Below are 56,123 nucleotides of genomic sequence, written 5' to 3'. Positions count from 1 at the left end.
GGGTGTGGACAAGGATGTGGCTTCTGCCCGCGCCCATGTGCCCGGAGCGCAGCTGGTGGGGGCGGATATCGAGAACGGGCCCTGGCCTTTGAACACCCCCAATGGCCCGCGGCAGTTTGGCGCCGTGGTAGTTACCAACTACCTGTGGCGGCCCCTGCTGCCCATCTTGCTGCAAAGCCTGGCGCCGGGCGGGCTGCTGCTGTATGAAACCTTTGCTGCGGGCAATGAGACCGTGGGGCGCCCGGCACGGCCGGACTTCCTGCTGCAACCGGGCGAATTGCTGCAGGTCTGCGCAGGCTTGCAGGTGGTTGCGTATGAAAACGGCTACCTGCCAAACCCCGAGCGCTTTGTACAACGCGTGGCTGCGTTTGCCCCAGCTTTACCGCTTGGCAGCGGGGCTGCAATTCCCAGGCACACTCTCTAGTTAAAATGCTTGTTTACCGAACTACTGGCACGCCATGAAATCTTCACACGGTCCCTTGCGGGGCAGCATAGTCGCCCTGGTCACCCCCATGCTCGCCGATGGCGCTGTGGACTACCCGGCCTTGCGAAAGCTGATCGACTGGCACATCGCCGAGGGCACCGACTGCATTGGCGTGGTCGGCACTACTGGCGAGTCCCCCACGGTGAGCGTGGAAGAGCACTGCGAGATCATCCGCGTGTCGGTGGAGCAGGCTGCAGGCCGCGTGCCCATCATGGCCGGATGCGGTGCCAACTCCACCCGCGAGGCCATCAACCTGGCGCAGTTTGCCAAGAAGGTCGGTGCCGACAGCCAGCTGCAGGTAGTGCCCTACTACAACAAGCCCACGCAGGAAGGCCAGTACCAGCACTTCAAGGCGATTGCCGAAGCGGTGGACCTGCCCGTGATCCTGTACAACGTGCCCGGCCGCTCGGTGGCCGATATGGCCCATGACACGGTGTTGCGTCTGGCCGAGGTGCCCGGCATCGTCGGCATCAAGGAAGCCACCGGTAACATCGAACGCGCCCAGTGGCTGATCAAGGAAGCCCCCAAGGACTTCGCGATTTACTCGGGCGACGACCCCACCGCCGTGGCCCTGATGCTGTGCGGTGGACACGGCAATGTCAGCGTGACAGCCAATGTGGCGCCGCGTTTGATGCACGAGTTGTGCGTGGCCGCCATGGCAGGTGATGTCCAGCGCGCCATGGAAATCCAGTTCAAGCTGCTGCCCCTGCACAAGGCGCTGTTTGTGGAGTCCAATCCCATTCCCGTGAAGTGGGCTGTGGCCCGCATGGGCCATAGCCAGGGCGCTCTGCGCCTGCCGCTTACCACCCTGACAGAACCCAGCCAGCAGATGCTGGAGCGGGTGATGCAAGCCACCGGCCTGGTCTGAGCGCCGCGTTGAAAAGAGGAATGTTGTGAAATCGATTATTCAAGTGACGGCTTTGGGCACTGCCCTGGCTTTGGCAGGATGCTCCGCACTGCAGTCTGACAAGGTGGACTACCGCAGCAGCACCGTCAAGGCTCCGTCCCTGATGGTGCCACCGGACCTGACTCAACTCAGCAAGGACACCCGCTACACGGTGGTGGATGGCGCCGTTTCCGCTTCGGGCTACAAGCCTGGCCAAACAGCCAACGCCAAGGACCCGGTAGCTACGACAGCCTTGGGTGATGTGCGTATCGAACGCTCGGGCAACCAGCGCTGGCTGGTGGTCAAGCGCCCGGCTGACAAGCTGTGGGACCCCATCAAGGACTTCTGGCAGGAAAACGGCTTCTTGCTCGCCATGGACCAGGCCAGCCTCGGCATTATGGAAACCGACTGGGCTGAAAACCGCGCCAAGATTCCACAGGACATGATTCGCAGCTCGCTGGGAAAATTGTTCGACTCGCTGTATTCCACCGCTGAGCGCGACAAATTCCGCACGCGTCTGGAAACCAACGCAGCCGGCGAAACCGAAATTTTCATCAGCCACCGCGGCGTGTCCGAGGTCTACACCAAGGAGCGATCGGACCAAACCGTTTGGCAACCGCGTCCTTCCGATCCTGAACTGGAAGCCGAGTTTTTGCGCCGCTTGATGGTCAGCCTGGGCTCCAGCCCCGAGCAGGCCAAAGCGGTCATGGCGACTGCCGGAGCTGCCAAGTCAGTGGCTGTTGCGGCAACGGTCGATGGCCGACCGGTAGTGCAAATTTCTGAAGGCTTTGACCGCGCCTGGCGCCGTGTTGGTTTGGCCCTGGACCGCACCGGCTTTACGGTGGAAGACCGGGACCGCAAGCGGGGGATTTACTTTGTGCGCTATGTGGCAACAGAAGCCCAGAATACGGAGCCGGGTTTCTTCAGCAAGCTGTTCAGCAGTTCACCCAAGCCAGCTGAAGCCTCCAAATTCCAGATTGCTGTCAAAAGCCAGGGCGAAGCGACTGTGGTCTCGGTGCTGGACAGCAATGGCGCACCAGATACATCTGCCAGTGCCCAACGCATCACCAAAGTGCTTGCGGACGACATCAAGTAGGTCGGTGCCCCCCATTCCGTGCCTGGTACGGAATGGGCAATAAAAAAGCCACCCGAAGGTGGCTTTTTTATTTGCGTAAGTAACGAATTACTTGGCAGCCGATGCGTCAGCAGCGGGAGCAGCGGCAGGAGCCGATGCGTCAGCAGCAGGGGCAGCAGGTGCAGCAGCAGCAGGTGCGGGTGCAGCAGCAGGAGCTTCTTCTTTTTTACCGCAAGCAGCGAGGGCAGCAGCAGCAATGATGGCTGCCAGTACGAGTGATTTGTTCATGGTTTTTTAGACTAAAGTGAGTTAACGAAACAATTTCCGGAAATTGTCTTGCCAGCAAGCTGTCAAGACCCCGACAAGAAGCATTCGATCTCTTTTTGCCAGAGCCCCGAATTATACAATGTTTCAAAATCGTGTCCGGGAAAACCCTTTAGCACCAATTTAGAGCCCTGTTCAAAGGCCCAAAGTGCTGGCAGCAAAGCCCGGCGAACTTTGGCGTTTGCGCTCTTCCAGTTCTTCGCGCAACAAGAGGCGCATGCGTGGCTCCACACTGGCCACACCGGTGCAACGCACCGGATCCAAGCGCCGCATGGCCCATGTGGGCGTCCACAGTGCACTGGGGAATTCGCTCGCATCCACACCCTTGCATACACGGCATTCCAGCAGATGGTCCCAGCGTATGCGCCAGGCCACAAAGCGGTGGTGAATGCGGTGCATGGCATCGAAGTGGTGCGCCAGCAGGGTGAGCTTGCGGCCCTTGCGCGCCCAGTCATTCAAGGCCTCCACCACCGCCTTCTCATACAGGGGCCAGTCCTCAAAGCTGGCATCAGACCAGACCATCTCGGACCAGCCCGCATGGTCCGCCTGCACCAGAGCATTGCGGATGATACCGGTGAAGGCCGTCGGTCCCACAAAGGGGCCTTGGTGCAAGGTGGGCAATGCGCCCCCTCCTTCGCCAGCAGGCAAATCAGACAAGGCCATACAGCCAGCCGTCCTCGCCCCATTGCAGCAAGAGCTCACGCGCGGGCTCGCTCAGTTTGCTCACCTCAGCAGCATTGAGCTCACGCTCGTCCGCAAGTTTGCGCATGCGCTTGGCATCGCTGCCCGCTGCCCGGAAACTTTCGCCGTTGATGAAGACGTGCTTGGCGTCATACATCATGCGGGTGCGACGGTCCAGGCGCACGCCCACGCCCTCTTCCAACTCCTGGTTGCCATGGAACCAAACATGGGCCTTGGGCTCGGTCATGATTTCGCCCAGCGAGCGCTGCAACGCCAGCGGGTCCTTCAGGGCCGCGTCCAGCGCCTCCTTGGCAAACTGCAGCAGCCCGGCCGGGATTTCGCCGCTGCCGCTGACTGCTGGCTGTTCGGGGTCGCGGTAAATGGCCGGGCCCACATCATCGGCCGCCTGCTCGGCCAGGCATTGCAGAAGCTCGCGTGCGATCTCGCCTTTCACGGGGGAGCGGAAACCAATGGAGTAGGTCATGCACTCGCCCTCGGCAATGCCATCATGCGCCCACTGCGGCGGCAGGTAGAGCATGTCGCCGGGCTCCAGCACAAACTCCTGCTCGGGCACAAAGTTGGCCAGTATCTTCACCGGCATATCGGGCACCAGACTCAAGTCCTTTTGGCGGCCAATGCGCCAGCGCCTGCGGCCATGGGCCTGTAGCAGGAACACGTCGTAGCTGTCAAAGTGCGGGCCCACGCCGCCAGTGTCTGACGCATAGCTGATCATCACATCGTCCAGGCGCGCGTCGGGCACAAAGCGGAACTGGTTCATGAGCTGGTGCACGCGCTCGTCATGCAGGTCCACGCCCTGCACCAGCACGGTCCAGCCGGCCTGCTTGAAGGGCGGCAAATCCTTGCGGGCAAAGGGTCCGTGCTTCAGGCGCCACTGGCCTTTTTTGTCGGCCTGTGCCGACACCACAAGGCGCGACTCCACATCGTCCTGCGCGGCCAGGTCAATCAGCTCGGCGCGGTCCAGCAAGGGTTTGAATCCGGGAATGGCCGCGCGGATGAGCAGCGGCTTTTTCTCCCAGTAACGGCGCATAAAGGTTTCGGGTGAGATGCCGCCAAGCAGCTGAAGGGGGGTATTGATGTCCATATGGGACAATTCTTGCATGGAAATTTCTGAACAATGCGTCGTTGCCCTCACATGGACGCTGAAAGACACCTTGGGCGAAGAACTGGACGTACTGGACGATCCGGTGGAATTCTTGATTGGCGGCCAGGACCTGCTGCCCGTCATCGAAGAAGCCCTGATGGGCCACGCGGCGGGCTCCACCCTGCAGCTGCAGATCGAACCCGAGCAGGGCTTTGGCGACTTCAATGACCAGCTGCTGTTTTTGGAACCACGCGAGCTGTTCCCGCCCGAACTGGAAGTGGGCCAGACCATAGAGGGCTTTGCCCTGCCCGAAGGCTGCAACCCCGATGCCCCCAAGGACGCGCTGTATTCGGTAAGCGAAATCTACCCAGAGCACGTGGTGCTGGACGGCAACCACCCGCTGGCCGGCATTGCCATTCGCCTATCCCTGCGCGTGGAAGGTGTGCGCGAAGCCACCGAAGAGGAAATCGGCCGCGGCTCGACCGGCACCGGCTTTTTTCGCGTCCAGCCGTACCACGAGCAGCTGCCCGACGGCGACACGCTGCACTAGGGTCAGGCTTTTCCGGTAGAGCCGTAACCGCCCTCGCCACGCTGCGAGGCAGGGAACTCCTGCACCACCTTGAACTGCGCCTGCACCACCGGCACCACCACCAGCTGCGCGATGCGCTCCATGGGCTCGATGGTGAAGGCGGTGCTGCTGCGGTTCCAGGCACTGACCATCAGTTGGCCCTGGTAGTCGCTGTCAATCAGGCCCACCAAGTTGCCGAGCACGATGCCATGCTTGTGGCCCAAGCCCGAGCGCGGCAGGATGAGTGCGGCAAAGCCCGGGTCTTCCAGGTAAATGGCCATACCGGTGGGCACCAGTTGCCAGGCGTTGGGCTCCAGGGTGAGCGGTGCGTCCAGGCAGGCGCGCAGATCCAGACCGGCGCTGCCCGGTGTGGCGTAGGCGGGCAGGTTGTCGTTCATGCGCGGATCCAGAATTTTGACGTCAATTTGCATGGGGTTGTTTCTATTCAAGCAGACTGAGAAGCCAGTCGGGCAGCAATATCAGCAATGAGCAAACGCGCGAGTGCGAGCTTGCTGTTGCGCGGAATTTCTTTGGCACCCTGGGCATCAACCAGCAGCAGCGCATTGTCGTCCTGGCCAAAGGTGGCCGGGCCGATATTGCCCACCAGCAGCGGCACCTTTTTGCGCGCACGTTTGGCCGTGGCGTGCGCCAGCAGGTCGTGGCTCTCGGCGGCAAAGCCGACGCAAAACAGGTCACCGGATACGCCACGTGGCGACTGCGCCAGCGTGGCCAGGATGTCCGGGTTCTCGACAAAGCCCAGCGTCGGCGTCTGTCCCGAGCCATCCTTCTTGATCTTCTGAGTGGCCGCGCTGTCCGGACGCCAGTCGGCGACGGCGGCTGTGGCAATGAAGACATGGGCCTGATCGGCCTCAGCCACACAGGCCTGCATCATCTCAAGGGCTGAGACCACATCGATACGGCGCACGCCACGCGGTGTGGCCAGCGCCACCGGCCCCGCCACCAGCGTCACCTCGGCTCCCGCCTCCTGGGCAGCGCGGGCAATCGCAAAACCCATCTTGCCGCTGGACAGATTGGTGATGCCTCGCACCGGGTCTATGGCCTCAAAGGTGGGGCCTGCGCTTACCAGTACATGCTGACCGACCAAGCTCTTGGGCTGGAAAAAAGCAATGACATCCTGCAGCAACTCCTGCGGCTCCAGCATGCGGCCGTCCCCACTCTCACCGCAGGCTTGCTCGCCGCGGCCCACGCCCAAAAGATGCGTGCCGTCCGCGCGCAGCTGCGCCATATTGCGCTGGGTGGCCGGGTGCGCCCACATCTCGCGGTTCATGGCCGGAGCAACCAGCAGTGGCACACGTTCTATCGGACGGGCCAGGCACATCAGGCTGAGCAAATCGTCGGCACGGCCGTGCAACAGCTTGGCCATGAAGTCGGCGCTGCAGGGGGCAATCAGGATGGCATCGGCCTCGCGGCTGAGGTTGATGTGCGCCATGTTATTGGGCTCGCGCGCGTCCCACTGCGAGCCATACACCGGCCGGTTGGAGAGAGCCTGCATGGTCACCGGCGTGATGAACTGGGCCGCAGCTTCCGTCATCACCACCTGCACCGTGGCGCCCTCCTTGATCAGCGCGCGGCACAGCTCGGCCGCCTTGTAACAGGCAATGCCGCCAGTGAGTCCCAGAACAATGTGTTTGCCGTTCAAATCCATGGCTTTTGCGCTTGCAGGCGCGGTGTGCAGATGCAACGCAATGTAGCAGAGCGGTCAGGGCTACGGGTCTAGAATCCTCGCATGCTGTATTGAACCAGCCAGGACTAACGAAAGCCCACCAAGAGGCACTTTATGACTCACAGCACCGAGCCGGTATTGGACGCGCCTGCCATACAAGCCATATCCTTGGCTATTGCCCATGTGCGCGGACAGCGAATCATTCTGGATGCGGATTTGGCAGCGTTGTACGGCGTGGAGACCAAGCGATTCAACGAACAAGTCAAGCGCAACAGCGCACGGTTTCCAGCGGACTTTATGTTCCAGCTCAGTGCGGACGAATTCGACTCTTTAAGGTCGCAAATTGCGACCTTAAAGTCCGGGCGCGGTCAGCACCGCAAATACCTGCCCTATGCCTTTACCGAACATGGCGCCATCATGGCCGCCATGGTGCTGGGTAGCCCGCGTGCAGTTGAGGTGTCGGTCTACGTGGTACGAGCCTCTGTGCGCCTGCGTGAGGCAGCGCTCCTGCACAAGGACCTGGCGGAACGGCTTGCCAGTCTGGAGGAAAAAACGGAAGCTCTGGCCATGTCGCACGATGCGTTTAGCCGCAATGCGCGCAATCAGCTCCGCCAGGTTTTTGAGGCCTTGCGTGAGCTGACCCAGCCACCAGAGCCCCCCAAACGCCCCATCGGCTTTGTGCCACCCGAAGACAAGTCCAAGCCGAGCAAGGCGGTGCGCAACAAGAAGACCGTGTGAGCATTGGCGCGCTGTTGTCCCAAAGCGCACAGTGCCCACACGTATAATCTCGCTTTACCACCTCATCGAACCTATTGGTTCGCCCCTGACATGACCAAATTTGTCTTCGTCACCGGCGGTGTGGTGTCTTCCCTTGGCAAGGGAATCGCCTCAGCCTCCTTAGCTGCGATCCTGGAATCGCGAGGCCTCAAAGTCACTTTAATCAAGCTCGACCCCTATCTCAACGTAGACCCCGGAACCATGTCGCCCCTGCAACATGGTGAAGTGTTTGTGACCGACGATGGCGCTGAAACCGATTTGGACTTGGGGCACTACGAGCGTTTCATTGAAACGCGCATGCGCAAATCCAACAACTTCACTACCGGCCAGATTTACCAGAGCGTGCTCGACAAGGAGCGCCGTGGCGACTACCTGGGCAAGACGGTGCAGGTCATCCCGCACGTCACCAACGAGATCCAGGAGTTTGTGAAGCGCGGTGCGCGCTTCGGCGAGCCCGACGCGGTGGATGTGGCGATTGTGGAAATCGGCGGCACCGTGGGTGACATCGAGTCCCTGCCCTTCCTGGAAGCCGTGCGCCAGATGAGCCTCAAGCTCGGCCCCAACAACAGCGCTTTTGTGCACCTGAGCTATGTGCCCTGGATTGCTGCGGCCGGTGAACTCAAGACCAAGCCCACCCAGCACACGGCCAAGCAGCTGCGCGAAATCGGCATCCAGGCCGACGCCCTGATCTGCCGCGCCGACCGGCCCATTCCCGATGAAGAGCGCAGCAAGATTTCGCTGTTCTCCAACGTGCCCGAGTGGGGCGTGATCTCCATGTGGGATGTGGACACCATCTACAAGGTGCCGCGCATGCTGCACGAGCAGGGCCTGGACGGCCTGATCTGCGACCGCCTGCGCCTGAACACGCATCCGGCCAACCTCAAGCGCTGGGACGACCTGGTGTATGAGACCGAGCACCCGCAGGGCGAAGTCACCATTGCCATGGTGGGCAAGTATGTGGACCTGTCGGACAGCTACAAGTCGCTCAACGAAGCGCTGCGCCACGCTGGCATGAAGAACCATGCCAAGGTGAAGATTGAGTACATCGATTCGGAAACCATCACCCCCGAGAGCGTTTCGCAGCTGGCCAAGTTCGACGCCATCCTGGTGCCCGGCGGCTTCGGCAAGCGCGGCATCGAAGGCAAGATCTGCGCAGCCCGTTTCGCCCGCGAACGCAAGGTGCCTTACCTGGGCATCTGCCTGGGGATGCAAGTGGCAACCATTGAATTCGCGCGCCATGTGGCCGGCCTCAAGGATGCCAACAGCACCGAGTTTGATGCGGCCAGCCCCAACCCCGTGATTGCCCTCATCACCGAGTGGAAAGACGAAGACGGCACCATCAAGACGCGCGACCAGAACTCCAACCTGGGCGGCACCATGCGCCTGGGTGCGCAGAGCTCGGACGTGGCCAAAGACACCATCGCCCACCAGATTTACGGCGATGTGGTGACCGAGCGCCACCGCCACCGCTACGAGGCCAATGTGCACTTCCTGGACCGCCTGCGCGCAGCCGGTCTGGTGATCTCGGCACTCACCCAGCGCGAGCAACTCACCGAGATGGTAGAGCTGCCGCAATCGGTGCACCCGTGGTTTGTGGGCGTGCAGTTCCACCCGGAATTCAAGTCTACCCCCTGGAATGGCCACCCCCTGTTCAACGCCTTTGTGAAGGCGGCGCTGGACCACCAGGCGCAGGGTAAAGCGCTCAAGGTTGCAGCATGATGAGCACCGCCGGACCGCTCCAAGGTGCGACGGCCCCCTTGGGGGGCAGCGCACTACGCGCAGCGAGAAGCGTGGGGGTCCTATGAAACTGTGTGGTTTTGACGTCGGCTTGGAGCATCGCTTCTTCTTGATCGCCGGCACCTGCTCCATCGAGGGGCTGCAAATGTCGCTCGATGTGGCCGGCCAGCTCAAGGAAATTTGTGAGGCCTTGGGCATTCCCCTGATCTACAAGGGCTCGTTTGACAAGGCCAACCGTTCCTCGGGCACCACCCAGCGTGGCCTGGGCATGGATGCCGGGCTGAAGATCCTCGACGAAGTGCGCCGCCAGATCCAGGTCCCCATCCTCACCGATGTGCATGACGTGTCGCAGGTCAAGCCCGTGGCCAGCGTGGTCGATGTGCTGCAGACCCCGGCCTTTTTGTGCCGCCAGACCGACTTCATCCGCGCCGTGGCCCAATCGGGCAAGCCGGTGAACATCAAGAAGGGCCAGTTCCTGGCGCCCTGGGACATGAAGAATGTCATCGACAAGGCCCGTGCCGCAGCGGCGGAAGTCGGTCTGCCCGAGGACAGCTTTCTGGCCTGTGAGCGCGGCGTGAGCTTTGGCTACAACAACCTGGTGGCCGACATGACCAGCCTGGCCGAGATGCGCAAGTCGGGTGCCCCGGTGGTGTTCGATGTGACGCACTCGGTGCAAAAGCCGGGCGGCCAAGGCAGCACCAGTGGTGGCGCGCGCGACATGGTGCCGGTGCTGGCCCGCGCTGGCGTGGCCGCCGGTGTGGCCGGCCTGTTCATGGAAGTCCACCCCAACCCGGCGGAGGCCTGGTCGGACGGACCCAATGCCGTGCCCCTGCGCCACATGTTGGCGCTGCTGGAAACCCTGGTGGCGCTGGATTCCGTAACCAAAAAGACACCGCTGCTGGAGAATAATTTCCAGTGATTGGCGGCATGATCCCGCACAGCGCCAATTTTCTTGTTTGAATTTTTTAGAAAGAGACCCCATGAGTGCAATTGTTGACATCGTCGGCCGCGAAATCCTCGACTCCCGCGGTAACCCCACTGTGGAATGTGACGTGCTGCTGGAATCCGGCACCATGGGCCGTGCGGCTGTGCCCAGCGGCGCCTCCACCGGCTCGCGCGAAGCCATCGAGCTGCGCGACGGCGACAAGAAGCGTTACCTGGGCAAGGGCGTGCTCAAGGCCGTGGAGCACATCAACACCGAAATCTCTGAGGCCGTGCTGGGCCTGGACGCTTCCGAGCAGTCCTTCCTGGACAAGACCCTGATTGACCTGGACGGCACCGAGAACAAGAGCCGCCTGGGCGCCAACGCCATGCTGGCTGTCTCCATGGCTGTGGCCCGCGCCGCTGCCGAAGAGTCCGGCCTGCCCCTGTACCGCTACTTTGGCGGCATGGCGGCAGTGCAGATGCCCGTGCCCATGATGAACGTCATCAACGGTGGCGAGCACGCCAACAACAACCTCGATCTGCAAGAGCTGATGATCATCCCCGTGGGTGCCCCGAGCTTTCGCGAAGCCCTGCGCTACGGCGCCGAGGTGTTCCACGCCCTGAAGAAGATCCTGCACGACAAGGGCATCAGCACCGCCGTGGGCGACGAAGGCGGCTTTGCCCCCAACGTGCCTAACCACGAAGCTGCCATCCAGATGATTCTGGAAGCCATCGACAAGGCCGGTTTTGTGGCCGGTGAGCAAATCGCCCTGGGCCTGGACTGCGCCGCCTCCGAGTTCTACAAGGACGGCAAGTACGAACTCGCCGGAGAAGGCCTGAGCCTGACCGCGCAAGAGTGGACCGACATGCTGGCCACCTGGGTCGACAAGTACCCCATCATCAGCATCGAAGACGGCATGGCTGAAGGTGACTGGGATGGCTGGAAGATCCTCACCGACCGCCTGGGTGCCAAGGTGCAGATCGTGGGTGACGACCTGTTCGTCACCAACACCAAGATCCTCAAGGAAGGCATTGACAAGGGCATTGCCAACTCCATCCTCATCAAGATCAACCAGATCGGTACGCTGACCGAAACCTTCGCCGCCATCGAGATGGCCAAGCGCGCCGGCTACACCGCCGTCATCAGCCACCGCTCGGGCGAGACCGAAGATTCCACCATCTCCGACATCGCTGTGGGCACCAATGCCGGCCAGATCAAGACCGGTTCACTCAGCCGTTCCGACCGCATGGCCAAGTACAACCAGCTGCTGCGCATAGAAGAGGACCTCGGCGATGTGGCCGTGTACCCCGGACGTGCTGCTTTTTACAATTTAAAGTAACCGTCTGAGCCCATGGGCAAGCGCTTCGTTCCCATTCTGTTGATTGCCCTGCTGGTCATCCTGCACGGGCAGCTGTGGTTTGGGCGGGGCAGCGTGCCCAAGGTCAGCGAGCTGCAAAGCGCGCTGGACATACAAAAGCAGAAAAACGCACAGGCGGCTCTGGCCAATGACCGCCTGTCTGCGGAAATCCGCGACCTGAAAGAAGGTCTGGAAATCGTGGAAGAAAAAGCCCGCAGCGAGCTGGGCATGGTCAAGAACAACGAAATCTTTGTGCAGGTTGCACACTAGGCTGCTCCCTCGCTGGTACGGGGTTTGCCTGCCATGAAGATTGCCCTGGTGGGTTCGCCCGGCGTCGGCCTGTCCGCACTGGCGGCACAGCTTCAATCCTCACTCTCGCCCTCAGACAACTACCGCCTGGTGGACATCGGTTTTTCCGATGCGGAGCCGACCCCGGACGCTGTGCAGGCGCTTGCCAGCATGGACCTGGTCTTGCTCTGTACCCCGGACCCCGATGCCTCCGCAGAACACCTCGCCGCGTACCAAGCCCTGCGCACCAGGCTGACCCAGCAGGCATGGGCCTTCACCCTGCTGTATGGCTCGGCAGATGCGCGCTGCAATAGCGCGCTACAGGCCATCCGTTTCCATGCGCGTGACACCGCCAGCCTGGCGCAGCCACCCAGCCTTTGGCGCTGGCCCTGTGAGAAGTGCTCGGACCCGGAATGCGAGCACCGCCTGTTCAGTGCGCTGCTAAAGCCTGCCGAATAAGCACGTGGAGGGAAAAGGCGCTACTGCGCCTCGCCGCTGCCACTCACCATCTGCACCGGCTCCACAAACAGCAGGGCCGCATCCACCGGGTCAAAGCGGTATTGCAGGCCGCAGAACTCGCAGCCCACTTCGATTTCGGCACGCTCGGTCAGGATCTCCTCGGCCTCTTCGCGCCCCAGGCCGACAATCATGCGGCCCACGCGCTCGCGGCTGCAGTTGCAGCGAAAGCGCGGGGCAGTGTCGCCCACCAAGGGCTCGAAGCGGGTAATGGCCTCTTCCCAGAACAGGCGTCGCAGGATGGTGTCCACATCCAGCGTCAGCAACTCCTCGCGCTTGAGGCTGGAGGCCAGCACGGCGATGCGGTTGTAGTCTTCGTTGCGGCCGATCTGGTCTTCGGTCTCCTTGGAAACCATGCTGCCCGCCAGATTGCCCACACCGGCCATGGGCAGGCGCTGGATCAACAGGCCCGCAGCCACCGTGTCATCGGCGGCCAGCACCAGGGTGGTGTCGAGCTGCTCGCTTTGCAGCATGTAATGCTCCAGCACCTCACTGAGTTTTTCTATCGGCTGGCCGTGGTCATCAAACAGGGGCACCACGCCCTGGTAGGGCTGCTGGCCGGGGAACTTGGTGTTGGCATCCAGCGTGATGGCGCAGCGGCCCTTGTTATGGGCATTGACCATCTGGCTGAGCGTGGTGTGGGCACCCAGGGCCGCACCACCTTGCAGTTGCACCGTGGCCGTGGCGCGCAGGGCCAAGTCCGACTGCACTTCCACCACCGCCACCTTGACCGGGCCGTCGCCAAAAATCTGCAGCACCAGCGAGCCATCGAACTTGATGTTGGCCTGCATCAGCGCGGCTGCGGCCGTCATCTCGCCCAGCATGTCCCGCACGGGCTCTGCATAGGCGCCGGTGTCGGTGTTGGTGGCGCGGCGGCGCAGGATTTCGGTCCAGGCATCCGTCAGGCGCACGATCACGCCGCGCACCGGCAGACCGTCAAATAAAAACTTGTGCAGTTCAGACATGCACTACTCCTTGATTTTTTTCAGGCCGCTGCGAAAGCGTGCGGCGTTGGCTATGTAGTGCTGGGCACTGTTGAGCAGGCCCTGCTGCTGCTCCGGCGTGAGTTGGCGCACCGCCTTGGCCGGGCTGCCGATGATCATGCTGCCGTCGGGAAACTCCTTGCCCTCGGTCACCAGGGCACCGGCACCCACAAGGCAGCCGCGCCCGATCTTCGCGCCATTGAGCACGATGGCGCCTATGCCGATCAGCGAGCCGTCGCCCACGGTGCAGCCATGCAGCATCACCTTGTGGCCCACGGTGACGTTCTCGCCAATCACCAGAGGCTTGCCGGCGTCGGCATGCAGCACGCTGCCGTCCTGGATGTTGCTGCCGCGGCCCACCGTGATGGTTTCGGTGTCTCCGCGCACCACAGTGCCAAACCAGATGCTCACGTCTTCGCCCAGTTCCACATTGCCCATCACTTGCGCGCTGTCGGCAATCCACGCACTTGCAGCCACGCGGGGCGCGACCTGGTCCAACTCATACACTGCCATTTTTACTTCCTTGGTTCCGCTATGCCTAGAATTGTAGGGATGATGGAACTCCGACGCGGCGCACTCGCCGCATTCACCCTGGCAGACCCCGCCGCCAAGGTCGCGGCCGTGCAGGCCCTGTGGCAAGAGCGCGAAGCGCTGACTGTGGACACCACGGCCACATTCAATCCGCCCCAGCACCCAGGGCGGCCAGCGCAACCCGTTTTGGTCCTGCCCAAAGAAGTACCACGGCGCTCGCCGTTCACACCACTGGGCCACGCCTCGCTGGTGCATTCCATCGCCCACATCGAGTTCAACGCCATCAATCTCGCACTGGACGCCATCTGGCGCTTTGCCGCCCTGCCCGAGGCCTACTACCGCGACTGGCTGCGCGTGGCCTTTGAAGAGTCACAGCATTACAGCCTGCTGGCCGACCACCTGGCCAGCGTGGGCCACACCTATGGCGACTTCCCGGCCCACGACGGCCTGTGGACCATGGCCGAGAACACCCGCCACGACGTGGCCGCACGCATGGCCCTGGTACCACGCACGCTGGAGGCGCGCGGCCTGGACGCAACACCCATCATCCAGGCCAAGCTGCGTAAAGTGGGCACGGTGGCGGCCCTGCAGGCCGTCGAGATTCTGGACACCATCCTGCGCGAAGAGGTGGGCCATGTGGCCATTGGCAACCACTGGTACCACTGGCTGTGCCAGCGCGATGGCCTGGACAGCGCCAGCTTCCATGCGCAGATGGCCAGCCAGCATGGCGGCCCCAGCCTCAAGCCACCCTTCAATCTGGCGGCCCGCAAGGCGGCGGGGTTTACACAGGCTGAACTGGACGCCCTGCCGCCAACTCCCGCCTGAGGCCATTCAGGTCCACAAAGCTGCACCTTTGAGGATGCGCGGTCTAGAATGATGCGCAGAGCCAGTTTGAGAACATGCATCCATGAATGAAACCACCGTCCCCATGCCGCTGACGCCTTCGACTTCAGGCCCAGGCCGGGCTATTGCGCGGCAGGCGATTCTGGACATTGACCGCCGTGTGTATGGGTACGAGCTGTTTGACCGCTCCTTGAACGCCAGCGCGCACACTGCCGCCAGCGACGCGCAGTTGCTGTTCAATGCCCTCTCCATGGCCGAGAACGACTCCCTGGCCAGCAACAAAACCATCTTCATCAACTGCACCCACGACAGCCTGGCCGGTGGCCATCTGGATCTGGTGGTGCCCGAGCGCGTAGTACTGGAAGTGCCCGCACTGCCCCTGTCCCAGGTGGATGAGATCATCAACCATGTGCCCAAACTGCAGCAACTCAAGCAGCGCGGCTTCAAAATGGCTTTTGAATACTCGGTGTTGACGCGCTCCTACGAGTCCTGGCTGCCACTGGCGGCCTTCATCAAGTTTGATTTATCGGTACTCAAACCCGAAGCGGTAGCTGGGTTTGTCAAACTGGCGACCTCCAAGTCCCAGGCCGTATTGATAGCGGAAAAGGTCGAGACCGAAGCGCAATTCCTGTTGCTCAAGGACCTGGGCATCACCTTGTACCAAGGCTTCTGGTTTGCCAAGCCGGTGATCCTGGAAGGCCAGCGCATGAGCCCTTCACAGGTCAACATCATGCGGTTGATCGACCTGGTGCGCAAACAGTCCAGCACCGCCGAGATCGAGGAACTGCTCAAGCACGATGCCATGCTGTCCTTCAACCTGCTGCGCTTCATCAATTCGGCCGGCTTTGGCATGCGCACCGAGGTGACGTCCTTCAAGCACGCCGTGATGCTGCTGGGGCTCAACCGCCTGTTCAAGTGGGCCGCACTGCTGATGACCACCTCCGCCGCGTCGAACATGCCGCCAGCGGTTGCCACCACGGCGGTGGTGCGTGGCCGCCTGATGGAACTGCTGGCGCTGGAGAAGCTTTCGGCCGAAGACTGCGACAACGCCTTTGTGGTGGGCGTCTTCTCGCTGCTGGACACCATGCTGGGGATTTCCATGGAGGCAGCGCTGGCTGCTGTGACCCTGCCGCAGCAAGTCAGCGACGCCCTGCTGCACGGAACGGGGCCGTTGGCGGCCTTTCTGAAGGTCACCGTGGCCTGTGAATCCTCGGACGAAAAAAGCTTTGCCAGCGCCATCGCGGCCCTGGACCTGAGCAGCAACCAGGTCAACTGGGCGCACCTGCAAGCCCTGGCCTGGGCCGAAACTCTGGCGAATTAGACCCCCACGCTTGCCACTGCGTGTGCTGCGCTGCCCCCCAAGGGGGCCGTCCCGCCTTGGGGCGGCCCGGCGGCGGGACGCGGCCCCCACGCTTGCCACTGCGTGTGCTGCGCTGCCCCCCAAGGGGGCTGTCCCGCCTTGGGGCGGCCCGGCGGCGGGACGCGGCCCCCACGCTTGCCACTGCGTGTGGCTGTCTAGCCCCGCGGGTGGTGCGCCGCGTGCAGCTGCGCCAGGCGTTCACGCGCCACATGGGTGTAAATCGTGGTGGTGGATATGTCGGCGTGGCCCAGCAGCATTTGCACCGCGCGCAGGTCGGCGCCGTGGTTGAGCAAATGGGTGGCAAAGGCGTGGCGCAGGGTGTGGGGTGAGAGTTTTTGCGTGATGCCCGCCGCCAGGGCGTACTTTCTCACCAGCATCCAGAACATCACGCGTGACATGGCGCTGCCGGCGTTCGCGCCGCGCGAGGTGATGAACAGGTCCTCGGTCTGCTTGCCGGCCAACAGTTCCTGGCGCGGTGCGCCCAGGTACTGGCGCAACCAGAGGGCTGCCACCTCGCCAAAGGGCACCAGGCGCTCCTTGGAGCCCTTGCCCAGCACGCGCAGCACGTTGTCGTTCAGGCTGACGTTGAACACCCGCAAGTCCACCAGTTCACTCACGCGCAGGCCGCTGGCATACATGAGCTCCAGCATGGTGCGGTCACGCACACCCAGTGCGTTGGAGGTGTCGGGTGCGGCCAGCAGGGCTTCCACCTGCGCCTCGGTCAGGGTCTTGGGCACGCGCAGGGCCTGCTTGGCGGACTGCAGCTTGAGCGTGGGGTCCGCGCTGGTCTGGCTCTCGCGCAGGGCCCAGCGGAAGTAGCGCTTGAAGACGGTCAGGCGCCGGTTGGCGCTGGTGGCCTTGCTGCCCGGGGTGTGCCGGTGCGCAAAGTAAGCCTGCAAATCCACCTCGGCCGTGTCGTTGAGCGTGCGCCCCTGCTCCGACAGCCATTTGCCGTACAGCGTCAGATCGCGGCGGTAGGCGGCCAGCGTGTTTTTGGACAAGCCTTCTTCCAGCCAGATGGCGTCGATGAAAGTGTCAATGGCGTTCTGGCTGGCGTCAAAGTGGGTGGTGGACATGGCCGCTGCAGTTTAAGCGCCATGGCGGCAGGCACGCATTGCTTCGCTGGTATTCTGGAGGCGTGAATTACGCGCAACTGCTCTTCCCCGATTTCTCGCTCATCCTCTGCGGCTTTCTGGTCTGCCGCTTCACCAGCCTGAACCGCACCGTCTGGCAACAGGTGGATGCGCTGGTGTATTTCTTCCTGTTTCCGGTGCTGCTGTTCCAGTCCATTTCCAAGACCACGCTGGACTTGCGCGCGGCCTCCAGCCTGATTGGCGCGGGCTGGGCCCTGGGCCTGGTGGGCATCGCCCTGGCCTATGCCCTGCCCTTTGTGCCCCTGCTGGGCCGCCATATCGACAGGCGCCAGCATGCGGCCAGTGCGCAGGTGGCGTTTCGCTTCAACTCCTTTATCGGCCTGGCCCTTGCCGACAAGCTGGCCGGCCCCGAGGGCCTGCTGCTGATTGCGGTGCTGATTGGCGTGTGCGTGCCCCTGTTCAACATGGCTGCCGTGTGGCCCATGGCGCGCCATGCCGAGCGCGGCTTCTGGCACGAGTTGCTGCGCAACCCGCTGGTACTGGGAACGGCAGCCGGTCTGCTTGCCAATGTGCTGGGCCTGCACCTGCCGCACTGGGCCGAGCCCACGGTCAACCGGGTGGGCGCAGCGGCCCTGGCACTGGGCCTGATGGCCGCCGGGGCTGGCATGCAGCTGGGCGCACTGTCGCGCGGCAAGGCTCTTGGGCTGGCGGTGCTGGCCATACGTCACTTCATCATGCCCCTGGTGGCCTGGGCGCTGGCCCAGCTGTTCGGCCTGAACGCCCTGCAAACCACCATCCTGCTGGCCTTCTCGGCCCTGCCCACAGCCTCCACCGCCTATGTACTGGCCGCGCGCATGGGCTATGACGGCGCCTATGTGGCCGGGCTGGTCACGCTGTCCACCCTCCTGGGCATGGCCAGCCTGTCGTTTGCGCTGGGTGTGCTGCGGCTACTGCCCTTGTAGAAAGCAGCAAGCACCCTCACCAGCCAACGTGCCGCCCGCTCACGCAAGCTCTGCCAGCCGCTGGGTCTGTAGGCCGCCCGCACGCGCACGCTGCAAAAAGGCCTGGCCAGCAGCCTCAAAGCCACTCACCGGGCTCATGCAGTCGGTCAGCAGCACGGTGTGCCGCAGGCGCTCTGGTGGCAGGTGCGCCAGCAGGTCATCCACTGAACAGGCGACGCAATGGCTGAGCGCTTCACCGGCCACCAGCAGGGTGTTCGGTGAAGCGGCGAGTTGCTGCAGCAAGGCCTGGTTGAGCTGGGTGCGTGCATCGTCAGCGCGCGGCACTTCGGCGCGAAAGGCGCTGTACTGTTCGGTCAGCGGGTGCTGCCCCTTGAGCACCTTGTTGCAGACCTGGCCGGACTGCGCCTCCCATGCGGCAAGGGCCTCTGCCAAACCGCTGTGGATGTTGTGGCCCCAGGTGCCCACCACGCAGTGCACCGGCCACACGATGAGCTGGCGCTGGCCGCCGGACTCCAGTGCCTGCAGGTAGCGCAGCACCTCGGCCGTGTGCGCGGCATGGCGCGGCAGGTAGCGGCCGGCCTGCACGTCAGCGGCGGCAACCAGCGTGAAGGGCGGCAGCGGCTGACCCTGCGCGTCCTGCCAGAAGCTGGTGCGCTCCACGCCCACGCTGGCATGCGAGTCCAGGGTGACGGTGATGGATTGCACCTGCGCCCAATGCGCCAGCAGCCAGTCGGCCAGGCGCTGCATGTCGGCGTTGGCTCCAACCACGGGCAGCGTGGCACCGGCTATGTCCAGGAAGTCGTTTTGCGGGTCTATCACCAGCAGGTCGTAGTGGTTCGTGGTCTCTGAATTCATGGGGTTGCTCCTTCAAAGTGATTGCCTTGTTCCAATGCCCATTGCACCTGCTCGCGCACCACCTCGCTCTCGTGGCCCAGGCGGCTTTGCAGCGCGGCCTGCAGGCGCCGGCGCTCTGCGGTATCCAGGGTCACCCGCAGCGCATTGCCCAAGGCCAATGCCACATTGCGCAGCCAGCGCGCATGGCCTATGCGGCGTAGGGGGCTGCCCTCGGTGCGCTGCAAAAACTGCGCCTCGCTCCAGCCCAGCAGCGCGCACAGGTCCTGCCCGGCCAAGCCACCTCGGGCATCAAAGTCGGGCAGACTGGCGCGCTGGGCAAACTTGTTCCAGGGGCAGACCAGCTGGCAGTCGTCGCAGCCGTAGATGCGGTTGCCAATCAGCGGCCGCAAGGCAAGGTCAATGCTGCCCGCGTGTTCAATCGTCAGGTACGAAATGCAACGCCGCGCGTCCAGCCGGTGCGGGCCCAAAATGGCCTGCGTGGGGCAGACGCTGATGCAGGCGCTGCAGCTGCCGCAATGGTCCTGCACGGAAGAGGTCGCAGGCAACGCCAGGTCCACATAGATTTCACCCAGAAAAAACATCGAGCCGGCTTCGCGGTTCAGCACCAGGGTGTGCTTGCCGCGCCAGCCCTGGCCGCTGCGGCTGGCCAGCTCGGCCTCCAGCACCGGGGCCGAGTCGGTAAACACGCGGTAGCCCAGCGGGCCCACCTGCGCGCTCAGCACATCGGCCAGCTTTTGCAGTCGGCTGCGCAAGACCTTGTGGTAGTCCCGCCCCCGCGCATACAGCGACACCACGCCCTCGCCCGGCCTGTGCAAACGCTGCAGCTCAAGGGCTTGCCAGTCGGCGGGTGTGTCGGCGGGCAGGTAATCCATGCGCGCGGTGATCACGCTCACGGTGCCCGGCACCAGCTCGGCCGGACGCGCGCGCTTGAGGCCGTGGCTGGCCATGTAGTGCATGTCGCCATGGAATCCCTGGGCCAGCCAGGCCAGCAATCCGGGCTCTGCGGACGATAAATCCACACCGGCCACGCCAATTTGGGAGAATCCAAGCAGAAGAGCGCTTGCGCGCAGGTGCGCAAGCAATGTGTTGTCGAATGGAGCGCTGTGGATCATCAATTGCCTATTGTAGGAAGCGAAGCCAAAACCGCCTTGGTCGCAGGGGCCATGCAGGCCCCTCTGCAACTGCAGTGGCCCGACGAGTCGGCCACGCAAGCCTTTGCGCAAACGCTGGCACGCCTGCCCGAACTGGGCCAGGCCTTCATCACCCTGCAGGGCGATCTGGGCGCGGGCAAGACCACGCTGGCGCGCCACCTGTTGCAGGCCCTGGGCGTGACCGGCCGCATCAAGAGCCCCACCTATGCGATTGTGGAATCGTATGAGACCGAGGCCTTCCCCATCTGGCACTTTGACTTCTACCGCTTCAATGATCCGCAGGAGTGGGAGGACGCGGGCTTTCGGGACATTTTTGCCAGTCCCGGCCTGAAGCTGGTGGAGTGGCCGCAAAAGGCCGAAGGCCTGTTGCCCCAGGCCGACCTGGAGATTGCTTTGCAGACCTTCAATGAATCGGCCCGCCAGGCCACGCTGCACAGCCACACGCCACTGGGCGCGGCCCTGCTGCAAAGCCTCAGCACGCTGGGCGCTACCGGGCCTGCCGCATGAAGCGGCGCGAAGCGCTGATCCGCTCGGGCAGCATCGTGCTGGCCCTGACCCTGCCCGACATCGTGCGCGGCGCCACCATCGTGAGCGTGCGCGTCTGGCCCGCACCCGAGTACTCGCGCGTGACCATCGAGTCCGACACGGCACTCACGGCCACCCAGTCCTTTGTGGCCAACCCGCCGCGCCTGGCGGTGGACATCACCGGCCTGAGCTTGAGCCCCACGCTCAAGGAGCTGGTGGCCAAGGTGCAGCCCGAAGACCCCAATATCGCCGGCATCCGCGTGGGCCAGTTCAGCCCGGATGTGGTGCGCCTGGTGGTGGACCTGAAAAAAGCCATACGCCCGCAGGTGTTCACCCTGAAACCCGTGGGGGCCTACCAGCACAGGCTGGTGTTTGACCTCTACCCCGAACAGGAGCTGGACCCGCTGGACGCGCTGATCAGCGAGAAGTTCAACGAGAAGGCGCGCGACGGCACAGCTACTCTGCCCGCCCCCACACGCACAGCCCCTGCCCCGCAGCCTGCTGACCCGCTGGGCGAATTGATGGCGCGCCAAACGCAAAAGCCGGGCAAGCCACGGACCGAGACCGCTACCCCGGGCAGCCCAGGCATCTCCAGCAGCCCGGGTGCCAACGCCAACGCCACGCCAGAGCCAGACAAGGAAGACCCGCGCCTGCTGACCGCAGGCCCCGGCACCGACCGCCTGATCATCATCGCCCTGGACCCCGGCCACGGCGGCGAAGATCCCGGCGCTGTCGGCCCGGGTGGCACGCGCGAGAAGGACGTGGTGCTGCGCCTGGCCCACATGCTGCGTGAGCGCATCAACGAGACCACCGTCAAGGGCAATGCCATGCGCGCTTTTCTGACGCGCGATGCCGACTTCTTTGTGCCCTTGGGCGTGCGCGTGCAAAAGGCGCGCCGCGTGCAGGCCGACCTGTTTGTGAGCCTGCATGCCGATGCCTTCTTCACCCCCGACCCGCAGGGCGCCAGCGTGTTTGCGCTCAGCCAGGGCGGTGCTTCCAGCAGCGCCGCACGCTGGATGGCGGCCAAAGAAAACAAGGCCGACCTGATAGGTGGCCTGAACGTGCGCGCCAAAGACGCCACGGTGCAGCGCGCCCTGCTGGACATGAGCACCACCGCGCAGATCAACGACAGCCTGAAGCTGGGCAAGAATCTGCTGGGCGAAATCAAGCGCGTGGGCAAGCTGCACAAGGGCTCGGTGGAACAGGCTTCGTTTGCGGTGCTCAAGGCCCCGGACATCCCCAGCGTGCTGGTGGAGGCCGCCTTCATCAGCAACCCCACCGAAGAAGCCAAGCTCAACAGCGACGCGTTTTTAAACAAATTGGCCGACGCGTTGATGCGCGGCATCCAGGGCTATTTTGCCAAGAACCCGCCGCTCTCGCGGGTGCGCATCAGCAGCTGAATCACGCATGGACAACGCACCCGCCCCCCTGCAACTAGCCCAGGCTAGCCTGGATGCCGACCTGGACACCCTGGCGGGCCAACGCAGCGCCTGGGTGCAGACCCCGGTGGCCGGGCGCATCGCCATCCTGGGCGCCATCCAGGACGCACTGATGCCGGTGGCACAGCGCTGGGTGGAACTGGCCTGCCGCAGCAAGGGCATTGCAGAGGGCTCGGCGCTCGAAGGCGAGGAATGGCTGTCCGGCCCCTATGCCATCGTGACCTACTGCAAGCTGATGCAGCAGACCCTCGCAGGGATGCGGGACAAGGCCTATCTGGACCGCGTGCCCCTGCGTGCGCTGCCTACCGGCCAACTGGCCGCACGCGTGATGCCCAACACGCTGTGGGACCGCCTGCTGTTCAGTGGTGTGACGGTGGATGTGTGGATGCAGCCCGGCGTTACCGCACAGACCCTGCGCCACGACGCTGCCGCAGCCTATGACCCCGCCAACCCGCTGCACAAGACCGGCCGGCTGGCCCTGGTGCTGGGTGCGGGCAACATCAATGCCATCGCGCCGCTGGACGCCCTGCACAAGCTGTTTGCCGAAAACGAAGTCGTGCTGCTCAAGCTCAACCCGGTCAATGACTACCTGCTGGAGGTGTTTGCCGCCGCCTTCAAGCCCCTGCTGGACCGGGGCGTGCTGCGCATAGTCCGCGGCGCGGCCGACGTGGGCCAGTACCTGTGCCAGCACCCGCTGGTGGAGACGCTGCACATCACCGGCTCGGGCGCCTCGCATGATGCGATTGTCTGGGGCACCGGTGCCCAAGCCCAGGCCAACAAGGCCCGCAACACACCCGTCAACACGCGCCCCATCACCTCGGAGCTGGGCGCCGTCTGCCCCACCATCGTGGTGCCCGGCCCCTGGTCGGACGCGGACATCCGCTACCAGGCCGAGCACGTGGCCACCCAGAAGCTGCACAACTGCGGCTTCAACTGCATCGCCTGCCAGGTGCTGGTGCTACCCGCCGACTGGGACCAGAAGGAGGCCTTTGTGGCCGCGCTGGAGCAGGCCATGGCACAGTGGGAAGTGCGCAGGCTCTACTACCCCGGGGTGGGCGAACGGCTGCAGGCCTTCAAGGCCCAGCACCCGCACAGCAAGTCCCTGGCGCGCCCCGGTGCGCAGGAGGTGCTGCTGGCGCCGCTGGAGCCGGGCAGCGCGGCGGCCCGCTCCACCGAAGTCTTTGGCCCGGCCCTGTCGGTCACCGAAATCAGTGGCGGCGATGCAGAGGCCTATCTGCGGGCCGCCATCCACTTTGCCAACACCGCGCTGGCGGGCACGCTGGGCGCCAACATCGTGATCCACCCCGCCACCCTGGCCGCCATGGGGCGCGCGCGTTTTGAGAGCATACTTTCAGAGCTGCACTACGGCACCATTGGCATCAATGCCTGGGCCGGGCTGGGTTTTCTGTTGGGGCAGGCGGCCTGGGGAGCTTTTCCGGGGCATACGCTGGCCGATGTGCAGAGCGGCATGGGCGTGGTGCACAACACCTTCTTGCTGGACCGCACCGAACGCAATGTGGTGGAGGCACCGTTTCGGCCCTTCCCGCGCAACCTGCTGGGCCTGTCATTCACGCTCTTGCCACGCCCACCCTGGTTCATCACCCACCGCCGCGCCCGCACCCTGGGCCGCCTGCTGCTGGCCTTCCAGTACCGGCCCAGCCTGTGGAAGCTGCCGCGTATTGTTTACCACGCGCTCAGGGGCTGATGCGCGGGCGTGGGCTCAGCCCGGCGTGCCGCTGCGCGCACGCACGCCAGACGCACCCAAGGCCGAGGACAGCCACAGCGCCCAGGCCACCAGCGGCAGTGCAATGCCAAACGACCAGCGGATGCCAAACTGTTGCGCCACAAGCCCCAAGAGCGGCGGCGCCAGCAAAAAAGACACAAACGCGGTTTGCGCCAGTGCCGCCACGTTCACCGTGGAGGGCCGGTCCGTGCGTTGGGCCGCAGCCGACATGGCCAGCGGAAAGATGGCGCTGCTGCCCACGCCCATCAGGGCAAAGCCCAGCAGCGATACCACGGCTGAGCCCGAGAAGAACACCAGGGCGCAGCCCAGGGCCAGCACGCTGAGCAGAATGCGCGCCACCAGCACGGGGCTGTGGCGCTCGACAAAGCCATCGGCAAAGTAGCGGGTGATGGCCTGCGCGGCAGCCCCGGTGGCCACGGCCACGCCGCCCAGAAAGGCGCTGGAGCCAAACACATCGCGCATGTAGATGGCCGACCAGTCAAAGCCCGCGCCTTCGAGCACCATGGCCGGCAGCGTCACCACCACCAGCACCAGGATGGCAGCGGAGGGCGTGGCAAAGCGCGGCGCCTGGGCATCGGCATGGCTGTGGTCGGCCGCGCGCAGCGGGGCGGCTTCAAACTGGCCCAGCAACAAGGCGGTGCCCGCAACCGACAGCAGCACCACACCGGCCAGATGCCACTGCGGGCTGACCCCCAGCCAGGCCATCAGCGCGCCCAGGGCAGCCGCCGAGAAAAAGCCGATGCTCCAGAAGGCGTGCGAGCGGTTCATGAGCCGGCGGCCACTCTGGTGCTCGGCGCGGTCAGCCTCCAGGTTCACCACCACCTCCACGGCGCCAATCAGGATGCCAGCAGGAAACAGGCACAAGAACATCAGAAGCGGCGAGGTGGCGTGCGAGGCCAGCGCATAGAACACCGGCAGCACCGGCAGGATCCAGAGCAGCACCCGGCGGTGGCCCATGCGCTCGATGACGTGCGCACCAAAGCTCAGGGAGATCAGCGTGCCCGCGGCCACACCGATCAGTGCCAGGCCCAGCGCGCCCTCACCCACGCCCATGCCACGCTGGATTTCGGCCAACCGGGGGAAGAAGCCACCCATGCAAAACGAGTACAGAAAGAAGCAGGCAAATACCCTGCGGTGCTGCGGCATGGAAAGGCCCAGGCGCTGCAGCAGAGAGGGCGCGGCCAGAGCGGCAGCCCTCACGCGGCGGCCTTGCTGCGGGACTTCCAGGCGCCAAACAGGATCAGCAGGCCGGGCACCAGAATCATGGCCCAGATGATCTTGTCCAGGTGCAGCTTGACCCAGGGGATGTTGCCAAAAAAGTAGCCCACACTGATGATGCCCACCACCCACAGCGTGCCGCCCAGCACGTCAAAGAACAGGAAGCGCGAGCGCGTCATCTGTGCCACACCGGCCACAAAGGGCGCGAAGGTACGCAGGAAAGGCATGAAGCGCGCCGCAACGATGGTGATGCCGCCGTACTTCTCATAAAAGGCGTGGGCCTGGTTGAAGGCCTTTTTGTTGAACAGGCGCGAGTCTTCCCACCCGAACACCTTGGGGCCAATGAAGCGGCCAATGGTGTAGTTGCACTGGTTACCCAGAATGGCCGCAGCCAGCAGCAGGCCCACCGACAGGCCGTAATGCATCAGCCCGGCACCACACATGGCACCCACCACAAACAGCAGCGAGTCGCCCGGCAAAAAGGGCATGACCACCACACCGGTCTCCACAAAAATGATCAGGAACAAGAGCGCATAGACCCACAGTCCGTAGTTCTGGATGAACAGCTCCAGGTGCTTGTCCACATGCAAAATGAAATCAATGAGTTGGGGAATAAAGTCCATGCACTGGATTATCCCTGCCAACCGTGACAGGCAGGCCGCACCCTAAAATGATTGGGTGAATGACACCCTGCCCCCCACCCCCCTGCGCCGCCCCATCCGTGACCTGCCCGATGAGTTGATCAGCCAGATCGCCGCGGGTGAAGTGGTGGAGCGACCGGCCTCGGTGGTGCGCGAGTTGGTGGACAACGCGCTGGATGCCGGCGCCACGCAGATCACCGTGCGACTGCTGGCCGGTGGCGTGCGTCTGATCAGTGTGGAGGACGACGGCCTGGGCATCCTGCGCGAGGAGTTGCCCATTGCCTTCAGGCGCCACGCCACCAGCAAGATCGGCAGCCTGCAGGATCTGGAGTCGGTGGCCACCATGGGCTTTCGAGGCGAGGCGCTGGCCGCCATCAACGCGATTGCCGACTGTGCCATCCTGTCGCGTGCCCACGGCCTGTCTGAAGCCTTTTTGCTGGACGGCCGCACTGGAGAACTGCGCCCCGTGGCACGCAGCCCCGGCACCACAGTGGAAGTCAAGGAGCTGTTTTACAGCACCCCGGCCCGGCGCAAATTTTTGAAGACCGATGCCACCGAGCTTGCGCACTGCATCGAGTCGGTACGCCGCCACGCCCTGGCCCGCCCGGACGTGGGCTTTGCCATCTGGCACGAAGGCCGACTGGTGGAGCAATGGCGAAAATGTGGTGCGCTGACGGGTGGTCTTTTGTTCGACGCCACACCCGAAGCGCTGGACGCGCTGGACCAGCGCCTCTACGACGTGCTGGGCGCCGACTTTGTGGCCAACAGCGTGCGCGTCAACTGGTCGGGCAGCAAGGCCGCACAGATGGCGCGCCTGGACGCCGCGCCCAGCATGCGCGTATGGGGCCGTGCGGGCATACCAGATGCGGCGCGCTCACGGGCGGACCAGCAGTTTGCCTATGTGAACGGCCGCTTTGTGCGTGACAAGGTCATCACCCACGCCGCCCGCAGCGCCTACGAAGACGTGCTGCACGGCAACCGCCAGCCGGTCTATGCCCTGTACCTGGCCATGGACCCGACCCGGGTGGATGTGAACGTGCACCCCACCAAGATCGAGGTGCGCTTTCGCGACAGCCGCGAGGTGCACCAGGCCCTGCGCCATGCGGTGGAAGACACGCTGGCCGTGCCACGGGCGCAGGCGGCGGCTGATGCGGCAGAGGCGGCAGGTGCACACGGCACTGTGCAGACGCAGGGTGAGCCCGCCTTGGGCCTCACACCAAGCCGCGTACCTGCGGCACCCCTGTATTCGGCGCAACCCGCCATGCAATTCGCCCCGCCTGTGCGACCCGGCCACAAGGTCAGCGAACTAGGCGCGCTCTGGCAGCCCGCAACCAGCAACGCAGGGGGCTGGGCGGCACAGCGCTCTGCGCAGGAAAAGGCGGAGCCCGCGCAGCGGGCGGGGGACACGGAGCAGAGCGCTGTGCCGCCCAGCCCCCGGGTCGAAGCAGGGACAGGTGCGTCCACGGCACCCGTCGCCATGCCGGAAGGCCACTGGCCGCTGGGCCGCGCCCTGGCGCAGTTGCAGGGTGTCTACATCCTGGCCGAAAACACGCAGGGCCTGGTGGTGGTGGACATGCACGCAGCGCACGAGCGCATCGTCTACGAGCGCCTGAAGCACCAGTTGGGCTCGGCCAGCACCGGCGAAGGCCTGCTGCAAGGCCTGTCCAGTCAGCCCCTGCTGATCCCCGTGACCTTTGCCGCAACACCCACCGAAGTGGCCACCGCCGAGGCCCATGCCGGGACCCTGCACACCCTGGGCCTGGAAATATCACCTTTCTCGCCCAGGACACTGGCCGTGCGCGCCGTGCCCAGTGCACTGGCGCAGGGCGACGCGGTAGAGCTGGCGCGCAGCGTGCTGGCCGAGCTGGGCCAACACGAGGCCAGCACTGTGATCCAGCGCGCACAAAACGAACTGCTGGCCACCATGGCCTGCCACGGCGCCGTGCGCGCCAACCGCAAACTCACCATCGAGGAAATGAACGGCCTCCTGCGCGACATGGAAGCCACCGAGCGCAGCGACCAGTGCAACCACGGCCGGCCGACCTGGCGCCAGATCAGCCTGCGGGAATTGGATACGCTGTTTCTGCGCGGCCGCTAAGGCGGCGGGGTGCTTACAGATTGGGCGCCAGCAGCCTCTGCAGTGCCGCCGGTTCCACGCCACGGCGGCGGGCCAGGTCGTGCAGCTGGTCATCGCCAATTTTTCCGACATTGAAGTAGCAGCTGTCGGGGTGGCCCAGGTAGAAGCCGCTGACACTGGCGGCCGGCGACATGGCCAGGCTCTCGGTCAGCGTCATGCCAATGTCTGCGCACTGCAGCAGCGCGAACATGTCCTGCTTGGGGCTGTGGTCCGGGCAGGCCGGGTAGCCCGGTGCCGGGCGCACGCCGCGGTAGCGTTCGCTGATCATGGCGGTCAGGTCCAGGGGCTCATCGGGTGCATAACCCCACCAGTCGGTGCGCACACGGTAGTGCAGGCACTCGGCAAAGGCCTCGGCCAGGCGGTCGGCAATGGCCTTGAACAGGATGGCGCTGTAGTCGTCGTTGGCATCCATGAAAATCTGGTCGCGCTTCTCCGCGCCAATGCCGGCGGTCACTGCAAACAGCCCGGCATAGTCCTGCGCCACACCCACGGGGGCCACGAAGTCGGCCAGGCAGCGGCTGGGCCGCATGACGCCATCGATCTCCTGCTTCTCGGTTTGCTGGCGCAGGCCGTACCAGGTCATGGCCACCTGGCTGCGCGATGTATCGGTGTAGAAGGCGATGTCATCGTCATCCACCGTGTTGGCCGGATACAGGCCCACCACCGCGTTGGCCGTGAGCCAGCGCCCGTCAATCGCGCGCTTGAGCAGGGCCTGGCCATCCGCCAGCACCTTTTGCGCCTCCACCCCCACTACCTCGTCCGTCAGGATGGCCGGGTAAGGACCCGCCAGGTCCCAGGTCTGGAAGAAGGGGCCCCAATCAATGAAGCGCGCCAGCTCGGTCAGATCAAAATTGCGCAACACGCGCCGGCCCAGGAACTTCGGGACCGTGGGCTGGTAGGCAGACCAGTCCACCGGCGTCTTGTTGGCGCGGGCACGCGCCAGCGGCCACAAGGGAACCTGCTTCTTGTTGGCGTGCTGCAGGCGCACCGTGTCGTAGTCCACAGCCAAGGTCTGCAGGAAGCCCGCAGCCTGCTCGCCCAGCAGGCTTTGCGCCACGCCCACGCTGCGGGAGGCGTCGGGCACATAGACCACGGGGCCGTCGTAATGCGGCGCGATCTTCACGGCGGTGTGCACGCGGCTGGTAGTGGCGCCACCGATCAGCAACGGCATTTTGCGCAGGCGGAAGTATTCATCCTTCTGCATCTCACCGGCCACATAGGCCATCTCTTCCAGGCTGGGGGTGATCAGGCCCGACAGGCCAATGATGTCCGCACCCTCGGCCTTGGCACGCGCCAGGATTTCGTGGCAAGGGACCATCACGCCCATGTTCACCACCTCGAAGTTGTTGCACTGGAGCACCACGGTGACGATGTTCTTGCCGATGTCGTGCACATCGCCCTTCACCGTGGCAATCACGATCTTGCCCTTGGGCTTGGCCTCGCCACCCGCCTCCACCATGGCGGCTTTTTCGGCCTCGATGTAAGGCAGCAAATGGGCCACGGCCTGCTTCATCACGCGGGCACTCTTCACCACCTGGGGCAGGAACATCTTGCCCTGGCCGAACAGGTCGCCCACCACATTCATGCCGTCCATCAGCGGCCCTTCGATCACATGCAAGGGGCGCCCGCCCTGCGCCAGGATGGCCCGGTACGCTTCCTCGGTGTCTTCAGAAATGAAGTCGGTGATGCCATGCACCAGCGCGTGGCTCAGGCGCTGGCCCACGACCACGGGGGCGTCTGCCGTGCCGCGCCAGTCGAGCTTGCGGCTCTCGTCGCGCGCCGCACCCTGGGCGCTCTCGGCAATTTCCACCAGGCGCTCGCCGGCGTCGGGGCGGCGGTTGAGGACCACGTCTTCCACGCGCTCGCGCAGGCCCGGCTCCAGGTCGTCGTACACGCCCACCATGCCGGCATTCACAATGCCCATGTCCATGCCCGCCAGGATGGCGTGGTACAGGAACACGGTGTGGATGGCTTCGCGCACCGGGTCATTGCCGCGGAAGGAAAAGCTCACATTCGACACACCGCCCGACACCTTGGCGCCTGGCAGGTTCTGCTTGATCCAGCGCGTGGCCTCGATGAAGTCCACCGCGTAGTTGTTGTGCTCCTCAATACCCGTGGCAATGGCAAAGATGTTGGGGTCAAAAATAATGTCTTCAGCGGGAAAGTCCAGCTCGTTGACCAGAATGCCGTAGGCCCGCGCGCAGATCTCGATCTTGCGCTGGTAGGTGTCGGCCTGGCCTTTTTCATCAAAGGCCATGACCACGGCGGCAGCGCCATAGCGGCGCACCAGGCGGGCCTGCTGCTTGAACTGCTCCACACCCTCTTTCATGCTGATGGAGTTGACGATGGCTTTGCCCTGTACGCAGCGCAGGCCGGCCTCGATCACGCTCCACTTGCTGGAGTCCACCATGATGGGCACGCGCGAGATGTCAGGCTCACTGGCAATCAGCTGCAGAAAGCGCACCATGGCGGCCTGGCTGTCGAGCATGGCCTCGTCCATGTTGATGTCGATGATCTGGGCGCCGTTCTCCACCTGCTGGCGCGCCACGGCCAGGGCCTTCTCGAACTCGCCGTTGAGGATCATGCGGGCGAAGGCCTTGGAGCCGGTCACGTTGGTGCGCTCGCCGATATTGACGAACAGGGTGTCGGCGTTGATGACCACCGGCTCCAGGCCGGACAGCATCATGGGGGTGGGAATTTGCGAACGAAACATGGAACTCACCGATCTATCTGGGGATATCAGGTGAGCGTCGTTGCAGGGTATGCGTTGTCCAAGCCTGGTGGGGAAGTTCCCGCACTGCAACGCTCCTTGGACAGGCTGTATTTTAGCGCCCTCCAGAGGGCGCTTTTGACACTCCTGGTGTAGCCCTGAGGCTCAGCCGTATTTGGGGTAGGCGGCCGGCAAATGCAGGGCGCGGGGAGCCAGTGGGCTGACCGCCGAGCCAATGGCCGCAATGTGTTCGGGCGTGGTGCCACAGCAGCCACCCACGATGTTGACCAGGCCTTCCTGCGCAAACTCGTGCAGCAGGCGGCTGGTGACATCCGGCGTCTCATCAAAGCCGGTCTCGGCCATGGGGTTGGGCAGGCCGGCGTTGGGGTAGCAGCTGATAAAAGTATCAGGTGCCACGCGGTGCAGTTCCTGGATGTAGGGGCGCATCAGGGCCGCGCCCAAAGCGCAGTTCAGGCCGATGGCCAGGGGCTGTGCGTGGCGCACGCTGTACCAAAAGGCGGTGACCGTCTGGCCGCTCAGGATGCGCCCCGAAGCGTCCGTCACCGTGCCGCTGATGATGAGCGGCAGGCGCTCGCCCGAGGCCTCGAAATAGCTGTCGATGGCAAACAGCGCGGCTTTGGCGTTCAGGGTGTCAAAAATGGTTTCCACCAGCAGCACATCGGCACCGCCTTCCACGAGGGCTTTGGTTTGTTCGTAGTAGGCCACGTTGAGCTGCTCGAAACTGATGTTGCGCGCACCGGGGTCATTCACATCCGGGCTGATGCTGGCAGTCTTGGGCGTGGGGCCCAATGCACCCACCACAAAGCGCGGCTTCTCGGGGGTGGAATAGGCGTCGCAGGCGGCACGCGCCAGGCGGGCGGAGACGAGGTTCATCTCCACAGCCAGATCGGCCATGTCGTAGTCGGCCTGGGCTATTGTTGTGGCGCCAAAGGTGTTGGTTTCGATCAGGTCGGCGCCGGCCGCCAGATAGCTTTCGTGGATGTCAGAAATGATGTCCGGGCGGGTCAGGCTGAGCAGCTCGTTGTTGCCCTTCACATCGCGGTGGAAGTCCTTGAATCGCTCGCCCCGGTACTGCGCTTCACCGAGCTTGAAGCGCTGGATCATGGTGCCCATGGCGCCGTCGAGGATGGCGATGCGCTGATCCAGAATGCCGGGCAGTTGCTGGGCGCGGGTGTAGCGTGAGGATGTCAAGGTATGCATTTTCAATGAGGGTGTGGCGGGCTTGCTGCCTGCTGGAGTCGCTTGGTATGGCGGCCGGCAGCCTACTGCGACCGATCCTAACGCAAGTGGATAGCCCGCCAGTGGGCGAGGGGGTGGCTAAGGGGTCTCGGCAGCGTTCGCCGGGTCGCGCTCCGGGAGGCGCAGCGCCTCGTCAAAATCAAAGCTGGCTATGAGGCCTCCTGCCTCTGCGGCATGGGGATGTACTGACTGCAGCAGATTGGCCTACAGCGCACACAGCTCCGTGGTACCAGGGTCGTTCTGGGCCAGCAATTGGCGTATATCCCACAGCGCTTCTTGCGCCTGGTGTGCTGCTTAGCGGTCAGTGCCTGCGGATCCCCGTGACCTATGCCGCCACCCCCATCGAAGTTGCCTGGGCCGAGTCCCACGCCGACACCCTGGCCTGTCATGGCGCCATACGCGCCAATCGCAAGCTGGCCCTGGAAAGAAATGAACGGACTCTTGCGCTACGGGGAAGCCACCGAGCGCAGCGACCAATGCACCTATGGCCGGCCGAGCTGGCGGCAGATCAGCCTGAAGGCGCTGGACGCGTTGCTTTTGCGGGGCCGATAACTAGTCACCAAGACGGCTCTTGACTATTCCTTTGTGATCACTTGAGAGGAGAGACAAAGATTGCATCCAGGTAGTGAACCTCGTGGGTCGCAGCGTTGAACGACAGGTGGTCATAATCCTTGTACATCCACTCGCCCCCGTTGGACAGGCTGGGGCAGATTTTGTCGCTGCACAAAAATTGCATGGGATCGATCACCTCGGCGCCAGTGTTTGCAGCAATCTGCAGCAGTCTGGATCGTACCGGCTGGCTTCGCTCGATGGCCACTGACAAGGGCAAGGCCGGCGGCAGGGAAAGCCGGATATCGCCCAGGAAACTGCGACTCATCTTGGAGTGAGCATCCAGTTCGTCGCCGAAGGGATTGTCCAAAACAATGACAACCCGCTTGCCTGCGCGCTTGAGGGTCTCGATCGTGTGTCGAATGGTGCGATCGACCCCATCCATCTGGGCCGGCGATTGCAATGGCAGGTCAAAAATCCCCTTGCGCCCGCCTTTGCCGGCGCCGCAACAGCGCATGGATTGGTCCACCCTGTCGCTGCCATATTTGTAGGCCCAGAAGTAGGAAAAAACCACCACCTGGATGCGCCTGTCCGCGACGACCCGGCTGTCCATTTGGGGCGGGAAGTCGGGCTCGGCGAACATGACGCTGACTTGGGTCGAAGGCGTGCGCTCCAGTACCGCGCTCACCGTATTCCAGTATTGCTGGGCATGGCTGTCACCCACAAACAAGACCCGGGCATCACCGCCAGGGCCCAGCGTCATATAGCCGTATTCCGCGTCACGGTGGTAGCCCTTGGGTTCGGGATAGCGCTTGTAACGCCAGGCCTCGGAGATTTTCTGGATCAGTTGCGCATCTTCTGAGGTGGTGGGTATGCGAAACGCCAGGCCATCGCGCTGGTATGCGTTCAACCCCAGGGCGCCAAGCAAACCGACCAACAGGCACAAAGCCGTGGTTTTGCCGGCAGGATTGCTCCAGGTTCGCAGGGGACGCTCGACCATCCGGTAGGTCAGCCAGGCCAGCAAAAAGCCCATGACCATGAGGGCAAACCGAAACGGTACGGAGGGTGTGGCACCCTCAATGATGTTGGCAAAGGACAGCAGCGGCCAGTGCCACAAATAAAGCGGGTAGCTGATCAGTCCGATGGCCACCATCAGGCGGCTGGCAAAAATGGTGCGGTTCAACCAGGCAGCCGGACCCGCCGCAATCAGCAGACAGGCGCCCAGCACCGGAAACAAGGCCCACCCCCCTGGATACAGATTACCCTTGTGCAGGCCAACAGCGGCCAGCACGATAAGCAGCAGGCCTCCGCCGGCAAACAGGTTGTTGACCCGTTCCGTTCGTGCGACTGCAGGGGCTTTGCGCATTTGCATGTAGGCCAGCAGCGAACCCGCCAGCAACTCCCAACAGCGGGTGTGGAGCATGAAAAAAGCCTGCGTAGGGTACAGCTCTACGCTGGCGATATTGATGCCAAACGACAGCACCAGCAGCATCGTCACGAGCGCCAGGGCACCCAGGCCAAAGCGCCAGGCCGCCCACATCAACAAGGGAAAAAACAGGTAAAACTGCTCCTCTATGGACAGTGACCAGAGGTGCATCAACGGCTTCAATTCCGAGGCGGTGTCGAAATATCCGGCCTCCGCGCTCAAAACAAAATTTTGGGCGAATCCCGCGCCACCCGCCATCTGCTTGCCCAACTGCTTGAATTCATCTGGCAGCAGCACCAGCCAGCCATAGGCGTAGGAGGCCAGCAGCACCAGCGCGAGGGCCGGAAAGATGCGCAAAACGCGGCGGACATAGAACTCGGAAAAACGGAAATCGCCGCGCTGCAGGCTCCTGAATACGATGTTGGAAATCAGGTAGCCGGAGATGACAAAGAAGATGTCGACACCGATGAAACCGCCGTGAAGACTTTCGGGGAATGCGTGAAACGCAACGACGGCCAATATGGCAAGGGCGCGCAGGCCATCAATCTCGGGCCGGTAAACGGGATGTACGTTCTGCATTATTGACTTGTTTGGATACCGGAGCCCACCCCCTGGTGTGCCGGACACAGGAACCCAGCATGCCCCGGGTCGACGGACATCGTTTCAGCCTGCGTACCTGGCAAAGCCCGCGCAGGACCTGCGGGCCAGCCTTCGCCGCCAGGCCAGCGACTTGAGGACTCAGTCAACCCAATACCTTGGGCACGCGGTTGTTGCGCAGCCGGAAGGCGTCCGGCATGCCCGAGCCCAGCAGCGGGCGCAGGTACATGCGAAAGGCGTCGGTAACACCGGTGCCCGCCGCATCAATGAATTCGTCTTCCATCACGCGGGTCTTGCCGGCCACCGCGTCCAGTGGCAGCAGCTCGTAGTCCACCGAATAGAAGCCGGTGCGCTTGATGGCCACCGAACCGTCGGTGGTGCCCCACATGGCGAACTGCACGGCCTTCTCGCCCACCTCGCGCGCTTCGCGCTGGTCCACATCCGACACGCAACCAATAAAAGAGCGCTGCAGGTAGCCAAAGGTGTCGCCGCGCACGCGCTTGATCTGTAGCTTGGCCTTGATTTCCTCGCACAGCAGATCGGCCAGCGCGCCGTTGCCGCTGAGCTGCACATTGCCGTGGGCATCGTGCTCCAGGTCCTTGGCCAGCAGGGCTGCAATGGGTTGGCCCGAGGCGTCGTGGATGCCCTCGGACACGGCAATCACGCAGCGGCCATAGCGCTCGTAAGTGGCCTTTACATCGGCCAGAAACTTCTCCAGCACAAAGGTGCGCTCAGGCAGGTAAATCAGGTGCGGGCCGTCGTCCGGAAATTTCTTGCCCAGGGCCGATGCCGCCGTCAAAAACCCGGCGTGCCGCCCCATCACCACGCCCACATACACACCAGGCAAGGCCGCGTTGTCCAGGTTGGCACCGGCAAAAGCCTGCGCCACAAAACGCGCCGCCGAGGGAAAGCCCGGCGTGTGGTCGTTGCCCACCAGGTCGTTGTCAATGGTCTTCGGGATATGGATGGCGCGCAGGGGGTAGCCGGCCTTGTGCGCCTCTTCCGACACGATGCGCACCGTGTCTGAAGAATCGTTGCCACCGATGTAGAAGAAGTGGCCTATCTGGTGTGCGCGCAGCACCTTGAAGATCTCCTTGCAGTAGGGCACATCCGGCTTGTCGCGGGTGGAGCCCAGCGCGCTGGACGGCGTGCTGGCCACCAGCTCCAGGTTGTGGCTGGTCTCCTGGGTGAGGTCCAGAAACTCTTCGTTGACGATGCCGCGCACGCCATGCATGGCGCCGTAGATGTGCTGCACTTGCTGGAAGCGCCGCGCCTCCAGGGCCACACCGACGAGGGACTGGTTGATCACAGCGGTGGGGCCGCCACCCTGGGCTACAAGAATTTTTCCGGAGGACATGGGCTTTCCTTCAAGGCTCTGAATGAGAGCCGAAGCATACCCGCTGAATCTGAGCCGGAGGGGCGAATATTCCTGAGAGACTTGTGCAATTTCCCTTCGGGGATCGTGCAATTCCCCTGCGGGGCTTTTGTAGTCCCCCCTCCCCCCAACCCCCTCGCCCCCGCCGGGGCGAGGGGGAGCCAAAGCGGACAGCCGATTTGGCTTCTGCGCGCCGAATACGGAATTACAAACGGAATGCCGCTACGGTTCTTCTTTTCCGTGAGCGCAAGCAACCTGCATGGAATTTAGACGCACGCCAGTAAGGCGGTGGCCGAAGCGAGGCAACCAAATCGGCTGTCCGCTCCAGGCACCCCTTACCCCGACGGGGGGTAAGGGGCGGGGGGGATGGGGGAGTTAAAAAAGGTAGAGGGGCTAAATAGCCACCGAAGCCAAATCAGTGCCCACCACCCAAATAAGCCGCCTTCACCGCAGGATCATCCCGCAACTGCGTAGCCGGCCCGTGCACCGAGATACGCCCGTTCTCCAGCACATAGCCATAGTCCGCAACCTTCAGCGCGGCCGCCGCAAACTGCTCCACCAGCAGCATGGTCACACCGCGGGACTTCAGGTCTTCGATGATGCGGAAGACTTCTTCCACCAGGATAGGCGCCAGTCCCATGGAGGGCTCATCCAGCAGCACGATGTCCGGGTTGAGCATCACCGCGCGGGCCATGGCCAGCATTTGCTGCTCGCCACCCGACAGGGTGCCAGCCAGCTGGGTGCGCCGCTCCTTGAGGCGTGGAAACAGCTCCAGTGCCCGGTCCAGATCACCGGCCACGTCGCCCTTGGGGCGGCTGCCGGTCAGACGCGGGAAGGCGCCCAGAATCAGGTTATCCGTCACTGTCATGGTGGCAAACACGCGCCGGCCTTCGGGCGAGTGGGCCAGGCCCAGCTTGGCAATGGTGTAGGACTCCAGGCCATCGATGCGCTTGCCACTCAGGGTGATTTCGCCACTGCTGGCCTTGATCATTCCCGAGATGGCACGCATGGTGGTGGTCTTGCCAGCGCCGTTGGAGCCGATGAGCGTGACCACCTTGCCCTTGGGCACCTCCATGGAGATGCCGTGCAGGACCTGCACCTTGCCGTAACCGGCTTCCAGATTTTTGATTTGCAACATTGTCGGGTCCTGTTCTTATGTGGCGGTGCCACCGAGGTAGGCTTCAATCACCTTCTCGTCGGCCTGTACTTCGGCGGGCTTGCCCTCGGCAATCTTCTGGCCAAAGTCCAGCACCGAGACGTTGTCACACACGCCCATGACCACATCCATGTGGTGCTCGATCAGGATCACGGTGATGCCGTGGTCGCGGATCTTGCGGATGATGGTGATCAGTTCCTTGATGTCGGGGGCGGTCAGGCCCGCAGCCGGCTCGTCCAGCAGCAGCAGTTGCGGGTCCAGCGCCAGCGCGCGGGCAATTTCCAGCAGGCGCTGCTTGCCGTAGGGCAGGTTGCGCGCTTCTTCATTGGCCAGATCGGACAGACCGACGAACTCGATCAGACCCAGTCCGCGCTCTACAGAGGCAGCCTCTTCGCGGGTGTAGCGCGAAGTGTGCAGGGCCACATCAACGATGTTGCTGGCAAAGCTGTGGTGCAGGCCGACCTGCACGTTTTGCAGCGCCGTCATCTCGCCAAAGAGTTGCACGTTCTGGAATGTGCGGGCAATGCCGGAGAGCGCAATGTCCGAGGACGTGCGACCCACCACCGAGCGGCCAGCGAACTCTATGGAGCCGGCAGTAGGCACATAAATGCCGGTCAACACGTTCATCATCGTGCTCTTGCCCGATCCGTTGGGGCCAATCAGGCCGTGGATGGTGCCGCGCTTGACGAACAGGTCCACCTGGTTGATGGCCTTCAAGCCGCCAAACTGCATCAACACGCCCTTGGCAATCAGCAGCTCTTCACCGCCACCGGTGCGTGAGGCATTCATGATGGCATCCTTGTGGATACCACCAGAGAGCACCACGGCACGGCCGCTGGCCACGCTCTTGCGTACAAACAGGTTGCGCACAAAGCCCACGATGCCGTCCTGCAGGTAATACACCACGAACAAAATCATGAGGCCGAAGACGGACAGGCGCCAATCGGTAATGGACTGCAGCCAGAACGAGAAGCCGGCCAGGGCGGCCGTGCCCACCACCGGCAGGGCCATGGCCCTGGGCGTGGTCATCTTCTTGGACACGGCAATAGCGCCACCCACCAACATCAGCACCGCCAGAACAGACGCGACGACGCGGAACATCTCCAGGTCATCGAGCAACTTGGGCAGAATCACAATGATGGCCGCACCCAGCATGGAGCCCACACGGCTCTTGCGTCCGCCCATGATCACTGCCAGCAGGAACAACACCGTGAGCTCGAAGTTGTAGGTGTTGGGAGAGATGTACTGCTCGGAATAGCTGTACAGGCTGCCTGCAAGACCGGCAAAGCCGGCGCTGATCACGAAGGCATAGACCTTGTAGCGGTACACCGAGACACCCATACAGTCGGAGGCCACGGGGCTGCCGCGCAGCGCTTCAAAGGCACGGCCCAACTGGGATTTCAGGATGCGGTCCACCACCACCAGCGAGATGATCATCAGCACCAGCACCATCCAGTAGAAGGCGTCTTCACTCAGTTGCATGCCACCCAGCGAAGGCTTGGGAATCTTGATGCCCAAGGGGCCTTCGGTGAGGAAGTCCATCTCGTTGATCAGGATCTGGATGATGGTGCCAAACGCCAGGGTCACCATGGCCAGATAAGGCCCGCTCACACGCAGCGCGGGCAGCGCCAGCAACGCGCCAAAGCCTGCAGTCACCAGCACGCTGGCGGGCAGGATCATCCAGAGCGGCAGACCCAGTTTGAGGAACAACACACCTGCGGTGTAGGAGCCCACGCCGAACAGACCGGCATGGCCCAGCGACACTTGGCCCGTGTAGCCCACCACAATGTCCAGGCCAAACAGCAGGATGGCGTAGATCATGATCGTGCCGATCATGTGGATGTAGTACGGGTTGTGGGACAGCAGTGGTGCCACCGCCAGGATGCCAAAGCCGATAACGCCGGCAATAAGAGACTTGCGGTTCATGTTCAGACTTTCTTGATCGCGGATTTGCCGAACAGGCCGGATGGCTTGAAGGCCAGCACCAGCAGAAGCAGCACCAGGCCGGGCACATCCTTGTAGCCGGTGGAGAGGTAGAAGCCGGTGGTGGTTTCAGCCACGCCCAGAATGATGCCGCCCACAATGATGCCCATACCGCTGGTCAGGCCGCCGATGATGGCCACGGCAAAGGCCTTGAGGCCCAGCACCGCGCCCATGGTGGCGCCGGTCAGCGTGAGCGGCGCAATCAGCGCGCCGGCAAAGGCAGCGGACGCGGACGAAAGGGCATACGAGAAGGTGATCACCAGGGCGGTGTTGATGCCCATGAGCTTGGCCGCATCGCGGTCATTGAAGGTGGCCACCACGGCCTTGCCGTAAATCGTCTTGCGGTTGAAAAACTCCACCGCCAACATCATGGCGATGGCGCCGATCACCACCAGGATTTCCATGGGCAGCACATTGGCGCCCAGAAATTTCATGGGGGATTCTGACAAGGGCGAGGGGAACTTGAGGTCGTCGCGTCCCCATACGTTCTCAGCCACATTCTTGAAAATAATACCCAGCGCGATGGTGGACATGATCCAGCCAAATTCGCTCTTGATCTTGATGGCCGGTGCCACACCGATGCGCTCGACAAAGGCGCCCTGCACCAGGCCGAAAACAATCACGATGGGCAGCATGAGCCAATAATTGACACCCATGTTGACCAGGGTGAGACCCACCATGGCGCCCAGCATAAGGGCGTCACCCTGGCCGAAGTTCAGGGTGTCCGATGTTTGAAAGGTCAGTTGGTAACCAAAGGCGATGACTGCGTAAATCATGCCCATGGCAATACCGCTGTACACAAGCTGTAACAGGATTTCCATGAAAGGGTCCTTAAAAAAATACCGTTGATAACGCCGCATTGCGGCCTAAAAAAAGCACCGCGCCAGTCACCAGGACCGGGGCGATGCCTGCTGCGCAAAGCGCCGCTTACTTCTTGATGGTCAGAGCGCCCTTGGCGTTGGCATCCTTCACGCGCACTTCGGAAGCCTTCTTCTGGTCTTCAGGGTAGGCGTAATCCACCTTGCCGTTCTTGACCTCACCGAACACCGGAATGTTCACGGTGATGGCCTCATGGTCCTTGGCAGTGAATGGTGTCTTGTAGGTGGTGACCACACCGTCCACCGGGGTCTTCAGGTCTTCCAGTGCGGCCTTGATCTTCGGGCCATCGGTGGAGTTGGCCTGCTTGATGGCAGCTGCGAGCAGGTAGATGGAGTCATAGCCTTGCGCCGCCGACACGGGCGAATCAATACGGCCATTCTTGGGGTTGAAGGTCTTCAGGTAGTTGATGATGAAGGACTGGCGCTTCGGGGTCGTGGGCGCCTGGATAAAGGTTTGCGGCATGCGCGCGCCTTCACCGCCAGGGCCTGCGTTGTCAATGAAGTTGGCCATGGACAGGGTCCAGCTGCCGACCATGGGAACCTTCCAGCCCAGCTTGGTCATGCCGTTGGCAATCTGTGCCAGCTCGGGTCCGATGGCGTAGGTCAGGATGGCTTCGGCGCCGGCTTCCTTGGCCTTGAGCAACTGGGCCGTCATGTCCACGTCCTTGACGTTGAACTTCTCGACAGCCACGGCCTTGATGCCCTTGAGCTCCAGTGCCTTTTCCAGGTCAGCGCGGCCGAGCTGGCCGTAGTTGGTGGAGTCGGACAGGATGGCGACTTTCTTGAAGCCGCGCTTGACAATGGCCTCTTCCACAATCATGGGCGCCTGGATGCTGTCGTGCGCCGCATTGCGGAAGATGTAGTTCTCGGGCTGGTCATCGAACTGGTGCGTAACCAGCGAGCCGGTGGCCACGTTGTTCATGACCGGGATCTTGGCTTCCTGGTAGAAGCGCTGCGAGGCCAGGGCCACACCGGTGTTGATGAAGCCGACGGTGGCGGCGACTTTTTCCTTGTTGATCAGTTCCTGGGCGATTTGCACGCCGCGCTCGTTCTTGGCTTCATCATCGCGCTCGATGATTTGCAGCTGGCGGCCGATGACGCCACCGGACTTGTTGATTTCATCCACGGCCAGCTTGACGCCGTCGCGCATGCTCACGCCCATGGAGGAAGAGCCGCCGGTGAAGGGGCCGGAGACACCGATCTTGATGGGGTCCGCTGCCAGGGCCAGGCCAGAGAGGCTCAGTACCGCTGCGGACAGGGCGATTCGGGATGCGAGTTTGGCGAAGTGAAATTTCATGTTGTCTCCGTATTTGAAAAATAGGTCCTACGACGCTGAGCAAGCTGCTTGCAGATCGCCGCCGCGTGAGCCCGAGTCTATGCACGGGTCAGGCCGTAATCTATAGGCGTTTGCCCCACATTCCGGGCCGTATTCAGCATGCCGTCAGCTAAACAGGCCCATTCGCGATGAAGAATTTTCAGGCCCAAACCCAAAAAATTTATTCATGCAAATTTCCTAGGGTTAACCCTTTGTCTTGGCAGTAAAAAGCACCGCCTTAGTGCGTCACGGATTGGGAGAAAAAATTCAGCACGATGACCCCGGCCGATATCAGGGCAATGCCCAAAAATGCGGGCGCATCGAGCTTCTGGTTGAACAGCAACCAGCCCACCAGGGTGATCAGCACCACCCCCACGCCAGACCACACGGCGTAGACCACCCCCACCGGCATGGTGCGCAGTGTGATGGACAGGGTGTAGAAGGCCGCCGCGTACCCGACCACCACCACCACTGAGGGCAGCAGGCGCGTAAAGCCATCAGAGGCCTTGAGGGCCGAGGTGGCGACCACTTCCAGGACGATAGCGACCGACAGATACACCCAGTTCATACAAGCCCCCGAAAAAAACACCCTCAGCCTTAGAATCATCTGGCTGATGACCCCTGCCCCAGACTCTACAACGCCCCTGCGCGCTGCCCCATCCCGAAGCCGACGCGTACTGACCGAAACACGCTCCCTCTGGCAACTGGCCTGGCCCATCCTGATTGGCCAACTGGCCACCATTGGCATGTCTGTGACCGATGTGGCCATGGCCGGCCATGCCTCGGCACAGGACCTGGCCGGCGTCTCACTCGGGGTCTCGATCTGGAACATGACCATCCTCACCCTGATGGGGCTGCTGATGGCGGTCAGCCCGGTGGTGGCCCAGCATGTGGGCGCTGGCGAGCTCGACGCCGTGCCCCATGTGGTGCGCCAGGGCCTGTGGAAGGCGCTGGCCGCGGGCCTGCTGGCCTTTGTGCTGGCCAACCTTGCCGCCGAAGTCTTTGACCACATGGACCTGGAGCCCGCCGTACGCGACGTGGCCAAGGGCTTTGTGCATGTGGCCAGCTTCAGCCTGCCGGCCTTCAGCTGTTACCGGGTGCTGTATGGCTACAGCACCAGCATCAACCAGACCAAGCCCATGATGGTGATCGCGCTGGCGGCCCTGCTGCTCAATGCGTTGATCAACTGGGTGCTGGTGTTTGGCAACTGGGGCTTTGCGGCCATGGGCGGCCTGGGCTGTGCCTGGTCCACCATGCTGTGCGTCTGGTTCAGCCTGGGCGCCATGCTGGCGTGGATGCGTCTGGCCCCGGCCTACCGCCGCACCTGGCCCTTTGACCATTACGAGGCACCGCACTGGCCGATGCTGCGCAGCCTGTTCAAACTCGGCCTGCCCATTGGCGTGACCTATTTCGCCGAGACCACCGCCTTCAGCCTGATCGCCCTGCTGCTGGCCCGTTTTGGCAGCGCACCGGTGGCGGCACACGCGATTGCGCTGAACTTCACCTCGCTGACCTTCATGGTGCCCTTGAGCCTGGGGCTGGCATTGCTGCCCCGCGTGGGCCAGAGCCTGGGCGCGGATGACCCGCTGACCGCGCGCTTTCGGGCCTGGGTGGGCGTGGGCTTGACGCTGGTTTTTTCCGTGTTGTCAGCTGTGGGCATTGCGTGGTGGCGCATGCCGATTGCACAGGCCTACACCAGCGACCCGCAGGTGGCCATGCTGGCCGCGCAACTGCTGGTGTTCGCGGCCCTGTTCCAGCTCTCGGACTGTACGCAAGTGGTGATCAGCTGCGCCATACGCGCCTACAAGGTCACGCGCCCGCCCATGGTGCTGCATCTGGCGGCCTTTTGGGGCATCTGCCTGCCACTGGGTTGCGTGCTGGGCCTGGCGCCGCAATGGGTGCCTTTTGCGCCGGCAGTGCCCATGCAGGCACAGGGCTTCTGGATTGCGCTTGTTGTGGGCCTGAGCGTGGCCGCAGGCGGCCTGTTGGTCATGCTCAGCCGTGTCACGCGCAAGCACCTGGCTGCCGTCTGATGGCACCATAGCCTGATGCAAACACAAGCTGCCCTGCCCTTTCACATCGCCTTGGCCGGACCCACGGCCTGCGGCAAGACTGCGGCCGCGCTGGAGATTGCCCGGCGCTGGGACGTGGAAATCATCAGCGTGGATTCGGCCCTGGTCTACCGCGGCATGGACATCGGCACGGCCAAGCCCAGTGCCGCCGAGCAGGCCGCCGTGGTGCACCACCTGATCGACATCCGCGACCCGTTGCAGGCCTATAGCGCGGCCGACTTTGTGCGCGATGCCACCGTGCTGATCCACGCCATCCATGCGCGCGGCAAGCTGCCCCTGCTGGTGGGCGGCACCATGCTGTACTTCAAGGCCCTGGCTGAAGGGCTGGACGACATGCCCCCCGCCGACGCCCAGGTGCGCGAAGCGATTGCGCAGGAAGCCGCCACATTGGGCTGGCCCGCCATGCACGCACTGCTGGCCACAGCAGACCCTGTGACCGCGCAGCGTCTGGCCCCGGCCGACAGCCAGCGCGTGCAGCGCGCCCTGGAGGTGTACCGCGTCAGCGGCCTGCCACTGTCGCACTTCCATGCAGCCAAACGTGATCGCAGCGCGGTGGGCAACAGCCTGCTGGTATCGCTGGAGCCCACCGAGCGCGCCTGGCTGCATGCGCGCATTGCCCAGCGCTTTGAGGCCATGCTGGCAGACCATTTTCTGGACGAGGTGCAGCGCTTACGTGCACGCGGCGACCTGCATGCCGACCTGCCCTCCATGCGCTGCGTGGGCTACCGCCAGGCCTGGGAGGCACTCGAAGGGCTGTGGCCCATGGCCGAACTGCGCGACCGGGGCGTGTTCGCCACGCGCCAGTTGGCCAAGCGCCAGATCACCTGGCTGCGCTCCATGCCCCAGCGCCAGATCGTGGCCAGCGACAGCCCTGCAGCACTGGACCAGGTGCTGCAGCACGTGCACGCCGCCCTGCAGAACAACCCTTTGGCCCAACCTTAAAGCCTGGCTCTGCTACAAACACGCCACCGATGACCCTCCAGATACACAACTTGGCAAAACACTATGGCAGCACGCCGGTGTTTGCCAACGTGTCACTGGACGTGGTGCCGGGCGAGTTCGTGGCCATCGTGGGGGAGTCCGGGGTGGGCAAATCCACCCTGCTCAACTGCATGGCCGGCCTGGACCATTGGGACCAGGGCACGGTGCAACTTGAAGGCGTGGACGTGGGCGCCTTGAACGAAGACCAGCGCGCCTTGCTGCGGCGCGAAAAAGTGGGCTTTGTGTTCCAGGCCTTTCATGTGCTGCCGCATCTGGATGTGATGCAGAACGTGGCCCTGCCCCTCATGCTGCTGGGCCAGGACTACGCGGACCGGGTACAGGCCATGCTGGAGGCCGTGGGCCTGGGTGCGCTGGGCGCGCGCCTGCCACAGCAACTCAGCGGCGGGCAGTTGCAGCGCGTGGCGATTGCACGGGCACTGGTCCACAATCCGCGCCTGCTGCTCGCAGACGAGCCCACGGGCAACCTGGACCCCTCTACCGCGGCCCTGGTGATGCAGGCCCTGGTGCAGCAATGCCGCGCGCACGGAACCTCGCTGGTGCTGGTCACCCACTCGGCGGCAGCCACCGAAAAAGCCGACCGGGTGTTGCACCTGGACACGGACGGCTTAAGCCAGCCTTAAGCGCTCCACCGCACAGACTGTTACAAGGCCGACAGCCCTTGCAGGCAGCTTTGTCATATTTCCAGACAACAATGGGCGCATGAGCTGGAAAATGTCACGCCTTTCTTCAAGTCTGATGGGACTGATGCGTGACCCTGCGCGCAATTCGGAGGCAGTGGCCCATGTGGAACACATCCGTGACGAGATGCTGGACTGCATGGAATTGTTCCTGAACCCCAAGACCGAACGCCCACCCGTTTGGGCCCGTGTGCAGTATGCCGATGACATCCAGAGCCTGTGGTTTTTGCGCAGCGACCTGATGCACATGCTGTGTGACCATTGTGGCGAGACCCTGGCAGCCATCAAGGTAGACACCCTGACTGCGCTGTTTCGCGGCCACATTCCCAAAGCGCAATTCGCCAGCGCACGCCGACGCCGTTAAACCGGCTGGGGTTTCAAGGCAGGCCGCTGCGCCCGCAAGCCCTCTGTCGTCACAATCGGGCCATGTCCTTCGTGCTCTGGCCCCTGCTCAAAACCTTTTCCCTGCAAGAGCTGCTGCACCATCCCTGGCGCACCGTGGCGGCGTTGGTGGCTGTGATGCTGGGTGTGGCGCTGGCCTTTTCGGTGCACCTCATCAATGCCTCGGCGCTGGACGAGTTTTCGCAGGCGCTGCGCTCGGTGGGCGGGCAGGCGGATCTGGAGCTGCGCAGCCGCTCAGTCAGCGCCAGCCTGGATGAGGCGGTGTTGCAAACTCTGCGGCAAAACCCCGCTGTGGCCACGGCCTCGCCCGTGCTGGAACTGAGCACCTACGCCCTGCCCGCCCTGCCTTTGGTCAAGCCCGCCGATCCTTCCAAGCCCACCCAACGCGTGCTGCTGCGCGTGCTGGGTGTGGACGCCCTGCAAGTGGCCACCCTGGCGCCCGACCTGATGCCTATGCCCACCGGCGATGCAGACCGCATGGCCTTGTTTGCCCCCGACACCGTGTTTCTGAATGCCGCTGCGCGCCAGGCGCTGGGGGATGGCAGCGTGCAGTTGCAGCAAGGCCTGCAGCTCAAGAGGGCGGCAGTGGAAGGCAGCGTGCGCGCCCCTGGCAACCCGCTGGCGGTGATGGACATTGGTGCGGCCCAGGACTTTTTTGGCAAGCGCGGGCAGCTCACCCGCGTGGACATTCGCCTGCAGCCTGGGAGCGACCGCGAGGCCGTGGCGCGCATCCTGGAGGGCACACCGGGCTGGAATGCCGAATGGAAGCTGAGCCAACCCGGAGATGCGGCCGAACGCATTGGCAACTTGTCGCGCGCCTACCGCGTGAACCTGACCGTGTTGGCTTTGATTGCGCTGTTCACCGGCGGCTTTCTGGTGTTCTCGGTGTTGGCTTTGAGTGTGACGCGCAGGGCCCAGCAATTCGCCCTGCTGGGCGTGCTGGGTTTGACCGGTTCCCAGCGCCTGCACCTGGTGCTGCTGGAGGCCGGCCTGCTGGGGCTGCTTGGCAGCGCGCTGGGCATTGCCCTGGGCACGGGGCTGGCGGCACTGGCCCTCACCCTGCTGGGAGGCGACCTGGGTGGCGGCTACTTTGCCGGTGCTGCGCCACCCCTGCAGTGGAGCACGCTGGCCGCACTGGTGTTTGCCGCCCTGGGTGTGGCAACCGCCCTGGTGGGCGCCTGGTGGCCCGCCCGCCTGGCACAGGCCCTGCCACCGGCCCAAACCCTCAAGGGCCTGGGCGCCTTGCAAGACCACCGCCATACCGCCTGGATGGGCCCGGCCCTGTTGCTGGCCGGTGGCCTGCTGGCCATGACGCCGCCGCTGTGGGGTATGCCACTGGGCGCCTACCTGAGCGTGGCCCTGCTGCTGGTGGGCGGCATTGCCTGCCTGCCCTGGCTGGTCGGCCAGGTGCTGGACCGGGTGGCGCCGCTGCTGGCCCACCGGCTGCTGCCCTTGCTGGCGGTGGAGCGCGCGCGGCGTGTGCGCCAGAGCGCGGCCGTGGCGGTCAGCGGTGTGGTGGCCTCGCTCAGCCTGGCGGTGGCCCTGACGGTGATGGTGAGCAGCTTTCGCCATTCGGTGACCACCTGGCTGGACACGGTGCTGCCCGCTTCGCTGTATGTGCGCAGCGCGGGCAGCGGCAACGCCAATGAGCTGGCGTATTTCGATCCGGCTTTTGTGCAGGCCGCAGCCCGTGTAGGCGGCGTGCAGCGCCTGTCGGCCCAGCGCACCCTGCAGCTCACGCTGGATGCAGCCAAGCCCGGCGTGGCCCTGATGGTGCGCAGCCTGCAGGATGCACAGGGCCGCACCGCGGGCCTGCCCTTGGTGGGCGATGCCGTGGCCGTGCCTGCGGGGCGCATTGGCATTTATGTGAGCGAGGCCGTGGTGGACCTGTATGGCGCACGGGTGGGCCAGAACTTTGCACCGCTGCAACAGGTATTTGCTGCAGGCAGCACGAACACCGCTGGTGCACCCATGTTTTTCGTGGCCGGCATCTGGCGCGACTACGCGCGCCAGTTTGGCACCATCGCCATGGACAGCGCCGACTACGCGCGCCTGAGCGATGACCGGCGCGTCAACGACTTGGCCTTCTGGCTCCAGCCCGGTACCGATGCCGAGGCGGTGGAGCAGGCCCTGCGCACGCTGGCCGACCAGCTGGCAGGCACACCCGATGGACAGGCCGGGCAGCTGCTGGAGTTTGGTTCGGCCACGCAGATACGCGCCACCACCCTGAAAATTTTTGACCGCAGCTTTGCCGTGACCTATTGGCTGCAGGCGGTGGCCGTGGGCATTGGCCTGTTTGGCATTGCGGCAAGCTTCAGTGCGCAGGTGCTGGCACGCCGCAAGGAGTTTGGCCTGCTGGCCCACCTGGGCCTGACGCGCAGCCAGATCCTGCGCGTGGTGGCGGCAGAAGGTGCGGCCTGGACCAGCCTGGGCGCCATCGCCGGAGTGGCGCTGGGCCTGGCTGTGGCGGTGGTGCTGGTGCACGTGGTGAACCCGCAAAGCTTTCACTGGAGCATGGAACTCAGCCTGCCCTGGCTGCGCCTCCTGGGCCTGGCCGCTGCGGTGGTGGCAGCGGGCACGGTGACGGCCTGGCTGGCAGGCCAGGCCGCCGCAGGGCATGACGCGGTGATGGCTGTGAAGGAAGACTGGTAGACCCCGGGGCAGCGTTGGCGTTTGCCGCTTGCTAAGATGGGCAATGCCCCACCGCAGCCCGCCAGACCACCCTCTTCGCCACGACAGCAATGCGCCCACGCCTGAAGCTGCGGCCCAGGCCTGGCTGAGCCAGGCCATCAGCCGCATCGAGGCCGACTACCAGCGCAGCGCCGACACCCACCTGATTCCCCTGCCCCTGCCGGTGCTGGCCGAGGCTGGCATTGACCTGTACCTCAAGGACGAGTCCACCCACCCCACCGGCAGCCTCAAGCACCGGCTGGCGCGCTCGCTTTTTTTGTATGCGCTGTGCAATGGCTGGGTGCATGCGGGCTCCACCATCGTGGAGGCCTCCAGCGGCTCCACGGCTGTGAGCGAAGCCTACTTCGCGCGCCTCTTGGGCCTGCCCTTTGTGGCGGTGATGGCACGCAGCACCTCGCCTGAAAAGATTGCCCAGATCACCTTTTACGGCGGACGCTGCGAGCTGGTGGACACCGCAGCCGAGGTCTACGCCCGCGCACAGGCCATAGCGGACGCCACCGGCGGCCACTACATGGACCAGTTCACCTACGCCGAGCGCGCCACCGACTGGCGCGGCAACAACAACATCGCGCAAAGCATGTTCAGCCAGATGGCGCATGAACGCCATCCGGTGCCACGCTGGGTGGTGGTGGGTGCAGGAACGGGCGGCACCAGCGCCACCATTGGCCGCTTCCTGCGCTACCAGCGCCATGCCACGCAGCTGTGCGTGCCGGACCCGGTGGGCTCGGTGTTTGGCGCCTACCACCGGAGCGGCGACCGCACACTCAAGGGTGCGGGCTCGCGCATCGAGGGCATAGGCCGTCCGCGCGTGGAGGCCAGCTTTGTGCGCAGCGTGGTGGACCGCATGCTCGAAGTCGCCGATGTGGATTCGGTGGCCGCCATGCGTGAACTCTCAGCCCTGCTGGGGCGCAAGGTCGGGCCCTCCACCGGCACCAATCTGGTGGGCATGCTCACGCTGGCAGCCGAGATGCGCGCGCGCGGGGAGCAGGGTTCCATCCTCTCGCTGCTGTGCGATGCCGGTGAGCGCTACCTGCCCAGCTACCACGACGCCGCCTGGGTGCAGGCGCAGCTGGGTGACTGCAGCGAAGCCCAGGCGCGTATACGTGCAGCCCTGCGGTAGAGCTGTGCGCTTGCCCCTGCCTACGGGTCTTTTTGCCAGCCGCCGCCAGTGGCTGGCCGCTGGTGCTGGGCTTGGCTTGGGCGGCGGCCTGGGGCAGGCAGTCGCGCTGGCGGCCCCGGCAGAAGCCAAGCCCCGGACGCTGAAGTTTCCGCGCGATGCCGGGGCCCATCTGGATTTCCAGACCGAGTGGTGGTACCTCACCGGCTGGGCCAGCGCGGCTGGTTCGGGCAGTGCCCAATCGGCCGCAGCCACAGCGCCCGATGCGGCCTATGGTTTCCAGATCACTTTTTTTCGCAGCCGCGTGGACACCACGCAAGGCCTGCAGTCGCGCCTGGCGGCCAGGCACTTGCTGTTTGCCCATGCGGCCATTACCGATGTGCGGGCCACGCACCTGTGGCATGACCAGCGTATTGCGCGCTGGTCGGGTGAGGCACCCGGAGACAACCCGGCGGACACCGCCTCGGCCAGTGCGCTCAATACCGGCGTGGTGTTGAACGACTGGTCGCTGCTGCGTGATGGCGCGGACCTGCGTGCCCAGTTGCGCACCCAGGACTTTGCCATGGACCTGCGCTTTGCCGCCACCCAGCCGCTGCTGCTGCAGGGCCAGCAAGGCCTGTCGCGCAAGGGGCCCGAGCCGCGCCAGACCAGCTACTACTACAGCCTGCCGCAGCTGCAGGTGAGCGGCAGCCTCAGCCTGCAGGGCAAGGCATTGGCCGTTGGCGCAGGCAGCACCGCCTGGTTGGACCACGAGTGGAGCGATGAGATGCTGCCCACAGGCGCCGTGGGCTGGGACTGGCTGGGCATCAACCTGTTTGATGGCAGTGCGCTCACCGCCTTCCAGCTGCGCGACAAGAACGGTGCGGCGCTGTGGGACGGCGGCTCGTTCCGTGCGGGAACCAGCCTGTACACCTTCAGCCGCGGCGAGGTGACCTTCAAGCCCCAGCGCCTGTGGCGCAGCCCGAGCAGCCGCGCCAGTTACCCGGTGGAATGGCTGGTGCGCACACCAGCCGACTTCTATATGGTGCGTGCCCTGGTGGACAACCAGGAACTCGACAGCCGCAACTCCACCGGCGCGATTTACTGGGAGGGCCTGTGCGAGGTGTGGGACAGCAATGGGCACAAAGTGGGACGCGGCTATCTGGAGATGACCGGCTACGCCGCGCCCCTGAAAATGTAGCCCCCACGGGAAGCGAAAGCTTTGCCCCCACCGCTTGCAAAATTGAACACTGCCTTCACATAAAAGCCCATGACCAAAGAACGCCCCAAGGCCAGCAACCCCAAATCCCTCTCCGGCCTGTTGCCGTTCCTCACACCCTACCGCGGACGCATAGGACTGGCCCTGTGCTTTCTGGTGCTGGCGGCCATGGCCACGCTGGCCTTTCCGCTGGCGCTGCGCAGCCTGATAGACAGCGGGCTGATGCAGGCCAACAAGGGCGACCAGGTGATGGCCCTGCGCGAGCACTTTGGTTTGCTGTTTGCCGTGGCCGTGGCCCTGGGTGTGTTTTCGGCCGGGCGCTTTTATATGGTGAGCTGGTTGGGCGAGCGCGTCACGGCTGACCTGCGCAATGCCGTCTACAGCCATGTGCTGCACCAAAGCCCCGAGTTCTTCGAGACCACGCAAACCGGCGAGGTGCTCTCGCGCCTGTCGGCCGACACCACGCTGGTGCAGACCGTGGTCGGCTCCTCTCTGAGCATGGGCCTGCGCAATCTGGTGATGGGCCTGGGCGCCCTGGGCATTCTGGTCTGGACCAATCCGGTGGTGATGCTGGGTGTGGCCGGCGTGCTGGTGTGCATCGTGGTGCCCGCCCTGTGGTTTGGCCGGCGCGTGCGCAAGCTCTCGCGCGCCAGCCAGGACCGCATTGCCGACTCCAGCGCGATTGCCGCCGAGGTGCTCAACGCGATTCCCGTGGTGCAGAGCTACACCGCAGAAGGCCGCGAGTCCGCCCGCTTCAACACCGCCACCGGCAACGCCTTTGAGACCGCCATTCGCCGCACCCGTGCGCGCTCGGTGCTGGTGGCCTTCATCATCATCGCCACCTCGGCCGCGCTGCTATGGGGCCTGTACCAGGGCACGCAGGCGGTGATGGCTGGAACGATTACGGCCGGGCACTTGGGGCAGACGGTGGTGTACGTGATCATCCTGGCCGGTGCCTTTGCGGTGCTGGGCGAGGTTTATGGCGACCTGCTGCGCGCAGCCGGTGCCACCGAGCGCCTGATGGAACTCTTGGGCACGCAGTCGCCGGTCACCTCGCCGGCGCATCCGGTCACGGCGGCCATGCCGGTGGCGGGCAGTGCCATCCAGTTTGCGGACATAGGCTTTAACTACCCGTCGCGCCCCAACCAGGCGGCACTCTCCGACTTTTCACTCAAGATAGAACCCGGCCAGACAGTGGCCATCGTGGGGCCGAGCGGTGCGGGCAAGAGCACGGTGTTCCAGCTGTTGCTGCGCTTTTATGACCCACAAAGCGGCGCCATTGTCCTGGACGGTGTGGACACGCGCCAGATGTCATTGGAGGCGCTGCGCCAGCGCGTGGGCATCGTCCCGCAGGACGCGGTGATTTTCTCCACCTCGGCGCTGGAGAACATCCGCTACGGCCGGCCGGACGCCAGCGATGCCGAGGTGCACGCCGCCGCCACGGCCGCCTTTGCCGACAGCTTCATCCGCGCCCTGCCCGAGGGTTATGACACCTTCCTGGGCGAGCGCGGTGTGCGCCTCTCGGGCGGACAGCGCCAGCGCATTGCCATTGCGCGCGCCATGCTGAAGAACCCGCCCCTGCTTCTGCTGGACGAAGCCACCAGCGCGCTGGACGCCGAGAGCGAACGCGTGGTGCAGGACGCGCTGGAGTCCGCCATGCGCGACCGCACGACGCTGGTGATTGCCCACCGTCTGGCCACCGTGCAAAAGGCCGACCGGATTGTGGTGCTGGACCACGGCCGCCTGGTGGAGCAAGGCACGCACGCCGAACTGGTCGCGCTGGGCGGCGTGTATGCCGGGCTGGCGGCACTGCAGTTCAACGTCTGAGGCGTCCCACCCGGCCTCATTGAAAGCGAGCTTGAATTCCGCAGGGTGCCGCCCTACACTTGTCGCACCAGATAAACGCCCAAGGAAGGTTCTCCATGGAAGCTGTCAAAACTTCATCCAGCCAGGCTCTGCAGGCCCCACAAGCCAGCAAACGCGTCGAGCGCACGGAGCGCACCGAGCCAAGGTCCAACCCTGAAACCCAGGCGCAAGCCCTTGCGGCCAAAAAGGCCGAAGTGCAGCCACCACCTCGCGCCACCGTCAACACCCGGGGCGAGATCGTGGGCCAGCTATTGAACGTGAAGGCCTGAGTTGGCTCTTGCCTGACAGGCTTTAGACCATGGTTGCCATCGCCGCCACCAGTTACGCCACGCCGCCCTCTCAGGTCTGGCAGGGACGCTCCCGGCTGGAGCAGGCACGCAGGGATGCCGACCAGGCCGAAGCCAACGCCAGACAACTGCGCACCGAGGCCGAACAGGCCGAACAGGAGGCGCAGCAGAGCCAGGCCAGGGTCAGCAGTGTGGGCGCGCAAGTAGCGCAGGCAGAGAACACCTACAGCGCGCAAGTGCGCAAGCAGATAGCTTCTGCCTCCACCAACCAAACAGAGGCGGCCCTGGCACCTGCCAGCAAGCCTGCGGCCAATCCTTTGACCGTGACAGCCAGCGCCAAGGCAGTGGCCAGTGAGGCCTGGTCAAAAACCAGCCAGGCGCCCAGCACGGGGCGCTTCGTCAACCAGTCGGTTTGAAGCCCACAGGGTCACCCTAAGCACACAACCTCAACTATAAATATTTTGCATAGTTGAAGCCTTAAACGGCCTTGGACAGCTTGAATTGGCAGGCCTACAGTGCTGGCTATCCCCCGTACTTCAAGGAGCCAGCATGACAACAGACACACCCGGCGGCCATAAGCCCGCCGTTATCACCAACCCCTACGGCCACCCCCTGCCCTCGTATTTGCAGAGTGATAACCTGGGCCCCTGGGGCGTCTACCTGCAACAGGTGGACCGCGTCATTCCCTACCTGGGCCATCTGGCGCGCTGGGCCGAGACCCTGAAGCGCCCCAAGCGCGCGCTGATTGTGGATGTGCCGATTGAACTGGACAACGGCACCATTGCCCACTTCGAGGGCTACCGGGTACAGCACAATGTGTCGCGCGGCCCTGGCAAGGGCGGCGTGCGCTTTCACCAGGACGTGACGCTGTCCGAGGTGATGGCCCTGTCGGCCTGGATGTCGGTGAAGAACGCGGCCGTCAACGTGCCCTACGGCGGCGCCAAGGGCGGGATTCGCGTAGACCCCAAGACGCTGTCGCGCGGCGAGCTGGAGCGCATGACGCGCCGCTACACCAGCGAGATCGGCATCATCATCGGGCCAACCAAGGACATTCCGGCACCCGACGTCAACACCAACGAGCAGATCATGGCCTGGATGATGGACACCTACTCCATGAACGAAGGCGCCACCGCCACTGGCGTGGTGACCGGCAAGCCAGTCGACTTGGGCGGCTCGTTGGGTCGGCGCGAGGCAACCGGCCGCGGCGTGTTCACCGTGGGCGTGGAGGCAGCGCGCCACATTGAGCTGGACATCAGCCATGCCCGTTTGGCGGTACAGGGCTTTGGCAATGTGGGGGGCATTGCCGCCAAGCTGTTTGCACAGGCTGGCGCGCGCGTGGTGGCGGTGCAGGACCACGGCGGCACCATTTACCAGGAGTCGGGCCTGGATGTGCCCCTGTTGCTGGAGCATGTGGCAGCCAAGGGCACAGTGGCCGGCTTTGCCAAGGCCGAGGTGCTGGCCAACGATGCCTTCTGGGACGTGGACTGCGACATCCTGATTCCGGCGGCACTGGAGCAGCAAATCAACGCGTCGAATGCCGGGCGCATTAAGGCGCGCATGGTGATCGAAGGTGCCAATGGCCCCACTACACCTGAGGCCGATGACATCCTGCAATCGCGCAACATCCTGGTACTGCCTGACGTGATTGCCAATGCGGGCGGTGTGACGGTGAGCTACTTTGAGTGGGTGCAGGACTTCTCCAGCTTCTTCTGGAGCGAGGACGAGATCAACGCCCGTCTGGTGCGCATCATGAAGGAGGCCTTTACCGGCGTCTGGCAGGTGGCGCAGGACAAGAAGGTGAGCCTGCGCACTGCTACCTTTATCGTGGCCTGCACCCGCATCCTGCGGGCACGCGAGCTGCGCGGCCTCTACCCCTGAGCGGGCGAGGGTCGCGGGGCCCTTGGGCCCTGCCCCCTTATTGCAGGATTTTTTTCAGCGACTGCGACAGGGCTACAGGCAGGATGTCTATGCCCTCTTCCACCAGGGCGCGCGCCTCATCCACCGTGGCCTGGCCCCGGATGGCACGCTCCTCGGTCTCGCCATAGTGCATCTTGCGCGCCTCTTCGGCAAAGCTGTCGCCAACGTCCTGGGTACTGGCCACAATGCGTTGCGACAGCTCCAACCAGGCGGCGGTGAGGGATGCATCGGCAGAGGCCAGAGCGACAGCCTGGGCACCGGCAGCAGGGGTGGCCGGGCCGTATGCGTCCGGCAATCCCATGTTGAATCGATCGCCATGATCAGGCATCGTCCCCACGAAGGAGATCATGGAGACTATGAATCAAGTGTCGACAGTGGCGCGCCCTCGCCGGCGTGAGTACAGCGTGGAGTTCAAGGCATCGGTGCTGGAGCAATGCCGCCAGCCGGGTGCATCCCTGGCGGGCATTGCGTTGGGCCATGGAATTAATCCGAACATGGTGCACCGGTGGATGCGTGAGGAACGACAGCGTCAGATGCTGATCGATTTGCAGCAAACAGCCTCGGCCTTCGTTCCGCTGCAGCTGCAGGCTTCAGCGGCTACCGGTTCAAGCTCAGTCCCAAACCTGCAAAGGCCGGTCGAACCTGATACCACCGCACAGACCATTCACATCGAGATCCAACGTGGCGGCGCAACGGTGAGCGTGCACTGGCCACTCTCTGGTGCAGCCCAATGCGCTCAAGTGCTGCGTGAGTTGCTGCGTTGATCCGTATCGACTCGGCCTGGCTGGCGACAGCGCCGCTGGACATGCGCGCCGGGACGGACTCTGCACTGGCCCGCGTGGTTGCCGTCTTCGGTGCTGCCCAGCCGCACCATGCCTATGTGTTTGCCAACAAGCGAGCTAACCGGCTCAAGATCCTGGTGCACGATGGCATTGGCATCTGGCTGGCAGCACGCAGGCTGCATCAGGGCAAGTTTGTCTGGGCTTCCGACTGCGACACCCACCGCAGCCTGGAGCGGGTCCAGCTTGATGCGCTGGTATTGGGCCTGCCGTGGCAACGCGTGGGGCAGGCAGGTGTCATTACCGTGGTGTGATCGTCGTAGGTATTGGTATCTGCTGCCAATTGGGAGATGTGCCAATGGTGGGTGTGCTGCTGTACTGGCACAGTAGCGCCCATGGTGGTGGATCAGCATTCCTTGGACGAATTGAGCGCAGAGCAACTGCGCGAGATGGCAGCGCGATTGATGGGGCAACTGCGCCACCAGAGTGCGCTGCTGGAGAAGCTCAGCTACGAGAACGCACTGCTCAAGCGCATGAAGTTTGCGGCCCAGTCCGAGCGCTTCAACAGCGAACAACGCAGCTTGCTCGAAGACGAGATTGACGCCGACCTGGCCGCTGTGGCGGATGCCATCGACGCGCTCAATACCCAACAAGCCTCGGCACCGCAGACCAAGCAACAAGCCAAACGTCAACCCTTGCCGGCCAATCTCCCACGCCGTGAGATTCGTCACGAACCCGATTCCACGACCTGCCAATGCGGCTGCCAATTGAAACGCATTGGTGAGGACGTGGCCGAGAAGCTGGACTACGTGCCCGGTGTCTTCAGCGTGGAGCGCCATGTCCGTGGCAAGTGGGCTTGCAGCCAATGCGAGACCATTGTGCAGGCCCCGGTGCCGGCCCATGTCATCGACAAAGGCATCCCCACCACCGGACTGCTGGCCCAGGTGCTGGTCGCCAAGTACGCAGACCACCTACCTCT

Annotated in this window: 53 protein-coding genes, 1 pseudogene and 1 riboswitch (1 of these 55 running past the window's edge); of the genes and pseudogenes, 32 read left to right on the top strand and 22 right to left on the bottom strand. The window is 63.9% G+C overall.

Annotated elements, in window-relative coordinates; all coding sequences use genetic code 11:
- The 3 genes in view from DIC66_RS18415 to bamC are tightly spaced (at most 34 nt apart) and all read left to right on the top strand, a layout consistent with a single transcriptional unit that may run on beyond the window.
- Positions 1–424 carry the 3' portion of a class I SAM-dependent methyltransferase gene (locus DIC66_RS18415; RefSeq protein ID WP_117179608.1) on the top strand. The gene continues 167 nt to the left of window position 1, outside the view, so 424 of the gene's 591 nt are visible here — the last part of the coding sequence; its start codon lies beyond the left edge, outside the window; the stop codon is at positions 422–424.
- 34 nt (positions 425–458) lie between these two features.
- Positions 459–1,352 (top strand): 4-hydroxy-tetrahydrodipicolinate synthase, encoded by an 894-nt coding sequence (gene dapA / locus DIC66_RS18410; protein ID WP_117179606.1) that lies wholly within the window; start codon positions 459–461, stop codon positions 1,350–1,352.
- 25 nt (positions 1,353–1,377) lie between these two features.
- On the top strand, positions 1,378–2,466 hold the full coding sequence (gene bamC, locus DIC66_RS18405; protein WP_117179604.1) for an outer membrane protein assembly factor BamC: 1,089 nt from the start codon (positions 1,378–1,380) through the stop codon (positions 2,464–2,466).
- 87 nt (positions 2,467–2,553) lie between these two features.
- On the opposite strand, the gene DIC66_RS18400 is transcribed toward bamC, so the two are convergent.
- The 3 genes from DIC66_RS18400 to DIC66_RS18390 form a co-directional block, all read right to left on the bottom strand.
- Positions 2,554–2,733: a hypothetical protein gene (locus DIC66_RS18400; RefSeq protein ID WP_117179602.1), complete on the bottom strand. Its 180-nt coding sequence runs from the start codon at positions 2,731–2,733 to the stop codon at positions 2,554–2,556.
- Positions 2,734–2,904: 171 nt separating this feature from the next.
- Entirely contained in the window at positions 2,905–3,390 is a 486-nt protein-coding gene (locus DIC66_RS18395; RefSeq protein WP_117179600.1) for a hypothetical protein, read from the bottom strand.
- Positions 3,391–3,418: 28 nt separating this feature from the next.
- Entirely contained in the window at positions 3,419–4,552 is a 1,134-nt protein-coding gene (locus DIC66_RS18390; RefSeq protein WP_117179598.1) for a cupin domain-containing protein, read from the bottom strand.
- A gap of 16 nt (positions 4,553–4,568) precedes the next feature.
- Here DIC66_RS18390 and DIC66_RS18385 point away from each other — a divergent pair, with 16 nt between their 5' ends.
- Entirely contained in the window at positions 4,569–5,102 is a 534-nt protein-coding gene (locus DIC66_RS18385) for an FKBP-type peptidyl-prolyl cis-trans isomerase (protein ID WP_117179597.1), read from the top strand.
- Positions 5,103–5,104: 2 nt separating this feature from the next.
- On the opposite strand, the gene dut is transcribed toward DIC66_RS18385, so the two are convergent.
- Both dut and coaBC read right to left on the bottom strand, forming a co-directional pair.
- Complete coding sequence (gene dut, locus DIC66_RS18380; protein ID WP_117179595.1) at positions 5,105–5,551, bottom strand: dUTP diphosphatase; 447 nt, start codon at positions 5,549–5,551, stop codon at positions 5,105–5,107.
- A 14-nt stretch (positions 5,552–5,565) separates the two neighbouring features.
- Positions 5,566–6,786 (bottom strand): bifunctional phosphopantothenoylcysteine decarboxylase/phosphopantothenate--cysteine ligase CoaBC, encoded by a 1,221-nt coding sequence (coaBC, locus tag DIC66_RS18375; protein ID WP_117179593.1) that lies wholly within the window; start codon positions 6,784–6,786, stop codon positions 5,566–5,568.
- A gap of 132 nt (positions 6,787–6,918) precedes the next feature.
- On the opposite strand from coaBC, the gene DIC66_RS18370 reads away from it, so the two are divergent.
- The 6 genes from DIC66_RS18370 (at position 6,919) to DIC66_RS23510 (ending at position 12,347) form a co-directional block, all read left to right on the top strand.
- Positions 6,919–7,542, top strand: a complete 624-nt coding sequence (locus tag DIC66_RS18370) for an ORF6N domain-containing protein (protein WP_117179591.1) — start codon at positions 6,919–6,921, stop codon at positions 7,540–7,542.
- Positions 7,543–7,632: 90 nt separating this feature from the next.
- Positions 7,633–9,300, top strand: coding sequence for a CTP synthase (locus DIC66_RS18365; RefSeq protein WP_117179590.1), 1,668 nt, complete (start codon positions 7,633–7,635; stop codon positions 9,298–9,300).
- A gap of 82 nt (positions 9,301–9,382) precedes the next feature.
- Positions 9,383–10,237 carry a 3-deoxy-8-phosphooctulonate synthase gene (kdsA, locus tag DIC66_RS18360; RefSeq protein ID WP_117179588.1) on the top strand — a complete coding sequence of 285 codons (855 nt, stop codon included), beginning with the start codon at positions 9,383–9,385 and terminating at the stop codon, positions 10,235–10,237.
- Positions 10,238–10,298: 61 nt separating this feature from the next.
- Complete coding sequence (gene eno / locus DIC66_RS18355; protein ID WP_117179586.1) at positions 10,299–11,582, top strand: phosphopyruvate hydratase; 1,284 nt, start codon at positions 10,299–10,301, stop codon at positions 11,580–11,582.
- A 12-nt stretch (positions 11,583–11,594) separates the two neighbouring features.
- Positions 11,595–11,870 (top strand): septum formation initiator family protein, encoded by a 276-nt coding sequence (locus tag DIC66_RS18350; protein ID WP_117179585.1) that lies wholly within the window; start codon positions 11,595–11,597, stop codon positions 11,868–11,870.
- 33 nt (positions 11,871–11,903) lie between these two features.
- Positions 11,904–12,347 carry a hypothetical protein gene (locus tag DIC66_RS23510; protein ID WP_233505994.1) on the top strand — a complete coding sequence of 148 codons (444 nt, stop codon included), beginning with the start codon at positions 11,904–11,906 and terminating at the stop codon, positions 12,345–12,347.
- A 20-nt stretch (positions 12,348–12,367) separates the two neighbouring features.
- On the opposite strand, the gene hslO is transcribed toward DIC66_RS23510, so the two are convergent.
- Complete coding sequence (hslO, locus tag DIC66_RS18340) at positions 12,368–13,369, bottom strand: Hsp33 family molecular chaperone HslO (protein ID WP_117179583.1); 1,002 nt, start codon at positions 13,367–13,369, stop codon at positions 12,368–12,370.
- 3 nt (positions 13,370–13,372) lie between these two features.
- On the bottom strand, positions 13,373–13,900 hold the full coding sequence (locus DIC66_RS18335; protein ID WP_117179581.1) for a gamma carbonic anhydrase family protein: 528 nt from the start codon (positions 13,898–13,900) through the stop codon (positions 13,373–13,375).
- 42 nt (positions 13,901–13,942) lie between these two features.
- On the opposite strand from DIC66_RS18335, the gene DIC66_RS18330 reads away from it, so the two are divergent.
- Together DIC66_RS18330 and DIC66_RS18325 are read left to right on the top strand one after the other, a co-directional pair.
- Positions 13,943–14,743 (top strand): ferritin-like domain-containing protein, encoded by an 801-nt coding sequence (locus DIC66_RS18330; RefSeq protein WP_117179644.1) that lies wholly within the window; start codon positions 13,943–13,945, stop codon positions 14,741–14,743.
- A gap of 82 nt (positions 14,744–14,825) precedes the next feature.
- Complete coding sequence (locus DIC66_RS18325) at positions 14,826–16,082, top strand: EAL and HDOD domain-containing protein (RefSeq protein ID WP_117179579.1); 1,257 nt, start codon at positions 14,826–14,828, stop codon at positions 16,080–16,082.
- A 194-nt stretch (positions 16,083–16,276) separates the two neighbouring features.
- Here the strand turns inward: DIC66_RS18325 and xerD are convergent, their stop codons facing one another.
- The gene (xerD, locus tag DIC66_RS18320; RefSeq protein WP_117179577.1) at positions 16,277–17,197 is read right to left on the bottom strand and encodes a site-specific tyrosine recombinase XerD; all 921 of its coding nucleotides are present in this window, start codon (positions 17,195–17,197) and stop codon (positions 16,277–16,279) included.
- 62 nt (positions 17,198–17,259) lie between these two features.
- Here xerD and DIC66_RS18315 point away from each other — a divergent pair, with 62 nt between their 5' ends.
- Positions 17,260–18,177 (top strand): AEC family transporter, encoded by a 918-nt coding sequence (locus DIC66_RS18315; RefSeq protein WP_117179575.1) that lies wholly within the window; start codon positions 17,260–17,262, stop codon positions 18,175–18,177.
- Between the two features lie 39 nt (positions 18,178–18,216).
- Here the strand turns inward: DIC66_RS18315 and DIC66_RS18310 are convergent, their stop codons facing one another.
- Positions 18,217–19,032, bottom strand: coding sequence for a cysteine hydrolase family protein (locus tag DIC66_RS18310; RefSeq protein WP_117179574.1), 816 nt, complete (start codon positions 19,030–19,032; stop codon positions 18,217–18,219).
- Entirely contained in the window at positions 19,029–20,144 is a 1,116-nt protein-coding gene (queG, locus tag DIC66_RS18305) for a tRNA epoxyqueuosine(34) reductase QueG (RefSeq protein ID WP_117179572.1), read from the bottom strand. The genes DIC66_RS18310 and queG overlap by 4 nt, the downstream gene beginning before the upstream one ends.
- A gap of 51 nt (positions 20,145–20,195) precedes the next feature.
- On the opposite strand from queG, the gene tsaE reads away from it, so the two are divergent.
- The 3 genes from tsaE to DIC66_RS18290 are packed head-to-tail and all read left to right on the top strand — an operon-like array spanning position 20,196 to position 23,852.
- Entirely contained in the window at positions 20,196–20,690 is a 495-nt protein-coding gene (tsaE, locus tag DIC66_RS18300) for a tRNA (adenosine(37)-N6)-threonylcarbamoyltransferase complex ATPase subunit type 1 TsaE (protein ID WP_117179570.1), read from the top strand.
- On the top strand, positions 20,687–22,108 hold the full coding sequence (locus DIC66_RS18295; RefSeq protein ID WP_117179568.1) for an N-acetylmuramoyl-L-alanine amidase: 1,422 nt from the start codon (positions 20,687–20,689) through the stop codon (positions 22,106–22,108). Before tsaE ends, DIC66_RS18295 begins: the two co-directional genes overlap by 4 nt.
- Before the next feature lie 7 nt (positions 22,109–22,115).
- Complete coding sequence (locus tag DIC66_RS18290) at positions 22,116–23,852, top strand: aldehyde dehydrogenase family protein (protein WP_117179566.1); 1,737 nt, start codon at positions 22,116–22,118, stop codon at positions 23,850–23,852.
- A 15-nt stretch (positions 23,853–23,867) separates the two neighbouring features.
- Here DIC66_RS18290 and DIC66_RS18285 read toward each other — a convergent pair whose 3' ends face one another.
- A complete protein-coding gene (locus DIC66_RS18285) occupies positions 23,868–25,091 on the bottom strand; it encodes an MFS transporter (protein ID WP_233505990.1) in 1,224 nt (407 codons plus the stop codon).
- Complete coding sequence (locus DIC66_RS18280) at positions 25,088–25,732, bottom strand: VTT domain-containing protein (protein ID WP_117179565.1); 645 nt, start codon at positions 25,730–25,732, stop codon at positions 25,088–25,090. Before DIC66_RS18280 ends, DIC66_RS18285 begins: the two co-directional genes overlap by 4 nt.
- A 55-nt stretch (positions 25,733–25,787) precedes the next feature.
- Here DIC66_RS18280 and mutL point away from each other — a divergent pair, with 55 nt between their 5' ends.
- Positions 25,788–27,848 (top strand): DNA mismatch repair endonuclease MutL, encoded by a 2,061-nt coding sequence (gene mutL / locus DIC66_RS18275; RefSeq protein ID WP_117179563.1) that lies wholly within the window; start codon positions 25,788–25,790, stop codon positions 27,846–27,848.
- Between the two features lie 13 nt (positions 27,849–27,861).
- Here the strand turns inward: mutL and metH are convergent, their stop codons facing one another.
- Both metH and DIC66_RS18265 read right to left on the bottom strand, forming a co-directional pair.
- On the bottom strand, positions 27,862–30,600 hold the full coding sequence (gene metH / locus DIC66_RS18270) for a methionine synthase (protein ID WP_117179561.1): 2,739 nt from the start codon (positions 30,598–30,600) through the stop codon (positions 27,862–27,864).
- Positions 30,601–30,625: 25 nt separating this feature from the next.
- Positions 30,626–30,704, bottom strand: a riboswitch (S-adenosyl-L-homocysteine riboswitch).
- A gap of 58 nt (positions 30,705–30,762) precedes the next feature.
- Positions 30,763–31,818, bottom strand: a complete 1,056-nt coding sequence (locus DIC66_RS18265; protein ID WP_117179559.1) for a homocysteine S-methyltransferase family protein — start codon at positions 31,816–31,818, stop codon at positions 30,763–30,765.
- A 332-nt stretch (positions 31,819–32,150) separates the two neighbouring features.
- Between DIC66_RS18265 and DIC66_RS23505 the strand changes: the two are divergent.
- Positions 32,151–32,409 (top strand): annotated as a pseudogene (locus DIC66_RS23505) (hypothetical protein); the annotation flags it as partial.
- 37 nt (positions 32,410–32,446) lie between these two features.
- Here DIC66_RS23505 and DIC66_RS18255 read toward each other — a convergent pair.
- The 7 genes from DIC66_RS18255 to DIC66_RS18225 all read right to left on the bottom strand — a co-directional run bounded on the left by DIC66_RS18255 (position 32,447) and on the right by DIC66_RS18225 (position 41,704).
- Positions 32,447–34,411, bottom strand: coding sequence for an acyltransferase family protein (locus DIC66_RS18255; protein ID WP_117179557.1), 1,965 nt, complete (start codon positions 34,409–34,411; stop codon positions 32,447–32,449).
- A 163-nt stretch (positions 34,412–34,574) separates the two neighbouring features.
- On the bottom strand, positions 34,575–35,786 hold the full coding sequence (locus DIC66_RS18250; RefSeq protein WP_117179555.1) for a 6-phosphofructokinase: 1,212 nt from the start codon (positions 35,784–35,786) through the stop codon (positions 34,575–34,577).
- A gap of 433 nt (positions 35,787–36,219) precedes the next feature.
- Positions 36,220–36,942, bottom strand: coding sequence for an ABC transporter ATP-binding protein (locus tag DIC66_RS18245; protein ID WP_117179554.1), 723 nt, complete (start codon positions 36,940–36,942; stop codon positions 36,220–36,222).
- Between the two features lie 15 nt (positions 36,943–36,957).
- Entirely contained in the window at positions 36,958–38,886 is a 1,929-nt protein-coding gene (locus tag DIC66_RS18240; RefSeq protein ID WP_117179552.1) for a branched-chain amino acid ABC transporter ATP-binding protein/permease, read from the bottom strand.
- A gap of 2 nt (positions 38,887–38,888) precedes the next feature.
- On the bottom strand, positions 38,889–39,764 hold the full coding sequence (locus tag DIC66_RS18235; RefSeq protein WP_117179551.1) for a branched-chain amino acid ABC transporter permease: 876 nt from the start codon (positions 39,762–39,764) through the stop codon (positions 38,889–38,891).
- Positions 39,765–39,870: 106 nt separating this feature from the next.
- Positions 39,871–41,118, bottom strand: a complete 1,248-nt coding sequence (locus tag DIC66_RS18230) for an ABC transporter substrate-binding protein (protein WP_117179550.1) — start codon at positions 41,116–41,118, stop codon at positions 39,871–39,873.
- 256 nt (positions 41,119–41,374) lie between these two features.
- Positions 41,375–41,704 carry a DMT family transporter gene (locus DIC66_RS18225; protein ID WP_117179548.1) on the bottom strand — a complete coding sequence of 110 codons (330 nt, stop codon included), beginning with the start codon at positions 41,702–41,704 and terminating at the stop codon, positions 41,375–41,377.
- A 46-nt stretch (positions 41,705–41,750) separates the two neighbouring features.
- Between DIC66_RS18225 and DIC66_RS18220 the strand changes: the two genes are divergently transcribed.
- The 11 genes from DIC66_RS18220 to DIC66_RS18170 all read left to right on the top strand — a co-directional run bounded on the left by DIC66_RS18220 (position 41,751) and on the right by DIC66_RS18170 (position 54,326).
- Positions 41,751–43,169, top strand: coding sequence for an MATE family efflux transporter (locus DIC66_RS18220; protein WP_117179546.1), 1,419 nt, complete (start codon positions 41,751–41,753; stop codon positions 43,167–43,169).
- A 15-nt stretch (positions 43,170–43,184) separates the two neighbouring features.
- Positions 43,185–44,150, top strand: coding sequence for a tRNA (adenosine(37)-N6)-dimethylallyltransferase MiaA (gene miaA / locus DIC66_RS18215; RefSeq protein WP_117179540.1), 966 nt, complete (start codon positions 43,185–43,187; stop codon positions 44,148–44,150).
- A 29-nt stretch (positions 44,151–44,179) separates the two neighbouring features.
- Positions 44,180–44,830, top strand: a complete 651-nt coding sequence (locus tag DIC66_RS18210) for an ABC transporter ATP-binding protein (protein WP_117179538.1) — start codon at positions 44,180–44,182, stop codon at positions 44,828–44,830.
- Positions 44,831–44,921: 91 nt separating this feature from the next.
- Positions 44,922–45,251 (top strand): hypothetical protein, encoded by a 330-nt coding sequence (locus tag DIC66_RS18205; RefSeq protein WP_147321348.1) that lies wholly within the window; start codon positions 44,922–44,924, stop codon positions 45,249–45,251.
- Between the two features lie 62 nt (positions 45,252–45,313).
- Complete coding sequence (locus DIC66_RS18200) at positions 45,314–47,941, top strand: ABC transporter permease (protein ID WP_117179534.1); 2,628 nt, start codon at positions 45,314–45,316, stop codon at positions 47,939–47,941.
- 43 nt (positions 47,942–47,984) lie between these two features.
- Positions 47,985–49,100: a PLP-dependent cysteine synthase family protein gene (locus tag DIC66_RS18195; RefSeq protein WP_117179532.1), complete on the top strand. Its 1,116-nt coding sequence runs from the start codon at positions 47,985–47,987 to the stop codon at positions 49,098–49,100.
- A gap of 10 nt (positions 49,101–49,110) precedes the next feature.
- Positions 49,111–50,277: a lipocalin-like domain-containing protein gene (locus DIC66_RS18190; RefSeq protein ID WP_233505988.1), complete on the top strand. Its 1,167-nt coding sequence runs from the start codon at positions 49,111–49,113 to the stop codon at positions 50,275–50,277.
- A gap of 69 nt (positions 50,278–50,346) precedes the next feature.
- Positions 50,347–52,122 carry an ABC transporter transmembrane domain-containing protein gene (locus tag DIC66_RS18185; protein WP_117179528.1) on the top strand — a complete coding sequence of 592 codons (1,776 nt, stop codon included), beginning with the start codon at positions 50,347–50,349 and terminating at the stop codon, positions 52,120–52,122.
- A gap of 95 nt (positions 52,123–52,217) precedes the next feature.
- The gene (locus DIC66_RS18180) at positions 52,218–52,430 is read left to right on the top strand and encodes a hypothetical protein (RefSeq protein WP_117179527.1); all 213 of its coding nucleotides are present in this window, start codon (positions 52,218–52,220) and stop codon (positions 52,428–52,430) included.
- Between the two features lie 29 nt (positions 52,431–52,459).
- Entirely contained in the window at positions 52,460–52,864 is a 405-nt protein-coding gene (locus tag DIC66_RS18175; RefSeq protein WP_117179526.1) for a hypothetical protein, read from the top strand.
- 133 nt (positions 52,865–52,997) lie between these two features.
- Positions 52,998–54,326: a Glu/Leu/Phe/Val family dehydrogenase gene (locus DIC66_RS18170; RefSeq protein WP_199534796.1), complete on the top strand. Its 1,329-nt coding sequence runs from the start codon at positions 52,998–53,000 to the stop codon at positions 54,324–54,326.
- A gap of 37 nt (positions 54,327–54,363) precedes the next feature.
- On the opposite strand, the gene DIC66_RS18165 is transcribed toward DIC66_RS18170, so the two are convergent.
- Positions 54,364–54,666 carry a DUF1178 family protein gene (locus DIC66_RS18165; RefSeq protein WP_233505986.1) on the bottom strand — a complete coding sequence of 101 codons (303 nt, stop codon included), beginning with the start codon at positions 54,664–54,666 and terminating at the stop codon, positions 54,364–54,366.
- 55 nt (positions 54,667–54,721) lie between these two features.
- On the opposite strand from DIC66_RS18165, the gene tnpA reads away from it, so the two are divergent.
- The 3 genes from tnpA to DIC66_RS18150 form a co-directional block, all read left to right on the top strand.
- Positions 54,722–55,129: an IS66-like element accessory protein TnpA gene (gene tnpA, locus DIC66_RS18160; RefSeq protein WP_117179639.1), complete on the top strand. Its 408-nt coding sequence runs from the start codon at positions 54,722–54,724 to the stop codon at positions 55,127–55,129.
- A complete protein-coding gene (tnpB, locus tag DIC66_RS18155) occupies positions 55,126–55,458 on the top strand; it encodes an IS66 family insertion sequence element accessory protein TnpB (RefSeq protein WP_147321347.1) in 333 nt (110 codons plus the stop codon). The genes tnpA and tnpB overlap by 4 nt, the downstream gene beginning before the upstream one ends.
- Before the next feature lie 135 nt (positions 55,459–55,593).
- On the top strand, positions 55,594–56,123 hold a 530-nt coding region (locus tag DIC66_RS18150; protein ID WP_420820506.1), incomplete at its 3' end, for an IS66 family transposase zinc-finger binding domain-containing protein.

Origin of the sequence: Rhodoferax lacus, from assembly GCF_003415675.1 — a bacterium.
Taxonomy (GTDB): Bacteria; Pseudomonadota; Gammaproteobacteria; order Burkholderiales; family Burkholderiaceae_C; genus Allorhodoferax; species Allorhodoferax lacus.
Note: the sequence above shows the minus strand (reverse complement) of the source record. Positions and strands in the feature narration are given on the sequence as shown.

What these genes read in the sequence shown, in the direction of transcription:
- DIC66_RS18335 (WP_117179581.1), bottom strand. Translation starts at nt 13,900, where the DNA reads ATGGCAGTGTATGAGTTGGACCAGGTCGCGCCCCGCGTGGCTGCAAGT.
- DIC66_RS18330 (WP_117179644.1), top strand. Translation starts at nt 13,943, where the DNA reads ATGGAACTCCGACGCGGCGCACTCGCCGCATTCACCCTGGCAGACCCC.
- DIC66_RS18265 (WP_117179559.1), bottom strand. Translation starts at nt 31,818, where the DNA reads ATGCATACCTTGACATCCTCACGCTACACCCGCGCCCAGCAACTGCCC.
- DIC66_RS18325 (WP_117179579.1), top strand. Translation starts at nt 14,826, where the DNA reads ATGAATGAAACCACCGTCCCCATGCCGCTGACGCCTTCGACTTCAGGC.
- queG (WP_117179572.1), bottom strand. Translation starts at nt 20,144, where the DNA reads ATGATCCACAGCGCTCCATTCGACAACACATTGCTTGCGCACCTGCGC.
- DIC66_RS18390 (WP_117179598.1), bottom strand. Translation starts at nt 4,552, where the DNA reads ATGGACATCAATACCCCCCTTCAGCTGCTTGGCGGCATCTCACCCGAA.
- dapA (WP_117179606.1), top strand. Translation starts at nt 459, where the DNA reads ATGAAATCTTCACACGGTCCCTTGCGGGGCAGCATAGTCGCCCTGGTC.
- DIC66_RS18225 (WP_117179548.1), bottom strand. Translation starts at nt 41,704, where the DNA reads ATGAACTGGGTGTATCTGTCGGTCGCTATCGTCCTGGAAGTGGTCGCC.
- DIC66_RS18350 (WP_117179585.1), top strand. Translation starts at nt 11,595, where the DNA reads ATGGGCAAGCGCTTCGTTCCCATTCTGTTGATTGCCCTGCTGGTCATC.
- xerD (WP_117179577.1), bottom strand. Translation starts at nt 17,197, where the DNA reads ATGTCCACCACCCACTTTGACGCCAGCCAGAACGCCATTGACACTTTC.
- DIC66_RS18195 (WP_117179532.1), top strand. Translation starts at nt 47,985, where the DNA reads ATGCCCCACCGCAGCCCGCCAGACCACCCTCTTCGCCACGACAGCAAT.
- DIC66_RS18170 (WP_199534796.1), top strand. Translation starts at nt 52,998, where the DNA reads ATGACAACAGACACACCCGGCGGCCATAAGCCCGCCGTTATCACCAAC.
- DIC66_RS18400 (WP_117179602.1), bottom strand. Translation starts at nt 2,733, where the DNA reads ATGAACAAATCACTCGTACTGGCAGCCATCATTGCTGCTGCTGCCCTC.
- DIC66_RS18280 (WP_117179565.1), bottom strand. Translation starts at nt 25,732, where the DNA reads ATGGACTTTATTCCCCAACTCATTGATTTCATTTTGCATGTGGACAAG.
- DIC66_RS18365 (WP_117179590.1), top strand. Translation starts at nt 7,633, where the DNA reads ATGACCAAATTTGTCTTCGTCACCGGCGGTGTGGTGTCTTCCCTTGGC.
- eno (WP_117179586.1), top strand. Translation starts at nt 10,299, where the DNA reads ATGAGTGCAATTGTTGACATCGTCGGCCGCGAAATCCTCGACTCCCGC.
- DIC66_RS18200 (WP_117179534.1), top strand. Translation starts at nt 45,314, where the DNA reads ATGTCCTTCGTGCTCTGGCCCCTGCTCAAAACCTTTTCCCTGCAAGAG.
- DIC66_RS18385 (WP_117179597.1), top strand. Translation starts at nt 4,569, where the DNA reads ATGGAAATTTCTGAACAATGCGTCGTTGCCCTCACATGGACGCTGAAA.
- DIC66_RS18175 (WP_117179526.1), top strand. Translation starts at nt 52,460, where the DNA reads ATGGTTGCCATCGCCGCCACCAGTTACGCCACGCCGCCCTCTCAGGTC.
- DIC66_RS18220 (WP_117179546.1), top strand. Translation starts at nt 41,751, where the DNA reads ATGACCCCTGCCCCAGACTCTACAACGCCCCTGCGCGCTGCCCCATCC.
- kdsA (WP_117179588.1), top strand. Translation starts at nt 9,383, where the DNA reads ATGAAACTGTGTGGTTTTGACGTCGGCTTGGAGCATCGCTTCTTCTTG.
- DIC66_RS18235 (WP_117179551.1), bottom strand. Translation starts at nt 39,764, where the DNA reads ATGGAAATCCTGTTACAGCTTGTGTACAGCGGTATTGCCATGGGCATG.
- miaA (WP_117179540.1), top strand. Translation starts at nt 43,185, where the DNA reads ATGCAAACACAAGCTGCCCTGCCCTTTCACATCGCCTTGGCCGGACCC.
- DIC66_RS18290 (WP_117179566.1), top strand. Translation starts at nt 22,116, where the DNA reads ATGGACAACGCACCCGCCCCCCTGCAACTAGCCCAGGCTAGCCTGGAT.
- DIC66_RS18230 (WP_117179550.1), bottom strand. Translation starts at nt 41,118, where the DNA reads ATGAAATTTCACTTCGCCAAACTCGCATCCCGAATCGCCCTGTCCGCA.
- DIC66_RS18165 (WP_233505986.1), bottom strand. Translation starts at nt 54,666, where the DNA reads ATGGGATTGCCGGACGCATACGGCCCGGCCACCCCTGCTGCCGGTGCC.
- DIC66_RS18310 (WP_117179574.1), bottom strand. Translation starts at nt 19,032, where the DNA reads ATGAATTCAGAGACCACGAACCACTACGACCTGCTGGTGATAGACCCG.
- tsaE (WP_117179570.1), top strand. Translation starts at nt 20,196, where the DNA reads ATGCAGGCCCCTCTGCAACTGCAGTGGCCCGACGAGTCGGCCACGCAA.
- DIC66_RS18250 (WP_117179555.1), bottom strand. Translation starts at nt 35,786, where the DNA reads ATGTCCTCCGGAAAAATTCTTGTAGCCCAGGGTGGCGGCCCCACCGCT.
- DIC66_RS18245 (WP_117179554.1), bottom strand. Translation starts at nt 36,942, where the DNA reads ATGTTGCAAATCAAAAATCTGGAAGCCGGTTACGGCAAGGTGCAGGTC.
- DIC66_RS18370 (WP_117179591.1), top strand. Translation starts at nt 6,919, where the DNA reads ATGACTCACAGCACCGAGCCGGTATTGGACGCGCCTGCCATACAAGCC.
- DIC66_RS18240 (WP_117179552.1), bottom strand. Translation starts at nt 38,886, where the DNA reads ATGAACCGCAAGTCTCTTATTGCCGGCGTTATCGGCTTTGGCATCCTG.
- DIC66_RS18255 (WP_117179557.1), bottom strand. Translation starts at nt 34,411, where the DNA reads ATGCAGAACGTACATCCCGTTTACCGGCCCGAGATTGATGGCCTGCGC.
- DIC66_RS18210 (WP_117179538.1), top strand. Translation starts at nt 44,180, where the DNA reads ATGACCCTCCAGATACACAACTTGGCAAAACACTATGGCAGCACGCCG.
- hslO (WP_117179583.1), bottom strand. Translation starts at nt 13,369, where the DNA reads ATGTCTGAACTGCACAAGTTTTTATTTGACGGTCTGCCGGTGCGCGGC.
- DIC66_RS23510 (WP_233505994.1), top strand. Translation starts at nt 11,904, where the DNA reads ATGAAGATTGCCCTGGTGGGTTCGCCCGGCGTCGGCCTGTCCGCACTG.
- DIC66_RS18180 (WP_117179527.1), top strand. Translation starts at nt 52,218, where the DNA reads ATGGAAGCTGTCAAAACTTCATCCAGCCAGGCTCTGCAGGCCCCACAA.
- DIC66_RS18185 (WP_117179528.1), top strand. Translation starts at nt 50,347, where the DNA reads ATGACCAAAGAACGCCCCAAGGCCAGCAACCCCAAATCCCTCTCCGGC.
- metH (WP_117179561.1), bottom strand. Translation starts at nt 30,600, where the DNA reads ATGTTTCGTTCGCAAATTCCCACCCCCATGATGCTGTCCGGCCTGGAG.
- tnpA (WP_117179639.1), top strand. Translation starts at nt 54,722, where the DNA reads ATGAATCAAGTGTCGACAGTGGCGCGCCCTCGCCGGCGTGAGTACAGC.
- dut (WP_117179595.1), bottom strand. Translation starts at nt 5,551, where the DNA reads ATGCAAATTGACGTCAAAATTCTGGATCCGCGCATGAACGACAACCTG.
- coaBC (WP_117179593.1), bottom strand. Translation starts at nt 6,786, where the DNA reads ATGGATTTGAACGGCAAACACATTGTTCTGGGACTCACTGGCGGCATT.
- DIC66_RS18295 (WP_117179568.1), top strand. Translation starts at nt 20,687, where the DNA reads ATGAAGCGGCGCGAAGCGCTGATCCGCTCGGGCAGCATCGTGCTGGCC.
- DIC66_RS18205 (WP_147321348.1), top strand. Translation starts at nt 44,922, where the DNA reads ATGTCACGCCTTTCTTCAAGTCTGATGGGACTGATGCGTGACCCTGCG.